A 56,382-nucleotide genomic window follows, 5' to 3' on the forward strand; every position below is an offset into this window, starting at 1 on the left:
TGTGGAACCGCACCGCGTCCTCGTCCTCAACTCCGGCTCCTCGTCGGTGAAGTACCAGCTCCTCGACATGCGGGACCGCTCCCGGCTCGCCTCGGGGCTGGTCGAGCGGATCGGCGAGGAGACCTCGCGCCTGGTGCACACGCCGCTGACCGGCGGCGGGGCGGAGGCCAGGGAGCGCACGGGCCGGATCGCGGACCACGAGGAGGCGCTGAAGGCGGCGGCCGAGGAGCTGGCGGCGGACGGTCTCGGCCTGGACTCCCCCGAACTCGCCGCGATCGGGCACCGGGTGGTCCACGGCGGGCTGCGGTTCACCGAGCCGACCGTGGTCACCGACGAGGTGCTGAAGGAGATCGAGCGGCTGGTCCCGGTCGCGCCGCTGCACAACCCGGCCAACATCACCGGCATCCGCACGGCGCGGGCGCTGCGGCCGGACCTGCCCCAGGTCGCGGTCTTCGACACGGCGTTCCACACCACGATGCCGGAGTCGGCCGCGCGGTACGCGATCGACGTGGAGACCGCCGACGCGCACCGCATCCGCCGCTACGGCTTCCACGGCACCTCGCACGCGTACGTCTCGCGGAAGACGGCCGAGCTGCTGGGCAGGGCGCCCGAGGAGGTGAACGTGATCGTGCTGCACCTGGGCAACGGGGCGTCCGCCTCGGCGGTGGCGGGCGGCCGGTGCGTGGACACCTCCATGGGGCTGACCCCCTTGGAAGGGCTCGTGATGGGTACGCGCTCCGGGGACATCGATCCGGCGGTCACCTTCCACCTCAAGCGGGTGGCGGGCATGTCGGCCGACGAGATCGACGTCCTGCTGAACAAGAGGAGCGGGCTGGTCGGCCTGTGCGGCGACAACGACATGCGGGTGATCCGCCGCCGGATCGACGAGGGCGACGAGCGGGCGGCGCTGGCGTTCGACATCTACGTCCACCGGCTGAAGAAGTACATCGGCGCCTATACGGCGGTGCTCGGCCGGGTGGACGCGGTGGCGTTCACGGCGGGGGTCGGCGAGAACGCGGCCCCGGTGCGGGAAGCTGCCATCGCGGGCCTGGAGGAGCTGGGCATGGCGGTGGACGCCGGGCTCAACGCCGTACGGTCCGGGGAGCCGCGGCTGATCTCGCCGGAGTACGCGCGGGTGGCGGTCGCCGTGGTGCCGACGGACGAGGAGCTGGAGATCGCCGACCAGACGTTCGCGCTCGTCGAAGGGTCGTGACGCGCGACTCGGACGGGTCGACAACTGAGCACCCCCGCGCCCTTTTGTACCTTCCACCAGACGGAATATTCCGCAGCGAAACAAACCGATAGGATCCGCCTCATGCGCCGTTCCAAAATCGTCTGCACCCTCGGTCCCGCCGTCGACTCCCACGAGCAGCTCGTCGCTCTGATCGAGGCGGGCATGAGCGTGGCCCGTTTCAACTTCAGCCACGGCTCCCACGAGGAACACCAGGGCCGTTACGACCGCGTCCGCAAGGCGGCCGCCGAGACCGGCCGCGCGGTGGGCGTGCTCGCCGACCTCCAGGGCCCCAAGATCCGCCTGGCCAAGTTCGCCGAGGGCCCGGTCGAACTGGTCCGCGGCGACGAGTTCACCATCACCGCCGAGGACGTCCCCGGCGACAAGTCGATCTGCGGCACGACCTACAAGGGCCTGCCCGGCGACGTCGTCAAGGGCGACCCGATCCTGATCAACGACGGCAACGTCGAGCTGAAGGTCGTCGAGGTCGAGGGCCCCCGGGTGAAGACCATCGTCATCGAGGGCGGTGTCATCTCCGACCACAAGGGCATCAACCTGCCCGGCGCGGCGGTCAACGTCCCGGCCCTGTCCGAGAAGGACGTCGAGGACCTGCGTTTCGCGCTGCGGATGGGCTGCGACCTGGTCGCCCTCTCCTTCGTCCGGGACGCCGACGACGTCAAGGACGTGCACAAGGTGATGGACGAGGAGGGCCGCCGGGTTCCCGTCATCGCCAAGGTGGAGAAGCCGCAGGCGGTCGAGCACATGGAGGGCGTCGTCGCGGCGTTCGACGGCGTGATGGTGGCCCGCGGCGACCTGGCCGTCGAGTACCCGCTGGAGAAGGTCCCGATGGTGCAGAAGCGCCTGGTGGAGCTGTGCCGGCGCAACGCCAAGCCGGTGATCGTGGCGACCCAGATGATGGAGTCGATGATCACCAACTCGCGGCCGACCCGCGCCGAGGCGTCCGACGTCGCCAACGCGATCCTGGACGGCGCGGACGCGGTCATGCTCTCGGCCGAGTCCTCGGTGGGCGCGTACCCGATCGAGACGGTCAAGACGATGGCGAAGATCGTCGTCGCCGCCGAGGAGGAACTGCTCTCCAAGGGCCTCCAGCCGCTGGTCCCCGGCAAGAAGCCCCGTACGCAGGGCGGTTCGGTGGCCCGCGCGGCCTGCGAGATCGCGGACTTCCTGGACGGCAAGGCCCTGGTCGCCTTCACCAAGTCCGGCGACACGGCCCGCCGCCTCTCCCGTTACCGCACGGCCCAGCCGATCCTGGCCTTCACCACGGAGGAGGCCACCCGCAACCAGCTCGCGCTGAGCTGGGGCGTCGAGTCCTACGTCGTCCCGCACGTGGACAACACCGACGCGATGGTCGACCTGGTCGACGCGGAGCTGCTGAAGCTGAACCGCTACAACGACGGCGACACGATGGTCATCACCGCCGGCTCGCCCCCCGGCGTCCCCGGCACCACCAACATGGTCCGGGTCCACCACCTGGGCGGCGGCGAGCGGGACTGACCCGCGCGGCACGGCACGCCCGAGGGGGCCCTCCGATCATCGGAGGGCCCCCTCGGCTTCAGGTGCGGGGCCCGCGGCCCCGGTCAGCCGTCGCCCCCGTCCGGGGACGACGGCTCCAGCTCCACCAGCAACGACGTGAGATCGCCGTGTTCCCGTGCCAGCTCCAGGACGCGCACCATCGCCGCGACCCCGGCATGCCGGGTGATCACCAGGTCGGGGCAGTGGAAGTGCAGACGCTCGTACTCCCGCGTCTCGCTGTCCATCCAGCGCACGACCGCCGCCGGCGTCAGGAACGTCGCGCTGAAGCGCCGCCCGTCCTCCAGGGTGACCAGCACGTCGACGTCCTCGACCGTCGCCTCGTCGTCCTCCTCGCCGAGCATGAACACCGCGTCGAAGTGCGGGGTCCTGACGAGGTGCAGCGCATCACCCATAGATCTTCTTCAGCCGCTTGATGACCTTGTCCTCATTGTTCTTGTCGGACTTCGCCACGATCAGCCAGCCGTCCTCCGCCTTCTTCACGAAGAGCCGGGCACCCTTGCGCGACCGGAAGTAGATGATGCCGGTTCCGGTCAGGCTCTTGTACTCGCCACCCGGCATGTTGCCCTGCTTCAGCTGGGCGAACATGTTGTCGAAGTCCACCTGGAGCTTCTGGTTCTTGGTGGCCTCCTGCGCCGCGGTGATCAGCGCCGAGTCGTCGCCGATCGCCGAACGCATGCAGACCGCGGGCTTGTCCGCGGCGCGCAGGGTGGGGCCCGAGGCGCGTGCCGCGCTGAACCCCGCCAGGTCCCCGGCGAGGCCGAGCAGGCAGGAAGCCCCCGAACCCGCCTTCTTGGTCTGCTCGATGACCTTCCGCAGCCGGTCCAGCGTGTGCTTGGCGGTCACGGACTTGTCGAGGAACTTGGCGATGCCGCCGCCGATCTTGATGACGGCGCTGGTGACGGCGGGGATCTTGCCGACGAGGGCCACGAAGCTCACCGCGTTGACGAGCGTCCACAGGCATCCCTCGACGTCGCCCTCGGTGAAGCACTTCTTGGCGTCGGTCCAGCCCACCAGGTCGATCAGGACCTGACCGCCGTTCGCGACCACCCAGTCCAGCAGGTCCTGCCCCGCCAGCGCCTTGGCGGCGCGGAACTCGTCGACGCAGACCTGGCCGCAGGCAGCCAGGAGGAGCGCCTCCTCGTCGGTCCCGAGCTCGGGCCCGGTGTCCACCGACCCGGCGTCGACCCGCTTCTGGCGCGCTTCGGCGTCCCGCTGCCTCTGCGCCTCCTCCGCGCGGTCGGCGGCCTGGTCGGCCTGGGTGGCGTAGTTCACCGCGTCGGCCGCGGCCCCCTCGGCGACCACCGCGTCCTGTTCGGAGTCCGTGGCGATGCCGTCGGCGGTGTTCGCGTCCGCCTCGGCGGCCGAGGCCGCGCTGCGGGCGCCGGCGGCGTCCTTCTCCGCCTCCGTGGCCGACGCCGAGGCGGCGGCCGCCTCGTCGGCGGCCTCACCGGCCGCGACCTTCGCCGCGAGCGCGTCCTCGTTCGCCTTCCGGTCGTACTCGACCGTGGCGGCCTCGGCTTTGCGCGCCGCATCCGCCGCCTTCTTGGCCTCGGTGGCCGAGATGCGGGCCTGCGCCAGCGACGCGGCGGCCTTCGCCGCCCAGTCCGCGGCACGGGCGGCCGCCTCGGCAGCCGCCTTGGCGTCGGCGGACGCCTTCGCCGCGAGCGCCGCCGCCTCCACAGCGGCCTTCTTCGCCTGGTCGGCCTTGGCCTGGGCGAGAGCCGCCTGCTGCTCGGCCAGGGTCTTCGACGCCTGACCGGTGAGCACGGCCAGGCCGGCCGACGAGTCGGTGTCACGGTAGGGCGATCCGAGTTCGATCGCATCGTTGGCGGGCCGGATGACCTGGGCCGCGGAGTCACGGGCCGCGACGGCCGCCTGGGCGGTGGCGTACGCGAATCCGGCGGTGCGGATCGACGCGGCCTGCGCCAGGATCGCCTCGCTCTTCGCCGCGGCCGCGTCCTGCCGGGCCTTCACGGCCTTGGCCGCGGCCTCCTTCGCGAGCGCCTCCGCCCTGACGACGTTCTGCGCGGCGGCCTCCGAGGCGTCGATGGCCTCGGCCGCGGCGGCGTGCGCCTTCTTCACGGCCGCGCCGGTCCTCGCGGCCGCGGCGGCGGCGCCGTCGGCGGCCGACTGCGACCGGGCCGCGGCCCCCTCCGAGCGGGTGGCAGCGGCACGCGACGCGATCGACGCGGTGGTCGCGTCGTTCGCCGCCGACCGTGCGGCGGAGGCGTGGCCGGCCGCCGCGTCGGCGGCCGAACGGGCCTCCACGGCCGCCTGACGGGTCTCCGCGGCGGCCGAGGTCCCCACGGCGGTTGCGGCCGCCGCCTCCAGTGCGCGGGCGCGGCTCTCCTGGGCCTGCTGGTTCCGTTCCGCGGCCAGCGCGGCGTCGCGGGCCTCCATGGCCCGTACCGACGCCTGGACGGCCTCGTCGCTCTTGGCATCCGCGGCCTCCCCCGCCGTCCTCGCGGCGGACAGGGCGGTGGCCGCAGAAGCACGTTCCTGGACCGCGCGCTTCTCGGCGGCCTCGGCCTTGGCCCGCTCGGCGTCGGCACGACGGCGCTCGGCCGCCGCGGTGTCCCGCTCGGCCTCGGCCGTCGCGCGCTTGGCCTTCGCGTCGGCCGCCGCGGTCTTCGCCTCCGCCTCCGCGGCTTCGGCCTTGGCCTGCGCGTTCTTCGCCTTGGTGGCGTTGTCCGCCGCCAGCTTCGCCTGGAGGGCGGCCCCCTCGGCAGCGGCCTTGGCCTGGGACTCGGCCTCCTCCGCCGCCTTGCGGCGGAACTCCGCCTTCGAGGCGTGCGCCTGGGTCTCGGCCAGCGCCATCAGCGTCTTGCTGTCGGCCGCCGAGGCGCGGGTCGCGTTGGACGCGGTCTCGGCCGCCTTGGAGACGGCCAGGGCGGCGGCCGCCGACGCCTTCGCGACCTGGACGCCCTGCTGCGCGTACATCAGGCCGCGACCGCGCGGCAGTCCGGCCGCGTCGGCGATGGTGTACGCCGCCTGCTTGGCGCTCTCGGCCCGTGCGGCCTCGTTCTGTGCGGCGAGCGCGGCGCGGGAGGACACGAAGACCCGGCCCTGCGCGCGGGCGCGGGCAGCCTCGATGTCCGCCTTGACCTTCGCGAACTCGGCGGCGGTGGGGTAGAACTGCGTGCTGCTCGGCGACTGCTTCAGCCAGTACGCCTGCCAGTCGGTGAGCCGGCTCGCGATGATCGACTGCCCCAGCGCCTCTCCGAGCGCCTGGGTGGCCACGGTGAGGTGGCGCGATGCCTTGGCCTCGGCCGTCATGATCGCGTCGCGCTGCGCCTTCTGCCCGGCGAGCTCCGCCTGCCACTCCGTGGAGGCGACGACGACCTCGTCCGTCAGGACCTTGTGCGGGTCCTGCGGGTTCTCGGTCGCGCAGGAGGCGAAGCGGGCCTTCAGCGCCTCGACGTCGACCCGGAACTCCATGCTGTCCGGGGCGGGTGCCGACGTCGGGAAGCCTCCGTGCTGCAGGAAGAGGCGCGCGTCGTCCGCGTACATCGGGTGCATGAACGTCATGTCGTCCAGCGCCCGGAGGGCTTCGTAGTCCTCGTGCCGGTCCTCGGAGTAGCGCTGCGCGGCGATGGCCTGGACCGCCTTCACCGATTCCTCGCTGGCGACCGGCGTCTGGTCCTCGTGGTAGAGGTCGTACTCGGACTTCCAGTACTCACCGTCCAGCCAGGTGAGCAGTCCCGTCGTGATGAAGGGGTTGTCCTCGCTCTGGACCCACTCGAAGCCCGTGACCGTGTAGCCGGGCGGAGTGGTCTGCGGCGGAATGGCGAGGGACTTCTCCCAGACCGCGTCACGGCTCCAGAGCTCGTCGCCCTTGGCGTCCGTCCAGGCCTTGTCCTTGGCGAACGCGACGGCCAGCGGGGTCTTGCCGTCGTACCAGTAGTCGCTCTCGGCCGCGGTGTGCAGGTCCTGCTCGCTGCCGTTCAGTCCGGTGCGGGAGACCGCCTTGAGCTCCTGTCCGCCCTTGCGGAGCATCAGGTTGAGCAGGCACTGCTCGGCGCGTGTCTCCGCCGCGGCGTCCAGGTCGTACTCCGGGGCCTCCGCGACGGCGGTGGCGGCCGGTTCGATCCGCGGGGGCGGGACCGGGAGTTGGTTGCCCGTGACGACGACGGCGAGCGCGGTGGCCAGAGCGGTGGTGGTGAGCAGCCGTGGCCAGACGCCGCGCGGGCGGTGTCTGCCGGGTGATGGGCGGGTGTGCATGGGAAGGACCGATCGGCTCGGAAGGACGGGGGGCTCGGGGGCGCGGGCCACGAGGTCAGAAGAGGGTGGTGAAGGCGGCCCAGCCGCTGGTGCCGATCTGCGTACGGGCTTCGAAGGGCGCACTCGCCCTGCCCGTGCCCTTGAAGAGCCACAGCGCGCCCGCCGGGTCGACCGCGATGAGGTCGGCCTTGCCGTCGCCGTTGCTGTCGCCGACGGAGACCAGCGTCTTGTACGCGGTGGCGCCCCAGGTCGTGCCGACCGTCACGCGGGCGCCGAATGCGGCGTCGGCGGTGGCGTTCCCGGTACCCGGGTACAGGTACAGCGTCCCGGTGGTCGAACGGGCGAGCAGATCGCTCTTGCCGTCGCCGGTGTAGTCACCGCGGCCGGCCAGCACGTCCATGCCGTTCCACCCCGACGTCCCGATCCTGATGCGGGCGGCCAGGGCGCCGTCGGCCTTGCCCTGGAAGAGCCAGAGGGCTCCGGCGGCATCGCGCCCCACGATGTCGTCGTGCGCGGTGCCCCCCAGGTTGCCGGGTGACATCAGGAGGTTGTAGACGTCCCACCCGGTGCCGACGGGCTTGGTGTCGTTGCCCCGCTCGGCGGTGTAGTAGAGCGTCTTGCCGATCCTGAAGTACAGGTCCGTTCCGGTGCCGTTCTCGGAGTGGCCCGCCTGGATGAGTGCGGTGGCGTCGGCGAAGCCGCCGCCCAGGTCGACGGCGGCCTTCACCCCGCCGCTGCCGGTCAGCTCGTAGTCGTACAGCCGGCCGTTGGACTTGCGGCCCAGCAGAGGGACCGCCCGGGGCCCGGCCGCCGCGGCGGCCGCCGCGCGGGGTGCGGCGCGGTCGGCGGAGCCCTGCTCCGTGGACCAGGGGGCCCGGGGCAGAGCGGCTGCCGTGCCGATGGCGAGTGCGGCGGCCGCCAGGGCTCCGGCGCACACCGCCGCTCGCCGTATCGCACGGCTGGATTGTCCGAACATGGAAGCGGAGATTCCTCACGGGAGTTCACCTGCGCGAACGCAGGGAGGAATCACAGAGCGGCCACCCCCGACGTCCGCGCGCAGGGCCGGACGGCCACAGCTCGATCAACTTATTCGCCATGTCCACGCCTAGGGAGAGCATGTGAAGAATTCATGGCGAACCTTTACCTGGCAGAGACGACTGTGGCCCGCACCAGCGAACTTGGCGGTGCGGGCCACAGGGACCAGGTGAACGTGGGGATGCGGTGGGGCTAACCCGTGCCGCCCTCCAGGTAGTTCTCCAGCCCGGGCACGGTGAGCGTGCCGCCGAACTGACCGGCCTGGACGACCCTCACCTTGGTGAACACGGCGCCGGGGACGTTCAGCGGGGGCGGGGTCTGCGGGCTGAACGTGACCGGGAAGACGCCGAAGAGGTTGCCCTTCAGCTCCTCCGTGTACATCGTGACCTCGCCGTCGCGGATCTTCGAGACCGAGCCGGGGCGCGACTTCACGTGCCCCGTCGTGCCCGCCGGACCCACGGTGCGCTGGTGGAGGTCCTTGATGTCGATCGAGGCGGCGGTGAACTTCAGCACCTTCTTGACGCTGCCGTCCGCCTTCCTCACCTCGACGATGCCGTGGTAGTCGAGGCCCCGCAGGGTGAGCCGCGTCGACTCCAGGATCCACGGGTCGCTCGGCAGCAGCGGGACGCCGGGCTCCAGTTCGGCCGCGGCGAGCGCGTCCGGGTCGGGCTCGGGGCACGGGAAGCGGGGCTTCGCGCCGTCCGGGATGGCCTCGTCCTTCCTGGGGTCGAGTCCCTTGACGTCCTCGTCCAGCTCCTCGACCTTCTCGCCGGCCTTCTCGGCGGCCTCGCGGATGGCGTCGGCCGTCTTGTCGGACGTCTCCTTCGCCTTGTCGGCCGCGTCCTCGGCCGGGTCCTTCGGCGTCTCCGACTTCCGGGGCGCCTCGGGCGCCTCGGACGCCTCGGGCGTGGGACTCGGGGACGGGGCCGCCGGCTCCTCGGACTTCCCGTCGTCCGGGCCGTCGAAGAGGTCCTTGAGCGCGTCGCCGATGCCGAGCGGGTCGAGCGGGTTCTTCGACGCGGTGGGCGTCGGGGTCGCGGAGGGCGTGGCGGCGGGCTGGTCGTCCGCGGAGCGCGCCGAGGTGTCCGCACCGGGCTTCTCGCCGGCGGCCGGGTCCTTCTCCGTACCGGGGGCGGACCCGCCGGCCGAGGGCTTCGGGGCCGCGGCGCCGTCCTTGCCGGAGGCGCCGTCCTTGCCGTCCTCCGCCGTGGCCGACGGGGAGGGGGTGGCCTCGGGCGACGCGGACTCGCTCGGCTCGTCGGACCGGGTGACGCAGGGGCCGGGCGCGAACGGGTTCTCGATGCGCTCGTCGGCCAGAGCCAGCTTGGGCGTCAGCCCCATGCCCACGAAGACCGCCGTCGGCATCGCCGCGAGCGCCAGCGCCTTCTTCCCGCTGGGCAGGTGGAGCTTGGTGAGCAGCGACTTCCTGGGGGCCGCGTGGCGGGGCCCCGTGCGCTCGCGGAACTCGTCGCCGGGGCGGGCGTCCGTCCGCTGTCCGTCGTCACCCCGCACGGTGCCCCCCGGTTTCGGAGCCGACCGCCGCGTCGAACCCGGCGCCCTGCTGCGGAACGGCCGCGGACTGGAGTTCGCCCCCGGGACGCTCCTCGTACGGCAGGCCCTCCGCCGGCGCGGCGGGGTGGCCGTCCGCCGCCCGGTCGCTCTCCCGCGCACCGGGCGCCCACGAAACGGACAGGGCTCCGCCGATGAGGGAGAGCAGGAATCCGATCACGAAGCCGCCGATGTTGGCGACGGGAAGGGAGATCAGCGCCAGCAGGATGGCCGCGACGCCCGCGAACACCCGGACGATGTGGTGGAACCACATGGTGAAGCCGAGCGTGATCAGCAGGACCCCGATGATCAGGGATCCGGCGCCGGCGGTCGTGGACATCGCCAGCGTCATGTTGCCGAGGTGCAGGTCGGCGTAGGGGAAGTAGGCGATGGGAAGGCCACCGGCCATGGTCAACAGACCGGCCCAGAACGGCCGGTCACCCCGCCAGGCGCGGAAGCGTCGCCGGTAGACGTGGATGTGGTGCTCGTTCTGCCCTGTGGACTCGGGGCTCATGGAAAACAGCTCCCTGGAACCGGTACCGCTGTGAGAAGGGGAGGGTGGGTGGCCGGAACGCCCGCCGGGGCGTTCCGGCCACCCGGGCCGAGTGCTAGAAGCACTCCTCGACGCCCGTGTGCAGCCTGAGCTTCAGGTCGCTGAGCTTGAAGGTGCCGGCGGTGGTCGCCCACGCCGTCTGCTTCACATCGGTCAGCACGGCCCGGTCGGCCCGCTGGGCGAAGCCCGCACCGTTCGCCTGCGTACCGGGCTGGATACCGATGCTGTTCGGCCGGTTCTCCTTCCGCAGCGAGCCCGCCGCGACACCGATATCGATGTTCTCGAACTCGGCGTCGGCGTCGAGCTGCGCGACGTCCAGGTAGAGGTTGGTCGCCTTGACCGGGTTGTCCGGGTCGGTACCGGCGTTCAGCTTGAGGCTGATGCTCTTGTTGATGAAGGGGACCTTCGGCGTGACCACCGACTGGCACATGTTGGTGATCGTCGCGCTGCTGAAGCCCGACACCGCGACCGCGTGCGCCGCCTTGTTGCCCTCGAGGTCCTTGCCGACCGCGACGCTGCCGTACTGGACGAAGTCCTCGCCCTCCAGCTTGTCGGTGCGGACCTTGAAGCTCTGGCCGGACACGCTGAACGAGGCGGCCAGCGCACCCTGCGCGAGGCCGACGCCCACCGCCGCCGTGGCGACGACGCTCGGCACCATGACCAGAGCGAACCGCTTCCATCTCGTCCCACCGCGAACCTGGGAACTCATACTTGCTCCTTCTTCTCGGACGTACATCTCCGGGCGGGCGTCGTGCCCGGCCTGGGATGGGAGAAGTGCTACGTCCTCGGGAAGGAGAGCGCCCGCGAGCGGAGACGTGTCCCGTATCCGATCCACCGGCGTTCACCCCCGAGCGACAACCACGGGCCGCGCGCTCCGCACGGCCGGTCGGACAGGCCCCGCCATCGAGCGGGAACCCCCCTGTCCAGGGCCGGCGCCACTGCCTCCGACCCACTCGGTGGGGATCCAACAGCCCCTCGGGCACCGGCTGGAGGCCGGGCGGAAGGTGGTGGACCGAGCGTGGCCGATCGTGGTGCATTCACGCGCCCGACACAAGGGGGATCGTTACTCGCTAGTAACGGCCCGATAACCACCGGACGACAGCGCGGCATCGCGCGGCGACGCAGGGTGGAACGAAAGGGACATCGGAATGGCGGGAAACTCCCTGGAAACCGGACAGAAACGGCCGTGCGCCTTACTGCGAGTAACAGCTCGCATCTTTGTCAAGATTTGGTAAAGCGACGGCTTCTCGGGCCGTTCTTTGGCGTCGGGACGGCAAAACGGCCGCGCCGCCGGGTGGGCGGTGCGGCCGTCTTGTCACATCGGAACAATCGGGCGCGTCCGGAGCGGACGGCGGGCCGGTCTCAGAACAGGACGCGGGCGAGCGCGGTGCGCGCGGCGGTCACTCTGGGGTCCTCGGGACCGATCACCTCGAACAGCTCCAGCAGCCGCAGCCGGGCGGTGTTCCGCTCGTCGCCCGCGGTGCGGCGGACCGCCTCGACGAGCCGGCCGAAGGCGTCCTCGACGTGTCCGCCGACGAGGTCGAGGTCGGCGGCGGCGATCTGGGCGTCCACGTCGGCCGGGTTGTCCGCGGCCTCCTTGCGGACCGCCTGCGGGTCCATGCTCTGGACGCGGCCGAGCAGCTCCGCCTGGGCGAGGCCCAGCTTGGCCTCCGGGTTGGCCGGGTCGTCGGTGAGGACGTTCTTGTACGCCTGGATCGCACCGCCGAAGTCATTGGCGTCGAGCGCGGAGGCGGCGGCCTCCAGCAGGGCGTCGTACGGGCCGGCCGGCGCCTCGGCCGGTACGGCGCCCGACGTCCCGGCGTCCGGGTCGACCGTGATCCCGGTGAGCCCGAAGCGCTCCTCGCCGACCTGGATCAACTGGTCCAGCGTCTCGCGGATCTGGGCCTCGGGGGCCGCCCCCTGGAAGAGCGGGAGGGCCTGCCCGGCGACGACGGCGAACACGGCCGGGATGCCCTGGATGCCGAACTGCTGCATCAGCATCTGGTTGGCGTCGACGTCGACCTTGGCCAGCAGGAAGCGGCCGTTGTACTCGACGGCCAGCCGCTCCAGCAGAGGACCGAGCTGCTTGCACGGCTCGCACCACTCGGCCCAGAAGTCGAGGACGACGGGCACCTCGGTGGAGCGCTGGAGGACGTCGCGCTCGAAACCGGCTTCATCGACGTCGATCACCAGGGAGGCGGGCGCGACGGCGCCGGAGGCTCCGGTGCGGGCGGCGTCGGCTCGGGCCTGCTCCGCCTTGGCCTTGGCCTCGCCGGCCGCCTTGACGGCGGCGAGGTCGACGACGCCGCTCATGGACATGTTCCTAGGCTGCATACGCACATCCTCCCCCCTGAGCGCACCGTTGCGAAAAGCGAGCGCGATAACCGGCCCGGCCGAAGGCCCCCGCCGGCGCGCGGGAGCGGACGGACCAGGACGGTCCCGGGCGCCCGAAGGGCCCGGTGAGGCCCCGGAGGGCCTCGGCGGAACCGGCCGGGCCCCTGAAAAGACCCGGTCGTGACGCGTGGGCCGGTGAAGACCCGGGTGGACCTTCCGGATCCCCGTCCGGCCGGTCCGTGCGGCGCCGGATCCCCACCCGGCGCCTCGGGGCCTGGTGAAGGCCCCGGTGGCTGTCGCTCGTTGCGCGGCGTACGGGGGCGGGCCGGCCGCCTTCCTTACGCTACGACCCGTAGCGTAACTGCCGATCGCCCCGCCGCGACAGATGGTCCCGGTGATCTGTCTCACGGTTACCGGGGCGTAGCGGTTTTCCTACCGGCCGGTATGGTCGCCGCATCATGAGCGACAGCGATCTCCGAGCCGGCCGGACCGGACGTCCGCGGAGCCCCGCGGCCGACGCCGCGATCCTGGAGGCGACGCGGGCGTCCCTGGTCGATCTGGGCTGGTCGAAGCTGACGATGGGGGATGTGGCGGCCCGGGCCGGGGTCGCCAAGACGACCCTCTACCGGCGGTGGGCGGGCAAGAACGAACTGGTCGTGGACGCGGTCGCGGTCCTGTTCGACGAGTTGGAGCTGCCGGACCGGGGCAGCCTGGCCGCCGACGTGCAGGGGGTGGTGCTCCAGTTCGCCGCCCTGCTGGAACGGCCGGAGACCCGGACCGCCCTGATGGCGGTGGTCGCGGAGTCCACCCGGGACGAATCGCTGCGGCTGCGCATCCGGGACTCGATCGTGGAGCGGCAGAAGCGCCTGGTGCTGGAGGGGCGGCTGCGGGCGCAGCGACGCGGTGAACTGCCGGTCGAGACCGACGCGTCGGCGGCGGACCGGACCGCCGACCTGATCTTCGACGTCATCGCGGGCGCGGTGGTGCACCGGATGCTCGTGAGCGCCGAGCCGGTCGACGCCGACTGGGCCGGGCGGTTCACCGTGCTGCTGCTCTCGGGGCTGACCGGGGCCCGGGCCGGGTGAGAGGGCCCGGGCCCCGGACGGCACGCGTCCGGGGCCCGGGGTACGGCTGAGCGCCCCTCAGAACCCCGGCGGCTCCGTGTAGACGCCCCACTCGTCGCGCAGGACCCCGCAGATCTCGCCGAGCGTGGCCTCGGCCCGTACCGCGTCGAGCATGGGCGCGATCATGTTGGAGCCGTCGCGGGCCGCGGCGAGCATCGCGTCGAGGGCGGCGGTGACCTGGGCGTCGTTCCGGGCGGCCTTGCGCTCGGCGAGCTGGCTCACCTGGTCGCGCTCGACCTCGTGGCTGACGCGCAGGATCTCCAGGTCGCCGGTGACCGAGCCGTGGTGGACGTTGACGCCGACGACCCGCTTGTCGCCCTTCTCCAGGGCCCGCTGGTACTGGAAGGCGGACTCCGCGATCTCGCCGGTGAACCAGCCGTCCTCGATGCCGCGCAGGATGCCGGAGGTGATCGGCCCGATGGGGTGCTGCCCGTCCGGGTGGGCCCGGGTGCCGCGCTCCTTGATCTGGTCGAAGATCTTCTCGGCCTCGGCCTCGATCCGGTCGGTGAGCTGCTCGACGTACCAGGAACCGCCCAGCGGGTCGGCCACGTTGGCGACGCCGGTCTCCTCCATCAGCACCTGCTGGGTGCGCAGGGCGATCTCCGCGGCCTGCTCGGAGGGGAGTGCGAGGGTCTCGTCGAGGGCGTTGGTGTGCAGCGAGTTGGTGCCGCCGAGGACGGCGGAGAGCGCCTCGACGGCGGTGCGCACCACGTTGTTGTACGGCTGCTGCGCGGTGAGCGAGACCCCGGCGGTCTGGGTGTGGAACCGCAGCCACTGCGCCTTGTCGGTCTTCGCGCCGTACGTCTCCTTCATCCAGCGGGCCCAGATGCGGCGGGCGGCGCGGAACTTGGCGATCTCCTCGAAGAAGTCGAGGTGGGCGTCGAAGAAGAAGGAGAGTCCGGGCGCGAAGGTGTCGACGTCCAGGCCGCGGGAGAGGCCCAGCTCCACGTAGCCGAAACCGTCCGCGAGGGTGTACGCCAGCTCCTGCGCGGCCGTCGCCCCGGCCTCGCGGATGTGGTAGCCGGAGACGGAGAGCGGCTTGTAGGCGGGGATGGAGGCGGCGCAGTGCTCCATCAGGTCGCCGATCAGGCGCAGATGCGGCTCGGGCTGGAACAGCCACTCCTTCTGCGCGATGTACTCCTTGAAGATGTCGGTCTGGAGCGTGCCGTTGAGCACGCCCGGGTCGACGCCCTGGCGCTCGGCGGCGACCAGGTACATGCAGAAGACGGGGACGGCCGGGCCGCTGATGGTCATCGAGGTGGTGACGTCCCCGAGGGGGATGCCGCCGAAGAGGACCTCCATGTCGGCGGCGGAGTCGATGGCGACCCCGCAGTGGCCGACCTCGCCGAGGGCGCGCGGGTCGTCGGAGTCGCGGCCCATCAGCGTCGGCATGTCGAAGGCGACGCTGAGTCCGCCGCCGCCCGCCGCGAGGATCATCTTGTAGCGCTCGTTGGTCTGCTCGGCGTTGCCGAAGCCGGCGAACTGGCGGATCGTCCAGGTGCGGCCCCGGTAGCCGGTGGCGTGCAGGCCGCGGGTGAAGGGGTACTCCCCCGGCCAGCCGATCCGCTCGAATCCCTCGTACGTGTCACCGGGGCGGGGCCCGTAGACGGGCTCGACGGGGTCACCGGAGAGCGTGGTGAAGTCCGCGTCGCGCTTGCGGGCCTTGTCGTAACGGGCCTGCCAGCGGAGGCGGCCTTCCTCGATCGCGTCAGCGTCCATACCCTCGAATTTACTAGGACGTCCTACTAAATGTCGATGGCAAACCGCCCGGCGCTTCGCGCGGGGCGGTGCGGGTGTGCCGGACGCGCCGGGGTCAGACCTGGGCGGGGGCAGGCGCGGGGTCGGTGACCAGGGCGCGGGCCTCCCGGCTGACCTTCGGCTCGACGAAGAACGAGGCGAAGGGGATGCAGCCGGCGGCCAGCACCCACAGGAGCTTGCCGAAGGGCCATTTCGCCTTGGAGCCCAGATCGAAGGCGAAGACGACGTAGACGATGAACAGCACGCCGTGGATCTGGGAGATCAGCATGGTGTCGCCGGTCTGGAATCCGTACTTCGCGATGATCGCCACGGTGAAGACGAGCAGCCAGATGGCGGTGACGTAGGCCATCACCCGGTAGCGGGTGAGCACGTTCTGTTTCATGGCATCGAGCGTAACGGGACGACCGGGGCGATCTTCGCGCGACCCCCGCCCCGGACCGGGTGGCCGACGTGCGGTCCCCGCCCCGGACCAAGCGGTCTTCGTGCGGTCCCCGCCCCGGGCCGGGAGGTTCCGCACTCGGCCGGGCGGCCCGGCCCCCGGCTCACCGCGGGGCCGCGGTCACTTCTCCTCGAAGTCCTGCGCCGCCACCCGCAGCGGCCGCAGCATGGCGAAGATCTCGGCGCACTCCTCGGCGTCGTACACACCGAGCCCGAAGTCGATCGCGACCAGGTCGCGGGTGGCCGCCTCGACGACGTCGCGGCCCTTGCCGGTGATGGACGCGAGCGTTCCGCGGCCGTCGTTCGGGTTGGGCCGCTTGGCCACGAGACCGGACCTGACCAGCCGGTCCACGGTGTTGGTGACCGAGGTGGGGTGCACCATCAGCCGCTCCCCGATCTTGGACATCGGCAGCTCGCCGGCCTTGGAGAAGGCGAGCAGCACCAGCGCCTCGTACCGGGCGAAGGTCAGTCCGTACGGCTTGACGACGGCGTCGACCTCGGCGAGCAGGATCTGCTGGGCCCGCATGATCGAGGTGATCGCCCCCATCGAGGGCACGGGCCCCCAGCGCTGCCGCCAGAGCTCGTCGGCGCGGGCGATGGGGTCGAAGGGAAGGCTGAGCGGCTTCGGCACGGCACCGACCTTACCCACTGGTCACATGCCGGTCAGCTCCGTCTCGCTCTTCGGTATCGGACATCCGTCCGGGGGCTGTCCTGCGGACCTCCACGACGAGCAGCAGCGTGCACAGGGTGCCCAGGAGGCCGGAGCCCGCGACCACCTGGTGCACGGGGAAGAACTCGGCCGCGAGCCCCGCCAGCGCCATCCCGAACCCCTGGACGGTCATCAGCCCGGCGGTGAGCAGGGTCATGGCCCGGCCGCGCAGCTCCTGGGGCACGGCGTCGACGAACCACTGGTCGAGCCCGATGACGTACGCGGCGCCCGCCCCGGCCAGCACGAGGGCGGCGACCGCCAGCGGCAGCCCGGGGCGGACCACGTAGACGAGGAGCGGCAGCAGTCCGACGGCGGCGACCGGCAGGACGATCCGGGAGCGGTGGCGGGGGCTGAGCGCGGACCCCGCGAACAGCTCGGCCCCGATGTGCCCGACGGCCATCGCGCAGAGCAGCAGCCCGAGCGCGGCGGGCGGGGCCCCGATCGCGTCGGCGTAGGGGGCGGCCAGCGCCTCCGGGGCCACGACGAACATCGCGGGCGCCCAGAACAGCAGCATCAGCGCCCGGACGCGGCGGTCGCCCAGGATCAGACGGGCCCCGGAGAGCGACTCCCCCAGCAGGGTGCCGCCGGGCTCCCCGCCGCCGGAACGGGCAGGACGGTCGCGGGTGCCGAAGCGGAGCAGGGCGGCCGAGCCGAGGAACGTCACCACGGTGACGGTGATCGCGCCGCGCGGGGAGAGCACGGTGAGCAGCACCCCTCCCGCTCCGAACCCGATGAGCATCGCGCTCTGCGAGACGATCCGCAGCAGCGAACGGCCCAGTACGTAGAGGTCGCCCTCGCCGAGGATGTCGGTGAGCGCCGCCATCCGCGTCCCCGTGAAGACGGGCGCGATCGCGGCGACCAGGCAGCGCAGGGCGAGGAGGCCGGCGACCGGGGTGGCGGGCGCCAGCATCACGGCGACGCAGGCCGCGCAGAGCAGGTCGCAGACCACCAGGACGCGGCGGGCCGGGTAGCGGTCGGCGATCCCCGCGAACAGCGTCCCGCCGATCATGTACGGCAGCAGCCCCAGCGCGAACGTCAGCGCGCTGAGCAGCGGGGATCGGGTGAGGTCGTAGACGAGCACGGTGAGCGCGAGTTCGCTGACGACGACGCCGAGCAGCGAGAGCAGGTGCGCGGCGAAGACGGCCCGGAACTCGGTGACGGCGAAGACGGCCCGGTAGCCGGGCGGGGCGGCCGGGTCCGGGACGGCGCGGGTCCCGGCGCCGGAAGCGAGGGCGGAGGGCGTGGTGGCGGCCGGGGCGGCGCGGTCCGCCGGGGCCGCCGGATCCCGGAGCGTGGGCCCGGGGCCCGGGTCGGGGAGGGGGGCGGCACGCTCCGGGGGCGGAGCCGGGACCTGTGCCGCCGGGGCGGTCGGAGTACGAGGGGTGTCCACCGGGGCGGGTCTGTCGTTCGGCATGGGACGAGCCTGGGGCCGGGCGGGCCTCGTCCGTAGACTTTCGGTTCAGGACGAATCTTCGGGGCCCGGAAGGGGAAGGCGTGCCGTTCCAGCTCCACTTCGGCGAGAGCGATCTGCTGCGCTGCCGGTTCGCGCTGTCGCCGCTGTTCGAAACCCAGGAGGCGGTGCGCACGCTCTCCCGGCCCGCCCGGCACGGCTACCACCTGCCGTGGCTCCGCCGCGTCCGGGAGTCCGCCGCGGCCCTGGACCTGGAGCCCCTGTGGCTGCTGATGCCGGACGCCGGCCACAACCCGGACTTCATCTGCCCGCCGCCGATCGGGCCGCTGGCCACCTTCGAGGAGGAGCTCGCGACCGTACGGGCGACCGATCCCGACGTGGCGCGGCAGGACATGGCGTCGGCCCTGGCGGACCGGCCGGGCGGGAGGGAGTCGGCGGTCGGACGGCGGCTGCTGGCCGATCCCGCGCGGGCGGTGCGCGAGCTGGCCGACCTGCTGGAGCGGGCCTGGGAGGCGTTGATCGAGCCCTACTGGCCCCGGCTGCGGGCGCTGCTGGAGGCGGACATCGCCTACCACTCCCGGCGGCTCGCGGACAGCGGTCTGGGAGGGGTGCTGGGCGAGGTGAGCACCCGGCTGAGCTGGAACGGCTCGACGCTCACCGTGGCCGGAACCCGGGGCGACCACCGGCGGGTGCTGGGCGGGCAGGGGCTGGTGCTGATGCCGAGCGTCTTCGTCTGGCCGGAGGTGGTCGGCGGCCACGAGGAGCCGTGGCAGCCGGGGCTGATCTACCCCGCGCGCGGCATCGGCGGCCTCTGGTCCGGGGCGGGCGGGCGGACGCCGGAGACGCTCGGCCGACTGCTGGGCCGGGCCCGGGCCGACGTGCTGTGCGCCCTGGACGAACCGGCCGGCACGAGCACGCTGGCGCACCGGCTGGGCCTCGCGCCCTCGTCCGTCTCGGTCCACCTGTCCGTGCTGCGCCGGGCGGGGCTGCTGACCTCGCGGCGCTACGGCCACCAGGTGCTGTACGAGCGCACCCCGCTGGGGATCGCGCTGGCCGCGTCGGAGTGAGGCCACCGGGGCGCCGGAACACCGGGACTCCGGAACGCCGTAACACCGGAACACCGGGACTCCGCGGGCGCACGGGTCACGGACGGTGTCGTACCGCCACTCTCGGTGACCGGTATGGCACGATGGCGCCCGCTCCCCCGTCTTCCGAATCCGTGCGTCACCGCCGCCCGAGGGGTCTGGATGTCCGGCCGCAGCACCGTCTCCCGCGCTCTCCCCCGTACCGGTCCCGTCGTCCTGGCCGCTCTCGTCCTGGTGACCGCCCTCACCGCGGGCTGTTCGACGCCGGAGCCGCGCGTCGCCCCGACCGCCGAGGAGGCCGGGGGGAACCTCCGGGGCGAGCCCGCCCCGAGCGCGGCGTCGCCGTACTGGGTGGACCCGGACAGCGACGCGGCCCGCCAGGTGCGCGCCTGGGAGAAGGAGGGGCGCGAAGGGGACGCGAAGATCCTGCGGCGGATCTCCGACCGCCCGGTGGCCGACTGGCCCGCCTGGGACGACCCCGCCCCGGGCATCCGGGCCGCCGTGCGGGCCGCGGCGCGGACGAAGAAGACCGTCCTGCTCGTGGCGTACAACATCCCGCACCGCGACTGCGGGCTCTACTCCGCGGGCGGCGCGAAGGACGCGGACGCCTACCGTTCCTGGATCGGGGCGTTCGCCGACGCCATCGGGGACGCGCCCGCGACCGTCGTCCTGGAGCCGGACGCCCTCCCCCACATCGCGGACGGCTGCACCCCGCCCGGGCACCACGCCGAGCGCTACCAGCTCCTGTCCGAGGCGGTGGACACGCTCAAGGCCCGGCCGAACACCCGGGTGTACCTGGACGCGGGCAACCCGGACTGGATCGACGAACCGTCCACGATGGCGCAGCCGCTGCGCCGGGCCGGCATCGACCGGGCCGACGGTTTCTCGCTGAACGTCTCCAACTTCCAGTCGAACGAGAACGTGAAGGCGTACGCGGCCCGGCTCTCCGACGCGGTGGGCGGCTCGCACTTCGTGATCGACACCAGCCGCAACGGCAAGGGCCCCCTGTCCGGGGGCCGCGAGGAAGCCTGGTGCAACCCGCCGGGCCGGGGGCTCGGCACTCCGCCGACCACCGACACCGGCGACGACCGCCTCGACGCCTACCTGTGGATCAAGCGGCCGGGCGACTCCGACGGCACTTGCCGGGGCGGCCCGCCGGCCGGCGACTGGTGGCCGGAGTACGCGCTCGGCCTGGCCGAACGCGCCGCCTCCTGACCGCGCCGGGCGCCCGGGCCCCGTGGGGTCCGGGCGCCCGGCGCCTCCGCGTCCTCAGGCGACCTTGACCCACTTCGCCTCGGAGGGGACGCCGTCCGTGTCCGTGACGAAGAGCATGTACCAGCCGGGCGGCACCAGTGTGGGGTCGTCCGGCACGGTCACGCTCACCTTGCCCTCGCCCTTCTCCAGGCCCAGTTCGATGGAGCGCTGCTCCACGTCGGTGGTGTGGGTGACGGCGCTCGGCCGCATCAGCCGGGCGGTGGCGATCCGGTCCGCGTCGGCGCTCCGGTACGTGACCGTCGTGCCGCGCTCGGCGTCCTCGGGGCCGTCCCCGATCACCGGGCGCTCGCCCTCGGCGCGGTGCAGGGCCGGCGGGGTGTAGATCTCCATCCGCTGTTCGAACTTGCCGAGCTTGGTGTTGTCCTTGTCGCCGTAGAGCGAGTCGGAGCCGAAGGTCGCCACCCGCCCGTCGGGCAGCAGCAGCGCCTCGGAGTGGTAGTTGCGCCCCACGGTCGGCTCGGCCGCCTCCTTGAAGGCGCCGGACTTCGGGTCGTAGAACTGCGCCTTCAGGATGTTGCTGGCCCCGCGCCCCCGGTAGTCCTCCGATCCGCCGCTGGTGAAGACGGTGTCGTCGGGCATGATCACGCTGTTCAGGTAACGGGTGCCCTGCGGCAGGTCGGGGCCCGCCTCGAAGGCCGGGTTCTCCTTCTTGAGGTCGATGACGGCCGTGCGCGCCGTGGACTTCTTGGACTCGCCGACCCCGCCGCCGCCGAGCACCATCACCTTCTGGTCCTGCACGGGCGGCAGCATCAGCGAGGCCGCCGTCTCCAGCTGGTCGGTGTCGGTCAGCCCGGGGACCTTGGTGAAGGTGTTCTTCTCGATGTCCCAGATGCCGGGCTCGCGCCCCTTGTCCGCCGGGCCGTAACCGGCGTTGGCGCCCGGGTAGAACAGCTTGCCGCCCTTGGTGAGGAACAGCGCCGGATAGGTCGGGAAGTAGTGGAAGGGGCCCTTGGACCACTTCTTGGTCTTCGGGTCGTAGATCTCGTTGTCGCCCGGCAGGATCGCGCCGACGTCGTCGAGTCCGGAGACGGAGAGCACCCGGCCGTCCTCCAGGCCGACGAGGGTGGGGTACCAGCGGGCCTCCTTCATGGGATCGACCTTGATGTACTTCTCCGCCGTGGGGTCGAACTCGTAGGCGGCGCGGATCCCCTGGAAGTCCTGCTTGTCCATGGTGATCTTCTCGGCCAGCCCGTAGGAGTTGTCGGCGTCCTTGCCCTTCAGCCCGACGATCTCGTACTGCGCGGCCTCCGGCGCCACCGCCTCGGGGCCCTCGTCCACCGCCTCGACGAAGACCCGCTGCTCGGCTGCGGTCACCTTGGTCTTCCACGGCTTCATCTGGCCGCTCTCGAAGTAGTCGACGTCGAACTCGCGCTTGGCCTGGGGGACGGTGACGTCGAACTTGGCGACGTACTCCTTGCCGGAGGCCGAGCGGAAGACGGTGCCCTTCTTCAGTTTCAGCGGCTTGTCCGGGTTCTCGTTCTTGACCCGCATGCCGCCGCCGGCCCGCTTCACCTTGTCGTCGAGCACCTCGTAGCGGGCGGTGCCGCCCGCGATCAGGAGGCGGCCGTCGGGGAGCTGGGCGTGGCCGCCGCAGAAGAAGTCCTCGGGGGTGGGGATCTTCTGGAAGGTGTTCTCGGCCGGATCCCACAGCACGGTGTCGAAGGTGCCTTCGTCGAAGTGCTTCTGGTCGTTGCCGGAGCCCGCGACGATGAGCACCTTCCCGGTGTGCAGGAGCGCCGCGTGGATGGCGTTGGTGCGGTACTCCTTCGGGATGTTCACACGCTCCCAGGAGCCGTACTCGGCCTTGTAGGCGGGCTGGTCGATCTTGTACGCGTGGTACCGGTCCTGCGCGAAGGACAGCGCGGCGGGCGCGTTCAGTCCGGCGAGCAGCACCACCGCGCCGCCGCCCAGAAGCGTCTTCTTCATCTTCTTCGAAGGCCGGTAGGCCATGGCTCAGTTCCCTCCTGCGGTGGTGGTGGCGGTGGTGCCCGCCGTCGCGGTGGTGGTGGACGGCGACGGGGCCGGGGCGGTGGGGACGTACGCCGCCCCGGACGAGGGGGGCGCGGGGACGGGGACGGCACGGGCGGTCTCGGCCCGCCTGTCCTGCCGGACGGTCCAGGCCCACACGGCGACCGGGGCGAGGCAGATCGCCAGGCCGAGCGCCGCCCAGGTCCGCATCGCGGCGTGGGTGTGGTCCAGGACGACGGACGCGGCGAGCGAGGAGAGCAGGACCGCCGCCCAGAAGAGGTGGATACGGAAGGTGAGCAGCCGGTCCGGGGACGCCTGGCCGCCCTTGGGCGTGACGACGAACCGGCCGTCGGTCCGCAGCACGGCCGAGCCCAGCGACCTCAGGTAGACGGGGGCGGAGAGCGCGGACATGGCCATGCCGGCGAGGCCGCCGGAGCCCTCGGGCTCGTGCGGCGAGACGTTGTGCCGGCGGTTCCAGAGGTAGAGGCCGATCTGGAGCGCGGCGGCGTCGCTGTAGAGCATCAGCCAGATGGAGGCGGCGACCTGGGTGCCGGAGGCTCCGAGCCAGAGGAACAGCACGCAGCTGAAGACGCCGAGCAGCCAGTTGACGGCGGTCATCGGGTAGTAGACGAGCATCAGCGTGTAGCTGAGGAGGCGGCCGGGGGGCATCCGGAACAGCGCCTTGCCGTACTGCTTGAACAGCGTCTCGTAGGTGCCCCGCGACCAGCGCATCTGCTGGGTGAAGAAGTCCGTCCAGGAGGCGGGGCCCTCGCCCACGGCCAGCACGTCGGGGGTGTAGACGGACCGCCAGTGGCGTCCGGTGCGCGGGTTGCGGCGGCGGTGGATCTCGAAGCCGGTGGCCATGTCCTCGGTGATCGAGTCGTACAGGCCGCCGACCTGTTTGAGCGCCGCGATGCGCACGATGTTGTTGGTGCCGACGAACATCGGGGCGCCGTAGCGGTTGCCCGCGCGCTGGATCAGGGCGTGGAAGAGGAACTGCTGCGACTCGGCGGCCTTGGTGACGGCCGAGTCGTAGTTGCCGTAGACCTGCGGTCCGACGACGAAGGCGACGTCCGGGTCGCGGAAGTAGCCCATCATCCGCTCCAGGAAGTTGGGCATGGGCACGTGGTCGGTGTCGACGGAGGCGAAGAACTCGTAGTCGTCGCCGTGCAGCGCGATCCAGGCGTTGTAGTTCCCGTGCTTGGTCCTCGCCTTGTGCACGCCCTTGTCGCGGTTCCACTCCGGAACCCCGCGCCGGGTGAAGTGGTGGACGCCCAGCTCGGCGCAGAGCATCCGGGCCCCGGGGTCGTCGCCCTCGTCGAGCAGCCAGACGTCCAGCGGGCCGTCGTGCACGAGCCGCACGGCCCCCTTGAGGGTGGCGCGGACCATGGAGAGCGGTTCCTTGCCGGGGACGTACGTGGTCAGGAAGGCGACCCGGGTGCCGGGCTCGGGCGTCACCGGGACCGGATCCCGCGCGACGAGGGTGGCGTGCGCGATGGAGACCACGTTGACCAGCATGAACAGCTCGATCAGCGCGATCGACACGAGCATCGCGGTGTCGGCCGCGACCAGCCACCACTCCCCGTTCTCCCGCTCGGTCCAGTGCGTGGGCCAGACCAGGTACAGCAGGAGGACGCCGGTGAGCACCGGGGCGAGGGTCATCAGCAGGACGGCTCTTATTCGGTGCTTCTCCGTCGAGAGCAGGCTCCTGTACCGCACCCGGTACCCGGTCGGGTCCGGCTCCGTGAGCGGTCCCGCGAGCCGGCTGTAGGTGTCGTAGTCGTAGCCCTCCGACCGCACCGTGCCTCCCACTGTCGAACGGGTTGATATCCCTACAGAAGGGGACGGCTAACGGTGTGTCGACTCGGCAGGTCCGAGTGAGCGGTTTTCGGTCCGGAGCCGCGAAAACCCCCGGCCGTGTGGCGCCGGGGGCTTTTCGGGTGAACGCGGGAGGACCCGCGCGGACGGGTCGTCAGGTGGCGAGATGACGCTCCACGGTCTCGACCTTCGAGGTCAGTCCGTCGGTGACGCCGGGCCGGATGTCGGCCTTCAGCACCAGGGAGACGCGCCCGGCGCGGGCCTCGACGGCGGCCACGGCGCGCTTGACGACCTCCATGACCTCGTCCCACTCCCCCTCGACGGAGGTGAACATGGCGTCGGTGCGGTTGGGCAGCCCGGACTCGCGGACGACCCGTACGGCGTCGGCGACGTACTCCCCCACGTCCTCCCCGACGCCGAGGGGCGAGACGGAGAAGGCGACGATCATGCGCTGACCGTGCCCTCGCGGCGGGCGCGGGCGGCGATGACGCCGTCGGCCTCGTACTTCTTGAGGAGCTTGTCGCCGTAGAGCCCGCCGAAGGGGATCAGGGACAGGAGGAAGAAGAGCGCGACGCGCCCCAGCGGCCACTTCGCCTTCATCCAGACGTCCAGCAGGAACACCGCGTAGATCACGAAGAGCGCGCCGTGGATCAGGCCGAGCGGCATCATCAGGAAGTCGATGTCCGAGACGCGGCTGAGGACCGAGCCGAAGAGGATCAGGGCGGGGAAGGACAGCGCCTCGGGAATCGAGATGAGGCGCAGCCGGTGCAGGGCGGAAGCGGTCTTGATGTCCACAGGGGCACCTTCGGTGAGAGGGGTCGCGTGAGCTTGTGAACGCACGCACAAGCCGTCCCCATTGTGGCATCGCGCCGGGACTCCTCCGGAGCCGGGGGCCGCCCGCCGGGCGCTCGTCCACGTCGCCGCATATCAGGGCCGGTCCGGGCGCGCATCCGGGGCGCGACGGTTCCGCGGGCCCTGGCCCGGCGGCCGGGCGGAGGGCTACCGTCAGGGCGTGGCGATGTTCCGACTCCAAGGCAGCAAGACGCTCGCGGTCGATCTGACCGGCGACGCCGTCAAGGCCAAGAACGGCTCGATGGTCGCGTACGACGGCCGGATGGCCTTCAAGAAGCTGTCCGGCGGCGGTGAGGGCCTGCGCGGCATGGTGACCCGCCGGCTGACCGGCGAACAGATGACGGTGATGGAGGTCTCCGGGCAGGGCACCTGCTATTTCGCCGACCGGGCGAGCGAGATCAATCTGGTCGCCCTGCACGGCGACACCCTGTACGTGGAGGCGAGCAATCTGCTGGCCACCGGCGCCGGGCTGCGCACGGGCACCACGTTCACCGGGCTGCGCGGCGGAGCGAGCGGCAACGGGCTGTTCACCACCACGGTGGAGGGGACCGGGCAGGCGGCGATCACGTCGGACGGCACGGCGGTGCTGCTGCGGGTGTCGCCGCGGTATCCGCTGACGGTCGACCCCGGCGCCTACATCGCCCACCAGGGGAGGCTCCAGCAGCACTTCCAGGCGGGGGTGAACTTCCGGACGCTGATGGGCGAGGGCTCCGGCGAGGCGTTCCAGATCCGCTTCGAGGGCGACGGCCTGGTCTACGTCCAGCCCAGCGAGCGCAACACGGTGGGGGGCGAGGTCTGATGCCGTTCCGGGAGATCAACTCCAAGGTGGTCGAGGCGGTCCTCGTCCCGGGCCGGAAGGTGTTCAGCCAGCGCGGTGCGATGCTGGCGTACCGGGGCGAGGTGTCCTTCACCCCGAACATCCAGGGCGGCCGGGGCGGCTTCGCGTCGATGATCGGCCGGCGGGTGGCGGGCGAGGCGGTGCCGCTGATGACGGTCGAGGGGTCGGGCACGGTGATGTTCGGCCACGGCGGCCACCACGTCCAGGTGATCGAGCTGTCCGGCGACACCCTGTACGTGGAGGCCGACCGGCTCCTCGCCTTCGACGGGACGCTCCGGCAGGGCACGATGTTCATGGGATCGCAGGGCGGGGTGATGGGCATGGTGCGCGGCCAGGTGACCGGCCAGGGCCTGTTCACCACGACGCTCCAGGGGCACGGCGCGGTGGCGGTGATGGCGCACGGCGGGGTGATCGAGCTGCCGGTCACGCCCGGCCGGGAGGTCCACGTGGACCCGCAGGCCTACGTCGCCCACCACGGCGAGGTCCGCAACAAGCTGTCCACCGCCGTGGGCTGGCGGGACATGGTGGGGCGGGGTTCCGGCGAGGCGTTCCAGCTGGAGCTGAGCGGGAGCGGTGCGGTCTACGTCCAGGCGTCGGAGGAGAAGCTGTGAGCACGCCCGTGGTCTTCGATCCGATGACGCTGCCCTCGGACGACAACGTCAACGCCTACACCTTCTGCGTGGAGCTCAAGGGGAGCCGGTGGTTCCTGCAGAAGGGGAAGATGATCGCCTACTACGGGCAGATCGCCTTCGACGGGATCGGCCACGGCCGGTTCGACCGGCTGGTGCGCTCCAGTTTCCATTCGCCGCTGCACGCGAGCGACTGGGTGGTGGCCGAGGGCAGCGGGAAGATGCTGCTGGCGGACCGGGCGTTCGACGTGAACTCCTTCGACCTGGAGGACGGCAACCTCACCATCCGGTCCGGGAACCTGCTGGCGTTCGACCCCTCGCTCGCGCTGAAGCAGTCGATCGTGCCGGGGTTCGTGACGCTGATCGGCACGGGGAAGTTCGTGGCCGCGTCCAACGGCCCGGTGGTGTTCATGGAACCGCCGCTGCGGGTCGATCCGCAGGCGCTGGTGGGCTGGGCCGACTGCCCCTCCCCCTGCCACCACTACGACCACGGCTACCTGACGGGTGTGATGGGCGGCATCCGGTCGTTGACGGGGATCGGCGGGACGTCGGGGGAGGAGCACCAGTTCGAGTTCGTCGGGGCGGGCACGGTGCTGCTCCAGTCGTCCGAGGCGCTGATGGCGGAGCGGGCGGCGGGCGTCGCGCCGAACGAGCCGGGCGTCCCGGGAGGCGAGGGCCGGCCCGGCGCCGCCCCGCAGATGCCCGGCCAGCTGGGGGACCTCCAGCGCCGCTTCGGGTGGTGAGCGGTAGTCTGCGGAGTGTGACGCCGCATGTCCGCGCCCCGGTGTCGGCACGTGCCGACGGGCCTGCCGCCTCCCCGGCGGACCGGGAGCGCCGGATGTCACACTCCCCCATTTCGTCCGGCTTTCAACTTCTTAGGTAGAATCCACGTATGGAGACCGAGACGGCCACCCGCTGGCTGAGCGACGCGGAGCAGTGCGCCTGGCGCACCCACCTGGACGTCAGCAGGCTGCTGACGCACCAGCTGGAGAAGGACCTCCAGCCGTTCGGCCTGACCATGAACGACTACGAGATCCTGGTCAACCTCTCCGAGTCGGACGAGCAGCGGATGCGGATGAGCGACCTCGCCGCCGCCACCCTCCAGTCCAAGAGCCGGCTCTCGCACCAGATCACCCGCATGGAGACCGCCGGACTGGTCCGCCGCACCCACTGCGAATCCGACCGGCGCGGACTGTTCGCGGTCCTCACCGAGCACGGCGCGGAGACCATGCGCAAGGTCGCCCCGCACCACGTGGCCTCGGTGCGGCAGCACTTCATGGACCTACTCTCCCCCGAGGCGCTGGCCGAGCTGCACGCGGCGCTGACCCCGATCGCGGAGCACCTGCGCGGCAAGCGGGGCAAGCTGTAGGACGCGGGGCGCGGCGGCGACCGTCCCGCGCCCGCACCCGCGTCTTCGCCGAAGCCGGCCGTCACGTACGCCGGGCCGCGCGCGGCAGCCGGAGGCGGAAGGCCGCACCGCCCCCCTCCGCCCGGTGCACCGTCAGCGTGCCGCCGTGGCGGACGGCGACGTCCCGGGCGATGGCGAGCCCCAGGCCGGCTCCGCCCTCGTCCCGGCTGCGGGCGTCGTCGAGCCGGACGAACCGTTCGAAGATCCGTTCCCGCTCCTCCTCGGGAACGCCCGCCCCGTCGTCCCGCACCTCCACCCGTACGCCGCGCCCGTCCGCCGCCACCGACACCGCGACGTCCGTCTCCGCGTGCCGCTGGGCGTTGTCCAGCAGATTGCCGACCACCCGGGACAGCTGCCCGCGCGACCCGTTCACCTCGAACGCCCCGCCCTCCGGGACCTCCACCGCCACCGCGGTCCGGTCCCCGGTGCGCTGCGACACCTCCTCCCGCACCAGCGCGCCCAGCTCCACCGTCCCCCCGCCGGGCTTCTCCCCCGCGTCCAGCCGGGCCAGCAGCAGCAGGTCCGCCGCCAGCGCCTGCAGCCGTACGGTGTCGGCGACCGCGCCCGGAAGGTCCAGCAGCTCCGGGTGGGCCTCGGCCACCTCCAGCTGGGTGCGCAGCGAGGCGATCGGGGAACGCAGTTCGTGCGAGGCGTCCGCGACGAACCGCCGCTGCCGCTCCACGGACGCCTCCAGGACCCTCAGCGTCTCGTTCGTCGTCCGGGCCAGCGCGGCGATCTCGTCCCGGGAGCCGGGCTCCGGCACCCTGCGGGCCAGATCCTCGGATGCGGTGATCGCCGCCATCTCGCGCCGGATGCCCTCCACGGGCCGCAGCGCGCGGCGGGTCACCAGCCAGGTCACCCCGGCGACGACCGCCAGGAGCACCGGCAGTCCGGTCAGCATGGCCCCGCGCACCGTGTCCACCGCTTCCTGCTCGGCGGCGAGGGGGGCGCCCGCGTACACGGTGAGGGTGACCCCCTCGGGGGTGGTGGCCTCGACGGCGGCGAAGCGGTAGTCGGCGGTGGTGCGGTCGACGGTGGCGGTGCCGTCGGAGAAGTCCGGGTCGTCGTCGGAGACCTGGCCCCGGCCGGGGCGGGCCTCCTCGCCCCCGTCGTCGCCGTCGTCGTCGCCGGGCGACGGTGAGGCCGCGGGGACCGGGGTGACGCCGCTCGCGCCGGTGCCGGTGACGGCCCGCAGCTCCTTCGAGACGAGGACGACGCGGTCCTCCTCGTCGACCACCTGGACCGGGTGGTCCTCCTCGTCGTCCGGCTCCACCTCCCTGTAGGGGGCGCCCGTGGCCAGCTCCCCGGCGACCTCGCGGGCCACCACCTCGGCCTGGAGGTCCGCCTGGTCGATCAGGTTGGCCCGCAGGACGAGGAGGACGGCGAGACCGGCCGCGACCAGGGCGACGGCGACGACCAGGGTGGCGCCGAGGGCGGCCCTGGCCCGGACGGACCTCACCGCGCCTCCAGCCGGTAGCCCGCGCCGCGCACCGTGCGGATGGCGGCGGCGCCCAGCTTGCGGCGCAGGGTGGAGACGTAGACCTCGACGATGTTCGGGTCGCCGTCGTAGGCGAAGTCCCAGACGTGCTCCAGGATCTCGGCCTTGCTGACCACCTGCCCGGCGCGCAGGGCGAGTTGCTCCAGTACGGCGAACTCCTTGGCGGTGAGCGGGACTTCCTCCCCGTCGCGGAGCACCCGGCGGGCGGCGGTGTCGATGCGCAGGGGGCCGACGGTGAGGACGGGCGCGGCGGTTCCGGCGCCCCGGCGGCGCAGCAGGGCGCGGACCCGGGCGACGAGGACGACGTAGCTGAAGGGCTTGGTCAGGTAGTCGTCGGCGCCGGTGTCCAGCCCCTCGGCCTCGTCGTACTCGCCGTCCTTGGCGGTCAGCATGAGGATGGGCACCTCGTGCCCGGCGGCGCGGAGGTGGGAACAGACGCGGTAGCCGTTCATGCCGGGCAGCATGATGTCGAGGATCACCAGGTCGTAGCCGCCCCCGCTCGCACGGTGCAGCCCCTCCAGCCCGTCGTGCACGACATCCACGGCGAAGCCCTCGGCGGTGAGTCCCCGGGCCAGGGACACCGCGAGGCGCTTCTCGTCCTCCACGATCAACAGGCGCATGCGCACAGCCTCGCAAACTCCGCCTGAAGAAGCCTTCAGGCGGCTTCAGGCTGCGTTCAGCATCGGGGCGGCAGTGTGGAACCCGTCGAACAGCACAGCAGCTCCCGGGGAGGAACCTCATGAAGCGCAACGTCACCATCGCGGCGATCACCGCGGCCGTTCTGATCGGCGGCGGCGCCGCCGGCGCCGCGGCCTTCGCGGACAGCGACGACGACCGCGACCGCGCGCCCGCCACGAGCGCGGGCAGCGTGGGCCCGGCCGACGACAAGGACGCCGACGAGGCTCCCGACGACCGGGGCGACGACCGGGCCACCGCCGCGAAGAACGTCCGGGTCTCCCTCGACCGGGCCGTCGCCGCCGCGCTGAAGAGCGCCCCGGGCACGGTCACCGGGGCCGAGCTGGACGCGGACGACGACGACCACGAGGGCCGGACCGTCTGGGAGCTGGACGTACGCGGCTCCGACGGGAAGTGGCACGACGTCGCGGTGGACGCCACCAGCGGCAAGGTCCTGAAGACCCGCGAGGACGACGACGACGACCGCGACCGCCACGCGCCCCGCTCCTCCGCCGTCACCCTGGACCGGGCGGCGGCGGCGGCCCTGAAGACCGCGCCGGGCACGATCACCTCGATCGACCTGGACGACGATGACGACGGCGACCGCCGCGGCGGGGTCCTGCGCTGGGACGTCGACATCGAGGGCAAGGACGGCAAGCAGCACGAACTGCGCGTGGACGCCAGGAACGGCAAGGTCACGGTGGACCGCGACGACGACGGCGACGACCGGGACGGCGACGACCGGGACGGCGACGACGACTGACCCGGCCCCGTCCTCCGGGGCCCGGAAGCGGGGAAGGCCCCGGGAGAGCGACGCCCGTCGCTCCCCCGGGGCCTTCCCGTCGGTTCAGGCGCCCTCCGTGACCCCCGCCACCAGCTCGTCCGCCGCGGCGTACGGGTCCAGGCCCCCCGCCACGATGCGCTCGGCCAGGGCGGTCAGGCGGCGGTCGCCGCGCAGATCGGCGATCCTCTCGCGCAGCGCGGTCACCGCGATCGTCTCGACCTCGCGGGCCGCCCGCGCCGTGCGCCGCTCCGCCAGGACGCCGTGCTCCTCCATCCAGGCGCGGTGCTTCTCCAGGGCCTCGACGACCTCGTCCGTGCCCTCGCCCCGGGCCGCGACCGTCTTCACGATCGGGGGCCGCCAGTCGCCCGGTCCCCGGGCCTCGCCCAGGCCCAGCATGTGGTTCAGCTCGCGGGCGGTGGCGTCGGCGCCGTCCCGGTCGGCCTTGTTGACCACGTACACGTCGCCGATCTCCAGGATTCCGGCCTTGGCCGCCTGGATGCCGTCGCCCATGCCCGGGGCCAGCAGCACCACGGAGGTGTCGGCCTGGGAGGCGATCTCCACCTCGGACTGGCCGACGCCGACCGTCTCGACGAGGACCACGTCGCAGCCCGCCGCGTCCAGCACCCGGATGGCCTGCGGGGCCGACCAGGCGAGACCGCCGAGGTGGCCCCGGGTCGCCATCGAGCGGATGTAGACGCCCGGGTCGGAGGCGTGGTCCGACATCCGGACCCGGTCGCCCAGCAGCGCCCCGCCGGAGAACGGGGAGGACGGGTCGACGGCGAGGACGCCGACCCGCTTGCCCGCCCGGCGGTAGGCGGAGACCAGCGCCGAGGTGGAGGTGGACTTGCCGACGCCGGGCGAGCCGGTGAGCCCGACGACGTAGGCGTGGCCCGCCAGCGGCGCCAGCGCGGCCATCACCTCGCGCAACTGCGGGGACGCCCCCTCCACCAGCGAGATCAGCCGGGCCACCGCGCGCGGCCTGCCTGCTCGCGCCTGCTCGACCAGCGTGGGGACGTCCACGTCCACGTTCACCGCTCCGTTCGCCTTGCCCTGTCCCGGGAGCCGTGCGGTCCCGGGATCGTTACGCGTACTACTTGCCCGGGACGCGGAGGATCAGCGCGTCGCCCTGGCCGCCGCCGCCGCACAGCGCCGCCGCGCCGGTGCCGCCGCCGCGCCGCTTCAGCTCCAGGGCCAGGTGCAGGACGACCCGGGCGCCGGACATCCCGATGGGGTGGCCGAGCGCGATCGCGCCGCCGTTGACGTTGACCTTGTCCGAGGTGACGCCCAGGTCCTTCATGGACTGGACGGCCACGGCGGCGAACGCCTCGTTGATCTCGATGAGGTCGAGGTCGTCGACGGTCAGGCCCTCCTTCTCCAGGGCGTGCCGGATGGCGTTGGAGGGCTGCGACTGGAGGGAGTTGTCGGGGCCGGCCACGTTGCCGTGGGCGCCGATCTCGGCGATCCACTCCAGGCCCAGCTCCTCGGCCTTCGCCCTGCTCATCACGACGACCGCGGCGGCGCCGTCGGAGATCTGCGAGGAGGTGCCCGCGGTGATCGTGCCGTCCTTGGCGAAGGCGGGACGCAGCTTGCCGAGGGTCTCCACGGTGGTCTCGGCGCGGATGCCCTCGTCCTGGGAGAAGAGGACCGCCTCGCCCTTGCGCTGCGGGATCTCGACCGGGGTGATCTCGGCCTCGAACAGTCCGTTCTTCCGGGCGGCGGCGGCCCGCTGGTGGGAGAGCGCGCCGATCTCGTCCTGGGCGGCGCGGTCCAGGCCGAGGCGGCGGTTGTGCTTCTCGGTGGACTCGCCCATGGGGATGTTCTCGTACGCGTCGGTGAGACCGTCGTACGCCATCGAGTCCAGCATCTCGATCGCGCCGTACTTGTAGCCCTCGCGGGACTTGGGGAGCAGGTGCGGGGCGTTGGTCATGGACTCCTGGCCGCCCGCGACCACCACGTCGAACTCCCCGGCGCGGATGAGCTGGTCGGCCAGCGCGATGGCGTCGAGTCCGGACAGGCACACCTTGTTGACGGTGAGGGCGGGGACGTTCATCGGGATGCCGGCCTTGATCGCGGCCTGCCGGGCGGGGATCTGGCCCGCGCCCGCCTGGAGCACCTGGCCCATGATCACATACTGGACCTGGTCGCCGCCGATGCCCGCCCGGTCCAGTGCGGCCTTGATCGCCACCCCGCCGAGGTCGGCGGCGGAGAAGCTCTTGAGGGAGCCGAGCAGACGGCCCATGGGCGTCCGGGCTCCCGCGACGATCACTGAGGTGGTGGTACCGGTCGTTGCTGGCATGGGCACGGCCCCTTGGGATCGGATGTGAACGAGGGTTTACCTGAATGTACTGAGCCCTCCCGCGCCCGTCATCCGGCTGCCGGTGTGACGGCGCGCACGTTGGGTAACCATGGCGGGAGCAGGGGACTCGCTCCATGCTGAATCCATGTTGACGCGCATCGATCACATCGGAATCGCCTGTTTCGACCTGGACAGGACCGTCGAGTTCTACCGTGCCACGTACGGCTTCGAGGTGTTCCACTCCGAGATCAACGAGGAGCAGGGCGTCCGGGAGGCCATGCTCAAGATCAACGGGACCTCGGACGGCGGGGCCTCCTACCTGCAGCTGCTGGAGCCGACCCGGGAGGACTCGGCGGTCGGCAAGTGGCTGGCCAAGAACGGGGAGGGCGTGCACCACATCGCCTTCGGCACCGAGGACGTGGACGGGGACGCGGCGGACATCCGCGAGAAGGGCGTCCGGGTGCTGTACGACGAGCCCAGGACGGGTTCCATGGGGTCTCGGATCACGTTCCTGCACCCCAAGGACTGCCACGGCGTCCTCACTGAACTGGTCACGAGCCGGGCGGAGCACTGACCTCCGCATATCCGGCCCGGTAGAGTGGGCGGCTCCGGGCCGGGGCCGGGTCGGGGCCGTACCGCGTCCTCGTCGTTTGTCTGTCACCATTCCCCGGGGGGACGGCTCGCCCGCGGGCAGTGCTCGTGGAGAGTTTCCCTCCGGGTTTGGGGTCTCCCCTGCTCAGTGGGGCCTCCCCTGCTCGAACGAAGTCGAGAGCTCGGGGAAGAAGTTGAGAGCTCGGGGAAGGATGGGACCGCGCAGTGCGGGGCTACGAACGCCAGGAGAGCCACCGAGCTGAAGACGACCATCTCTCGCGGTTCGAAGCCGAGATGGACCGGCTGAAGACCGAGCGGGAGAAGGCCGTCCAGCACGCCGAGGACCTCGGTTACCAGGTCGAGGTCTTGCGTGCCAAGCTGCACGAGGCCCGGCGCAATCTCGCGAACCGTCCCGCGTACGACAGTGCGGACATCGGCTACCAGGCCGAGCAGATGCTGCGGAACGCGCAGGTTCAGGCCGAGCAGATGCGCAGCGACGCCGAGCGCGAGCTGCGTGAGGCCAGGGCCCAGACGCAGCGGATCCTGCAGGAGCACGCCGAGCACCAGGCGCGCCTGCAGGCGGAGTTGCACACCGAGGCGGTCCAGCGCAGGCAGCGGCTCGACCAGGAGCTGGCGGAGCGCCGCCAGACCGTCGAGTCGCACGTCAACGAGAACGTCGCCTGGGCCGAACAGCTGCGCGCCCGCACCGAGTCGCAGGCCCGCCGGCTGCTGGAGGAGTCCCGCGCCGAGGCCGAGCAGGCGCTGGCCGCCGCCCGGGACGAGGCCGCCCGGCTGGCGGAGGAGACCCGTCGGCGGACCAGTTCGGAGGCCGAGGCCGCGCGGGCCGAAGCCGAAGCGATCCTGCTGCGCGCGCGCAAGGACGCCGAGCGGCTGCTGGTGAACGCCTCCGCCCAGGCGCAGGAGGCCACCAGCCACGCGGAGCGGCTGCGCTCCACCACGACGGCGGAGACCGACCAGGCCCGTCGGCAGACCGCCGAGCTGAACCGCACCGCCGAGCAGCGGCTGTCGGACGCGGAGGCCCGGCTGCGCGAGGCCCGGCTGGAGGCCGAGAAGCTCCTCTCCGAGGCGAAGGAGGCCGCGGCCAAGCAGGTGGCCGCCGCCGAGTCGCAGAACGAGCAGCGCACCCGTACGGCCAAGTCGGAGATCGCCCGGCTGGTCGGGGAGGCCACCAAGAGCACCGAGGCGCTGAAGGAGGAGGCCGAGCAGGCCCTCGTCGACGCCCGTGCCGAGGCGGAGCGGCTGATCGCGGAGGCGACCGAGAAGGCCGGCACGGCCGCGGCGGAGGACGCGGCCGCCCAGCTCGCGAAGGCGGCCCGCAGCGCCGAGGAGGTGCTGACCAAGGCGTCCGAGGACGCGCAGTCGACCACGCGGGCGGCCCGCGAGGAGGCCGAGCGCATCCGTCGCGAGGCCCAGGCCGAGGCGGACCGGCTGCGCGGCGAGGCCGAGGAGCAGGCCGACGAGCTCAAGGGCGCGGCCAAGGACGACACCAAGGAGTACCGGGCCAAGACGGTCGAGCTCCAGGAGGAGGCCCGCCGGCTGCGCGGCGAGGCCGAGGAGCTGCGCTCCGAGGCGGTCGCCGAGGGCGAGCGCATCCGGGGCGAGGCCCGCCGCGAGGCGGTCCAGCAGCTGGAGGAGGGCGCCCGTACCGCCGAGGAGCTGCTGACCAGGGCCCGCTCCGACGCGGACGAGCTGCGCACCAAGGCGAACGGCGAGAGCGAGCGCATCCGCGCCGAGGCCGCCGAGCGGGCCGCGGCCCTGCGCAAGCAGGCCGAGGAGACGCTGGAGCGCACCCGGGCCGAGGCCGACAGGATGCGGACCGAGGCCGAGGAGCAGGCGGCAGCGGTCACGGAGGCCGCCGAGGCCGCCGCGACCGAGCTGCGCGAGGAGACCGAGCGGGGGGTCGCCGCCCGGCAGGCCGAGGCCGCCGAGGAGCTGGCCCGGCTGCACACCGAGGCCGAGTCCCGGCTCGCCGCCGCCGAGGAGGCGCTGAGCGAGGCCCGGGCCGAGGCCGAGCGGCTGCGCCGCGAGACGGCCGAGGAGACCGAGCGGCTGCGCAACGAGTCCGCCGAGCGGCTGCGGGCGCTGGCCGAGCAGGCCGAGGCGGAGGCCGAGCGGCTGCGCGACGAGGCCGCGGCGGACGCCGCCCAGTCGCGGGCCGAGGGCGAGAACGTCGCCGTACGGCTGCGGAGCGAGGCCGCCGCCGAGGCGGAGCGGCTCAAGTCGGAGGCGCAGGAGAGCGCCGACCGGGTGCGCGCGGAGGCCGCGGCCGCCGCCGAACGGGTCGGCGCCGAGGCGGCCGAGGCGCTGGAGGCCGCCCAGGAGGAGGCCACGCGCCGCCGCCGGGAGGCCGAGGAGATCCTCGGCGCGGCCCGGACCGAGGCGGAGCAGGAGCGCGAGCGGGCCCGCGAGCAGAGCGAGGAGCTGCTCGCCGCCGCCCGCAAGCGGGTCGAGGAGGCCGGGGCCGAGGCGGCCCGGCTGGTCGAGGAGGCGGACGCGCGGGCGACCGAGCTGGTCGCGGCGGCCGAGCAGACCGCCCAGCAGGTGCGGGACTCCGTCGCGGGCCTGCAGGAGCAGGCCGAGGAGGAGATCACCGGGCTGCGTTCGGCGGCGGAGCACGCGGCGGAGCGCACCCGTACCGAGGCGCAGGAGGAGGCGGACCGGGTCCGCGCCGACGCGCACGCGGAGCGGGAGCGGGCTTCCGAGGACGCCGTACGGCTGCGCCGGGAGGCCAACGAGGAGGCGGCGCGGCTGCGCCGCGAGGCCGAGGAGGAGACCGAGGCCGCGAAGGCGCTGGCCGAGCGGACCGTCTCCGAGGCGATCGGCGAGTCGGAGCGGCTGCGCGCGGACACCTCCGAGTACAGCCAGCGGATGCGCACCGAGGCGTCCGACGCCCTGGCGTCGGCGGAGCAGGACGCCTCGCGCGCCCGGGCCGAGGCCCGGCAGGACGCCAACCGGATCCGTTCCGAGGCGGCGGCCCAGTCGGACCGGCTGATCGGCGAGGCCACCACCGAGAGCGAGCGCATCCGCGCCGAGGCGGCCCAGGCGTCCGAGCAGTTGGTCGTCGAGGCCACCGCGGAGGCCAACCGCCGCCGGGCGGACTCCACCGAGCAGGCGGACCGGATGCTGGCCGAGGCGGGGGCCGAGTCCGAGCGGCTGCGCGCCGAGGCGGCCGAGCGGCTCGGTGCGGCGCAGGAGCACGCGGCCCGCACCCACGAGGAGGCCGAACGGCTGCGCGCGGACGCGGAGTCGGCGGCGGAGGAGCTGCGGTCGCAGGCCCGCCAGGAGGCGGACCGGGTGCTGGACGAGGCGCGCGAGGCGGCGGCCAAGCGGCGGGCGGACGCGGCCGAGCAGGCGGACCAGCTCATCAACAAGGCGCGGGAGGAAGCGCTGCGTACGGCCACCGAGGCCGAGGGCCAGGCCGACACGATGGTCGGCGCGGCCCGCAAGGAAGCCGTGCGCATCGCCTCCGAGGCGACGGTCGAGGGCAACACCCTGGTGGAGCGCGCCCGTGCGGACGCCGACGAGCTGCTGGTCGGCGCGCGGCGCGACGCGACCCAGATCCGGGAGCGGGCCGAGGCCCAGCGGGCCCGGCTGGAGAGCGAGATCGAGGAGCTGCACGAGCGGGCCCGCCGGGAGACGTCCGAGCAGATGAAGACCGCCGGGGAGCGCGTCGACCATCTGATGAAGGCGGCGACCGAGCAGCGCGACGAGGCCGAGGCGAAGGCCAAGGAGCTGCTGGCGGAGGCCAACGCGGAGGCGAGCAAGGTCCGTATCGCCGCGGTGAAGCGGGCCGAGTCGCTGCTGAAGGAGGCCGAAGCCAAGAAGGCCGGCCTGGTCCGCGAGGCGGAGAAGCTGCGGGCCGACGCCGAGGCGGAGGCGAAGACGATGGTGGAGGAGGGCCGGCGCGAACTGGACGTCCTGGTGCGCAGGCGCGAGGACATCAACGCGGAGATCTCCCGTGTCCAGGACGTGCTGGAGGCGTTGGAGTCTTTCGAGACTCCGACCGGGGGAGGAAAGCCGGCGGCCGGTTCCACGGGGGGTTCCAAGGCTCCGGCGGCGGCGGGTACGCGATCGGGGGGCAAGTCGTCCGAGCGGTAGCCGGTCCGCGGCGCGCCGTGCTTCGTCATGGACATTCAACCCTCGCAGTGGCAAGCGCTCCGGGGGTCAGCCACTCAAAAGGGGTGTCATTCTCCAGATCAAACCGGCATCTTCACGCTGACACGCCGCAATGGCCCCTAGGATTCCCTCTATCACCTCACCGGTCTCATTCGACAGGAACCCCATGAGTGACCCTTCCTCCCCCTTCGGCTTCGAGCTCGTGCGACGAGGCTACGACCGCGGTCAGGTGGACGACCGCATCAACAAGCTCGTCGCCGACCGTGACAGTGCTCTGGCCCGAATCACCTCTCTGGAAAAGCGCATCGAGGAGCTGCACCTCGAAACGCAGAACGCCCAGGCCCAGGTAAACGACGCGGAGCCGTCGTACGCCGGGCTCGGCGCCCGTGTCGAGAAGATTCTCCGCCTCGCCGAGGAGGAGGCCAAGGACCTGCGCGAGGAGGCCCGTCGCGCGGCCGAGCAGCACCGCGAGCTGGCCGAGTCGGCGGCCCAGCAGGTGCGCAACGACGCCGAGTCCTTCGCCGCCGAGCGCAAGGCGAAGGCCGAGGACGAGGGCGTCCGGATCGTCGAGAAGGCCCAGGGCGAGGCGAACACCCTGCGCTCCGACGCCCAGAAGGACGCCCAGCAGAAGCGCGAGGAGGCCGACGCCCTCTTCGAGGAGACCCGCGCCAAGGCCGCCCAGGCCGCGGCCGACTTCGAGACCAACCTCGCCAAGCGCCGCGAGCAGTCGGAGCGCGACCTCGCGTCCCGGCAGGCCAAGGCGGAGAAGCGTCTCGCCGAGATCGAGCACCGCGCCGAGCAGCTCCGCCTGGAGGCCGAGAAGCTCCGCACGGACGCCGAGCGCCGGGCCCGCCAGACGGTGGAGACCGCCCAGCGCCAGGCCGAGGACATCGTCGCCGACGCCAACGCCAAGGCCGACCGCATCCGCAGCGAATCGGAGCGCGAGCTGGCGGCGCTCACCAACCGCCGCGACTCGATCAACGCGCAGCTGACCAACGTCCGCGAGATGCTGGCGACGCTGACCGGCGCCGCCGTGGCCGCAGCCGGTTCCCCGGTGGAGGACGAGCCCGCCAACCGCGGCGTCCCGGCCCAGCAGACCCGCTGAGTCCCGCCGCGCGGAGTACCCCCGTGTGCGCCCGGTTCCGCCCTTGTGGTGGCGCCGGGCGCTCTGGCGTTCTAGCGTGAACGCATGATCGAGGTCGAGGGGCTCACCAAGCGATTCGGCGGCAAGGTCGCCGTCGATCATCTGTCGTTCCAGGTCAGGCCGGGCATCGTGACGGGCTTCCTCGGCCCGAACGGGGCGGGCAAGTCCACCACGATGCGGATGATGCTCGACCTCGACAACCCCACCGGCGGCACGGTGCGCATCGACGGCAGGCACTACCGCGAGCTCCAGGAGCCGCTGAAGTACATCGGCGCACTCCTCGACGCCAAGGCGATGCACGGCGGCCGCAGCGCGTACAACAACCTGCTGTGCCTGGCGCAGAGCAACCGCATCCCGCGCGGCCGGGTCGACGAGGTGCTCGACATGGTCGGCCTCACGGCGGTGGCGAAGAAGAAGTCCAAGGGGTTCTCGCTCGGCATGGGCCAGCGGCTCGGCATCGCCTCCGCCCTGCTGGGCGACCCCGAGATCCTGATGTTCGACGAGCCGGTCAACGGACTGGACCCCGAGGGCATCCACTGGATCCGCAACCTGATGAAGGCGCTCGCATCGGAGGGCCGCACGATCTTCGTCTCCTCGCACCTGATGAGCGAAATGGCGCTGACCGCCGACCACTTGATCGTGATCGGCCAGGGCAGGCTGCTCGCCGACACCTCGATGGCCGCCTTCATCCAGGAGAACTCCCGCAGCTACACGCGGCTGCGCTCCCCGCAGTGGGAACGGCTGCGCGACGTGCTGCACCAGGAGGGCTTCACCGCCGTGGAGACGGCGGGCGGCGTCCTGGAGATCGACGGGGCCTCCACCGAGGAGCTGGGCGAGCTGGCGGCCCGTCACCAGCTGGTGCTGCACGAGCTGAGTTCCCAGCGGGCCTCGCTGGAGGAGGCGTTCATGCAGATGACGGCCGGTTCGGTGGAGTACCACGCCCACTCCGAACGGGACGCGGCGGTCGGACCGCCGGCCGTGGGCGCGGGCTGGGGCGAGAACTGGAACAAGCCCGACTCCACCGACGGCAAGGAGGCGTGACGGACATGGCTTCGGTGCCTGCGGTCCTCACCTCGGAATGGACCAAGATCCGGTCGGTCTCCTCGACCACCTGGACCCTCATCTCGGCGTTCGTCGTCACCGTGGCGATGGGCGCGGCGCTGAGCGCCCTGCTGAACGCGCAGTTCGACGACCTCTCCGAGGCGGAGCAGGCCACCTTCGACCCGACCTTCGTCAGCTTCTCCGGGATGGTGCTCGGCCAGCTCGCCATGGTCGTGTTCGGGGTCCTCGTGGTCGGTACGGAGTACAGCTCCGGCATGATCCGCACCTCGCTGGCGGCCGTGCCCCAGCGCGCCGCCTTCCTGTTCGGCAAGATCACGGTCGCCGGTGCGCTCGCCCTGTCCGTGGGGCTGCTCACCAGCTTCGTGTCGTTCTTCCTGAGCCAGGCGATGCTGGGCGACCGGGGCACCGGTCTCGGGGCGGAGAACGTGCTGCGCGCGGTGGTCGGCGGCGGCCTCTACATGGGGCTGATCGCGATCTTCTCCATGGGGGTGGCGGCGATGCTGCGCAGCTCCATGCTGTCGCTGGGCATTCTGATGCCGTTCTTCTTCCTGGTGTCGCAGATCCTGGCGGCGGTGCCGGTGGCCAAGACCGTCGCCCGGTACTTCCCCGACCAGGCCGGTTCGAAGATCATGCAGGTCGTCCCCGACGCGATGAACAGCGACCCGGCCCCGTACGGCCCGTGGGGCGGGCTCGGGATCATGGTGCTGTGGGTGGTGGCGGCGGTCCTCGGCGGCTTCCTGGTCCTGCGGAGCCGGGACGCCTGAGCGCGCGCCCCGCGCAGCCGTCCGCAAGCCGGTGACCGCCCGGTCGCCGACCGTGTACGACGTGGCCGGAACCGTCAGCGCCTGGTTATCCTCCTAACTCTTACGGGGGTGTGCGGCCAGGCGGCCCGAGCCCCGCACGCCGGAGTGAGTCGATGGGGCTGGAGCATGATCGAGGCAGTCGGGCTGACCAAGCGTTTCGGCGCGAAGACGGCCGTGGACGACCTTTCCTTCCAGGTGCGGCCCGGCGCCGTCACCGGGTTCCTCGGTCCCAACGGATCGGGAAAGTCCACGACCATGCGCATGATCCTCGGTCTGGACCGCCCCACGGCGGGCCACGTCACGATCGACGGCCACCCCTACCGCAGCCTGCCGAACGCCCCGCGCCTGGTGGGCGCCCTGCTGGACGCCAAGGGCGTGCACGGCGGCCGTACCGCCCGCAACCACCTGCTCTCCCTGGCCCAGCTGGCCGGCATTCCGGCGGCCCGGGTGGACGAGGTGCTGGGCGTCGTGGGCCTCCGGGACGTCGCCAAGCGGCGTACCAGCGGCTTCTCCCTCGGCATGGGGCAGCGGCTCGGAATCGCGGCGGCGCTGCTCGGCGACCCCCGGGTGCTGCTGTTCGACGAGCCGGTCAACGGTCTCGACCCGGAGGGCATCCACTGGGTCCGCAACCTGATGAAGATGCTGGCCGCGGAGGGCCGGACCGTCTTCGTCTCGTCCCACCTGATGAGCGAGATGGCGCTGACCGCCGACCACCTGATCGTGATCGGGCGCGGCCGGCTCCTCTCCGACATGAGCGTCACGGACTTCATCTCGGCCAATTCCGCCGACTTCGCCCGGGTCCGGGTTCCCGAGGACGGGCCCGAGGACCGGCGGAAGCTGACGGCCGCCCTCATCGAGGCGGGCGGCCGGGTCCTCTCCGAGCCCGGCGGGGCGCTGCGGGTCACCGGGCTGCCGCTGCCGAGGATCAGCGAGCTGGCCCACGGCTGCGACGTACGGCTGTGGGAGCTGTCGCCGCACCAGGCGTCCCTGGAGGAGGCGTACATGCGGCTGACGCAGGGGCTGGTGGACTACCGCTCGACGGACGACGCCAAGGAGGGCCTGGCTCAGCCGCAGCCCCTGGACGCGTACGGGCATCCCGTCGGCGGGTCCGGCGGGGAGGCCGTCGAGCCGGTGGAGGTGGTGCAGGAGGGCTGGTTCGCCCCGCCTCCGCCCGGCCTGCGCCCGGACCCCGCCCCGTCCGCCCCCTCCCCCGGTGCGGCTGCGGCCCCCGCGTCGTCCTCCCCCTCCCTCTCCCCCGCCGCCGACGGAACCTCCGCGGGGGCCCCCGTCACCGCCGCCCCCGCCGTCGAGGCCTCTTCCGCCGTCCCGGCCGGAGAGCAGACCAGCAAGGACCCCCGATGACCGCCCCGGCCACCCCGCAGACGCCGGAAGCCGGCCTGCCGGTCCCCTACGAGTCGCCGATCCCGATCCGGCCCGCCACCCTGGGCGACGCGATCGCCTCGGAGTGGACCAAGATCCGTTCCGTACGCGCCACGATGTGGACGCTCGGCGTGATGGTCGCGCTGATGCTGACGGTCGGGCCGGGCATCGCGCTGCTGCTGGAGGTGGACCGGCAGAGCGGTATGCAGAGCGAGCCGGTCCTGACGCTCGGACTCTTCGGGGTGCTGCTGGGCTCGATCTGCGTGATCACGCTCGGGGTGCTGACCATCGGCTCCGAGTACAGCACCGGCATGATCCGTACGACGCTGACCGCGTGCCCGAGCCGGGGCCGGGTGCTCATGGCCAAGGCGATCGTCTTCGCCTCGCTGGCCTTCGCCGTCACGGCGGTGACGGCCGCGGTCGCGGCGGTCGCCCAGACCGCGATCCTCCACGGCCCCGGGGCGTCGGCCGGCGAGTGGACGCTCGCCACGGTCGGTGTCGGGCTCTACCTCGCGGCTCTCGGTCTGCTGGCGCTCGGGATCGGCGCGATCGTGCGGCACTCGGCGGGCGCGATCACGATCATGATCGGTGTGGTGCTGCTGCCCCTGGTCCTCGCGCTGTTCATGTTCGCCGACGACCTGCGGGGCCTCCAGCGCTTCCTGATCGACTACTCGATCCCCAACCAGCTGGCGGGGCTGTACGGCACGACGATGACCGACAGCGGCCCGACCGGCTGGGAGCCGGTGCTGCTGATGCTGGGTCTGGCGGCGGTGGTCCTGGCCGGGGCCGTCGCCGTACTGAACCGGCGCGACGTCTGAGAGGCGGGCCCGCGCCCTCAGTGGCGCGGGGCGTTCCGGGACCGCTGCACCCTGGTGGTGCGGCGGTCCTTCGCGTTCCAGCAGGCCTTGTGCCAGTGCCGGCGGTCCTCGATGCCGCCGTACTCGGGCCAGCTCACCAGGTGCGGGACGCCGGAGGGGATCTCCTGATCGCAGCCGGGGCAGCGGTACCGCTTGCCCTGGGCGCTCGCCCCGCTGACCGGGCGCACCGACCACTCCTCGCCCCGCCAGCTCTCGGTGGCCCCTCCGCCGCCGTACCTGCCGGGCGCCGTGCCGGGATGTTCGTCGTGCTTCTCTCCGCCGCGGGGGCGGTTACGGCGCGGGGACACGGGACACCTCACGGGAGATGGGGCAGGGGTGGCTCCAGCCTAGGCCCTGGCATCGGCGGCGGAGGCCGGACGGTGTGGGGGCGGGCCCGGCAGTGGGGTGAGTTAGCGGAAAATCGCAACAACTTCGCGCGGGACCGTGCCTTTGGCACGTGTCAGACGTTGTTGCCCGTGGGGGGGAAACGCGTCGGCCGCGAGGAGGCAATAGGCGATGCGCATCGGAACGTTCGTTCTGGCAGCCCAGTTCCCGGGGCAGGGGCCCGCCGAGGCCCTGCACCGGGCCGTCCGGTCCACCGAGGCCGCGGAGGAGAGCGGGCTCGACTCGGTCTGGCTGGCCGAGCACCACTTCGTGCCGTACGGCGTCTGCCCGTCCGCCACGACCCTGGCCGCGCTGCTGCTGGGCCGCACCCGCAGAATCCGGGTCGGCACGGCGGTCAGCGTGCTGCCCAACCACCATCCGGTCGCCCTCGCCGAGCAGGCGGCGCTGCTGCACCTGACCAGCGGCGGGCGCTTCTCGCTCGGGGTGGGCCGGGGCGGTCCGTGGGTGGACCTGGAGGTGTTCGGCGGCGGCCTCGACGCGTACGAGAACGGCTTCCCCGAGGCGGTGGGCCTGGTGCTCGACTGGCTGCGCAAGCCGCGCGTCGCGGGGCGCGGCGAGCGGTTCGGCTTCCGGGAGGTGGCGGTGGTGCCGCGCGCGGACGAGCTGCTGGAGGGCCCGGGCCCCGCCCCGGGGACGGCCGCTGCGGGGCCGGGGGCGCCGGGGCCGGAGGTCGTGGTGGCGTGCACCTCGCCGAAGACCGTGCGCCTCGCGGCCGGGCAGGCGCTCCCCATGCTGCTGGGCATGCACTGCGGGGACGAGGAGAAGGCGGAGATGGTCGCCCTGTGGCGTACGGCGGCGCGCGAGGCGGGCCATCCGCCCGAGGTGGTGGCGGGGGCCGCACATGTGTCCGCAGGGGTGGCCCAGATCGCGGACGACGCGGGGGCGGCCACGGAGACGCTCGTGAAGGCGATGCCCGGCTGGCTGCGGCAGGGGCTGGACGCCCATGTCACGGTGGACGGCAGGCACCGCGTGATGCGGGATCCGGTCGCGTACACGGAACTGCTCTGCGGGCTGCACCCGGTGGGGCCGCCCCGGCTGGCCGCCGACCGGCTCGCGGCCACCGCCGAGCGGACCGGGATCACGCGCTTCGCCCTCCTGGTGGAAGGGTCGGGCGATCTCACGGCGACCGAGGAGAACGTCCGGCGGCTGGGCGCCGACGTGCTGCCGTTGCTCACCTGACCCGCGCATGCCGGCCTGGGGCCGGGGACGCCCGGGGACGTCCGGGGACCTGTGGTGCGGTGGTACAGGAGCTGCCGCCCCGAAGCCAGTTGCACCTCCCGCGGCCCGGGACGGCAGCGGAAGCGTTCAGCAGTCCCGTAGTTCGGGCGACTGGTTGAGCAACTGGCCCCTCACCGAGGTGAACTTGGCCAGTCGGTCGTCGACCGAGGCGTCCAGCGGGAACACCGCGACGCGGTGGCAGTTCTGGAAGGCGATACGCACTCCGAAGTGCCGCTGCAGCGCGCCGCGTATCGCATCACTCGCGAGCGCGCGCAGCAGCTGACCACGAGCCTGCTCGTCCGGCGGCGGCGTCTGGTTGTCGGCGAACTCTCCGCCGTCGACCTTCAGCTGAGCCACCAGCGAGCTGATCATCTCCCATGCGAAGGGCAGGGAGGTCCGGACGCAGTCGACGAAGTCGGCTTCGTCGACCTCGCCTCGCTCGGCCTGTTCCAACAGAGCCGGTGAGACGTCGAGCGACATGGGTTCTCCTCTCGCGACCCCGGACGGTGACCGGGGCCCTACGGGCAGGGAAGGGGGGCGACGACGCAGCGTGCACGGGCGGCGACCTCCGGCTTCCACGGTAAGCGCGCAGTCGGGGCCGCACCAGGAGAACGGGAACACAACCGGCCAATAACGAAGGGGCGCAAAGAGGGGCAAGCCCGCTCCGCCGCCACCCGCCGGGGCCCGAGTGACGGGGGCGACGGATGAGGAGATCGCGCCGGGCCCCCGTCGTCGAGTAGCGTTGCCGACCATGCGTCTCGTCATCGCCCGTTGCTCCGTGGACTACGCGGGCCGGCTCACAGCACACCTGCCCTCCGCGCCCCGCCTGATCCTGGTGAAGGCGGACGGAAGCGTCTCCATCCACGCCGACGACCGGGCGTACAAACCGCTCAACTGGATGTCCCCGCCGTGCACCCTGAAGGAGGGCGTCGACGGCGACAAGGGCGTCTGGACCGTGGTGAACAAGGCGGGCGAAAAACTGATCATCACGATGGAGGAAGTCCTCCACGACTCCTCGTACGAGCTGGGCGTCGACCCCGGGCTCATCAAGGACGGTGTGGAAGCACACCTCCAGGAACTGCTCGCGGACCGGATCGAGATCCTCGGGGAGGGCCACACCCTGATCCGTCGCGAGTACCCCACCGCGATCGGGCCGGTGGACATCCTCTGCCGGGACGCCGACGGGCGGACGGTGGCGGTGGAGTTGAAGCGGCGCGGCGACATCGACGGCGTGGAGCAGCTGACGCGCTACCTGGAGCTGCTGAACCGCGACCCGCACCTCGCGCCGGTGCGGGGCGTCTTCGCCGCGCAGGAGATCAAACCGCAGGCCCGGGTCCTGGCGACGGACCGCGGGATCGGCTGCGTGGTCCTGGACTACGACGCGATGCGCGGCATCGAGGACGACAAGCTGCGGCTGTTCTGACCGGCCCTCCCGGGTCTGACGCACGGAAGCCGGGCGCCCCCGCGGGGGCGCCCGGCTTCCGTGCGTCAGACCGCGGTCTCGTCGGGGCCGCCGCTCTTGGCCGGAACGTCGGCGCTCGCACCGGCCGACTCCACGGGCCCGGCGGCGGACGAGGAGTTCTGGGGCGGGGGCACGGGCGAGGTGTCGTCGGTGGGCGTCGGGTCCGGCGACTCGCTCTCCGACTCGGACGGGGTGGGGCTCGGGCTCTCGCTTTCGGTCTCGGTCGGCCGGGGCGAGGTCCTGGTCGGCGTGGGCTCGGCCGGGGAGCTGCTCCCGCCGTCCGTCGGTTCGTCCGTCCCCGGCGTGGTCCCGTCCGACGCGGAGGCGCTCGGGGAGGGCGAGCCGGAGGCGCCGGGACTCGCGGAATCCGAGGCGCTCGGGGTCGCGGACGTCTCGCCGCCGGTGGTCTCGCCGGCCGGTACGGAGCCTTCCGCCGGCTCGTCGGCGGGCAGCCCGTCGTCGGCGGGGTCCTCGGTGGCGGTCTGCTCGGTGGTGACGTTGCGGCTGCCCGGCTCGTCGCCGCCGTCCGCGGTGACGCCGAGCGTGACGACGGTGCCGAGCACCGCGATCAGCAGCGCGCCCGCGCCCGCGGCGGCCAGGTTGCGCCGGGCGCCGCCCAGGACGGTCCCGCCGGCCCGCTTGCGCGCGGCGGGCGCCGCCGGCTGCGGGGAGACGACGGTGGGCCGCTCCTCGGCGGGGTTCCGGAGGAACGAGGGCACACCCGCGACCCCGGCGGGAGGCGTGCCCGGCGCGTCCTGGAGGACGAGGGGCGCCTCGTCTCCCGGGGCGGGGCGGACCGGCGGGGCGAAGTCGCCGGAGCGGTCCGCGACCAGGGCGAGCGCGCGGCGCCCGGCCACGGCCCCGGACCGGTCGGCGAGCACCCCGCGCATCCCGATCGACGTCTCCAGCTCGGCCCGGGCCCGGTCCGGGTTGCCGGTGCAGAGCGCGAGGACGCCCAACTCGTGGTGGAAGTACGCCTCCTCCGCGACCTCACCGGCGATCCTGGCGGCCTCCTGGCCCATTCTGAGGGCCCGTTCCCAGGCGCCCCAGCCCAGCCCCGCGGCGAAGGCCGGGGAGGCGCTGCGGGCCAGCAGGACGGCCGCGCTGGCCGCTCCCGCCTCCTCGGCCGGGACCAGGCGCGCCAGTGCGGCCACGATCGCGTCGGCCTCCGCGACGGCCCGCTGCGGGGTGACCGAGGGGTGCGAGGCCCACCAGGCGTAGTGCTGGGCGGCCGTGCGGGCGTGGGCGGCGGCGTCGTCCGCGTAACCGCCCGCCTCCAACTGGGCGAGGATTCCGGCGGCGAGGCGGTAGCGGGGACCGGCCGGGGAGAGCAGGCCGCAGGTCGCGAGCTCACCGAGCGCGGCGTCCGCGTGGGTGTCGCCCACGAGCGCCGGCAGATGGGCCTGGTGGGGCACCTCACCGCCGAGGGCGACCGCGAAGCGCAGGGTGGCGCGGGCCGCCTCGCTGAGCCGGGAGGCGAGCAGCAGGGCCGGCGCGGCGCCCTCGCCGAGGCTCGGCAGGGGGGTCTCGACGCCTTCCGCGGCGGCCGGGACGGGGGCCGGCGGCGCGCCCTCCGGGCGTGGCTGGAAGTAGTCGGCGTCGTCGAGCGCTTCGGGGACGACGCGCAGCCGGTCGCGCTGGACGAGGAGGGAACCGGCCTGGACGAAGCGGAGCGGCAGGCCCTCGGACTCGAACCAGAGGTCGCCCGCCCAGTTGCGCTCCTCCTCGGTGAGGGGGCGCTCGACGACCTTCTCCAGCAGGGTGAGGGAGGCGCCGCGGCCGAGCCCGGCGAGGAGCACCTCCTCCAGGTGGGCCTCGACGCCGGGGGTGGCGGCGTCGGAGGCGGCGGCGAGCAGGAAGGCGCACTCGGGGGTGGCGGCGAGCAGTTCGTCGAGGGCGGCCCCGCCGATCTCCAGGTCGTCGATGGTGACGACGGCGCCGATGGACCGGACGTGCGCGAGGAGTTCGTCGCGGTCGGGGCGGTGGGCCGGGGCCGCGTAGACGGTGTCGAAGAGGGCGTGCAGCAGGTCTCCGGCGGTGCGGCCGCGGCCGTTGAGGCGGACCACCCCGTCGGGGGCCAGATCCGCGCAGTCGGCGGCGACGGCCTCCAGCAGCGCGGTGCGGCCGGAGCCGGGCTGGCCGGTCAGACGGACGCTGCGGCCGCGGGCCAGGAGGCGCACCAGGCGCTCGCGCTCCTCCTCGCGCTCCAGGAGGGGCGGCTGCGGGGCGGGCGGGCCGGCGGGCACGGGGGGCGCGCCGGCGCGTTCGTGGTCGGCGCGCTCCGCGGGGGTGCGGCGGACCGGGGCGGCGGGACCGGAGCCGGGCGGGACCGCCTCGACCTCGCTGCCGTCGACGGGGTTGACCGTGAGCAGCAGGTCGCCCGCGGTCAGCTGGACGACGCGGACCTGCTGCGGGGCGCCCGGGCCGAAGTCGGGTCCGCCGGAGTCGCGGGACGGCCGACGGGCGCCGCCCTGGCCGCTCGGGCCGTCGTGGCCCTGCCCGTGCTCCTCGGTTTCCCGGTGTGTCGGGTCCATCGCAAAGTCCCCCAGACGCGTCGTGCGCGGTCGCCCCTCCCGGCCTCACACGCGCCCCGCTGTCGCTTCCGGTCCGGTGTCCGCCCATGGGTTCGATGTCATTCGGCGGACGGCCGAACCCTAGACCTTGGCCCAGTATCCCCGAGCCGCCGGGGTGCCACGCCGTCCAGGACGTCACGTTCCGGTGAGGATTGCGTGACTTCTTCCGCCGCGCACGGCCCCGGCCGCGCCGCTGTCACCGGGCCCGGCGAGGTGCGCCCGCGGGGCGGCCCCGGGAAGGGAAGCCCTCGGCGGTCTCCCGCCGGGCCTCCTCAGACGCGCGGCAGCGACTCCGCGGCGATGCCGCCCTCGATGGCCAGGATGCGGTGCAGCCGGGTCGCCACCAGGAGGCGCTGCATCTGCGGCGGCACACCGCGCAGCACGAGGCGGCGGCCGGCCCGCCCGGCCCGGCGGTGGGCCCCCATGATGACGCCGAGTCCGGTGGCGTCCCAGGAATCCAGCTCGGTCAGGTCCAGCACGAGGTCGCCGACGCCGTCGTCCACGGCCGCGTGCAGAACCGTACGGGCGTCCGCCGCGCTTCGGACGTCGAGGCGGCCCCCGACGACCAGCTCGGCGTGGTCGCCCCTGATGTGCATATGCGCTCCCCGGTGATGCTCCGTAGTAGGTCCGTCTGTCTGTTCGATCGTCCGGCTCTGCCTCTTCCCCCACTGACTGCCCCGAGGACAGGGAAGTTGCCGTCTGTAAGCGAACCGATACCGAATTCACCCTGGAGGGTGATTTCGACTGGCCGAGGACCGTCGTCGCGGGATGGGATGATCCCCGGCTTCCCCGGCCCGGGCCGTGTGGGAGCGGCGGGCCGGGGGCGGCTGCGGTCAGTACGTGTAGAAGCCCTGCCCGCTCTTGCGTCCGATGTCACCTGCGTCGACCATCCGGCGCATCAGCTCCGGGGCGGCGAACTTCTCGTCCTGCGACTCCGTGTAGATGTTGCCCGTGGCGTGCAGCAGGATGTCGACGCCGGTCAGGTCCGCGGTGGCGAGCGGGCCCATGGCGTGGCCGAACCCGAGCTTGCAGGCGGTGTCGATGTCCTCGGCGGTCGCGACGCCCGACTCGTAGAGCTTGGCGGCCTCGACGACGAGCGCCGAGATCAGCCGGGTGGTGACGAAGCCCGCCACGTCGCGGTTGACCACGATGCAGGTCTTGCCGACCGACTCGGCGAACTCCCGGGCGGTGGCGAGGGTTTCGTCGCTCGTCTTGTAACCGCGTACCAGTTCGCAGAGCTGCATCATCGGGACCGGCGAGAAGAAGTGCACCCCGACGACGCGCTCGGGGCGCTCCGTCACGGCCGCGATCTTGGTGATCGGGATGGCGGAGGTGTTGGAGGCGAGGACCGTGTGCTCCCCGACGACCTTGTCGAGGGCGCGGAAGATCTCGTGCTTCACCTCCAGCTTCTCGAAGACGGCCTCCACGACGATGTCCGCGTCGGCCACGGCGTCGAGGTCGGTGGTCGTGGTGATGCGGGCGAGCGCCGCCTCAGCGTCGGCCGCCTCCAGCTTGCCCTTGGAGACGAACTTGTCGTACGAGGCCCTGATGCCGTCGCGGCCCCGGGTCAGCGCGGCGTCGGTGACGTCCCGCAGCACGACGTCCCAACCCGCCTGGGCGGAGACCTGCGCGATGCCGGACCCCATGAGTCCGGCTCCGATGACGGCGAGCTTCCTGGCCACGTTCGCACCCCTTGGTTTCTGTCCGCCCGTGCGCTTGGGTTCACGGCGGTTCACATAACTCTCCGGCGGAGGTTAGTACCCGGCGGGCACGCTGGGGCGGCGAAGAGATGCGCGTCACGTCTCAGATGACGGACATCACACCGGGACGCGCCATTCGGCTCCGCGCCGGGCGCAGTTGAGGGCCCGGCCGCCGGGCGGCCCCGCTGTCCGGCGGACGCGGCACGGGGCGCCCGCACCGGCTCCCGCGCCCCCGGCCGCCTGCCGGAGGGGGCCCCGGCGACCGCGGGCCGGGGCGCCGCGGCCGTGACGGTGGGCACCCGGGCCTTCCGACGGGCCGGAGCGTAACTACGCTGGTCCCATGGTCAATCTGACGCGCATCTACACCCGGACCGGCGACAAGGGCACCACGGCCCTCGGCGACATGAGCCGCACCGCCAAGACCGATCTGCGGATCTCGGCGTACGCGGACGCCAACGAGGCCAACGCGGTGATCGGGACCGCCATCGCGCTGGGCCGGCTCCCCGAGGAGCTGGTGAAGGTCCTCGTCCGCGTCCAGAACGACCTCTTCGACGTGGGTGCGGACCTGTCCACCCCGGTGGTCGAGGCTCCGAAGTACCCGCCGCTACGGGTCGAGCAGTCCTACATCGACAAGCTGGAGGCGGACTGCGACCGCTTTCTGGAGGAGTTGGAGAAGCTGCGCAGCTTCATCCTGCCGGGCGGTACGCCGGGAGCGGCCCTGCTGCACCAGGCGTGCACGGTGGTGCGGCGCGCCGAGCGGTCCACCTGGGCGGCGCTGGAGGTGCACGGCGAGTCGATGAACGCGCTGACCGCCACCTACCTCAACCGCCTCTCCGACCTCCTGTTCATCCTGGCGCGGAGCGCGAACAAGGAGGTCGGGGACGTGCTGTGGGTGCCGGGCGGCGAGCGCTGAGGCTCCCGGGCGGGGGCCGCGCTACTTCCGGGCCGGCTCACGCCCGGCCGCCCGGTCGCCGCTCTCCCCCGGGCCCCGCTTCGGGAACAGCGTGTAGCTCCCGGCGATGATCAGGTTGACGGCGACGACCCAGCCCATCTTCTGCTGCCACATCCGCAGCGAGCTGACGTCCCCGCCGGAGCCGACGTACCAGGCCGCCGCCTGGAGCAGCCCCGCCGCGATCGCCGCCGCCAGGATCCAGCGGGCGGCGGTGCGCCACTCGTGGGCGGCGCGGGCCATGCCGTACTTCGGCGGCTTCACCGGCGGCGGGCCGCCGAACCAGCGGTGCGCGACGCGGGCGTCCACCCACCTGATGGTGGAGCGGCCCAGGGCCACCGTGAAGCCGATGTAGACGGCGGCCAGGCCGTGCTTCCAGTCCGGCTCGGCCCCGTTCCTCAGGTCGATGGCCGTCACCACCAGCAGCACGACCTCCAGCAGCGGCTCGCACAGCAGCACGGCCGCACCCGGCTTCGGCTTGCGCGCGACGTACCGCAGCGCCAGGCCGGTGGCCAGCAGGACCCAGAACGCGACCTCGCAGAGCACGATCAACAGCGCGATCACAGTTTTTCTCCTCCCGTTCCCCTCCAGCATTCCGTCCGGCGGGCGGGGAGGCGTCGTCGGCGGTGACGAAACGGGACTGCATCCTTCGATGTAGTCGGGCCTCGGCCCCGGAGCGGAGGTCCGGCGGCGGCGGTGCGTGTTGGATGAAGGGGTGCCCTCCTCCCTCCGCCCCGACCGCGACGCGGTGGCCCTCGCCGCCACCGGGCTGCTCGGCGGGCTGCTCCTGTGGCTGCTCGGCCTGCACACCCAGGGCGGCCACCCCTTCTCCGCTCCCTGGGCGGCCCTGCTGCCGCTGAGCGTCATGGCCTCGGCCGAGCTGCTGCGCCGCACCGCCCCGCGCACGGCCCTGACACTCGGCGCGCTCGCGCTGGTCGCGGACCAGTTCACCCGCGGCAGCCTCGCCACCGCCCTGATGTTCACGGACGTCATGTACGCGGCCGTGCTGTACGGGCCCCCGGCCGCCGCCCGCCGCCTCCCGGTGGCCACGCTCCTGATCACCGTCGCGTCCACGATCGGTTTCCTGACCTGGTTCCGCAGGCCCGAGGCGTTGCTGATCGGCCTGGTCGTCGGGCTGGTCGCCTTCGTCCCCGCCCTCACCGGGGTCAGCGTGCGCGGCCACCGCACCGCCGCCGACGCGGCCCGGCTGGCCGCCGCCCAGACCGCGCGGCTCGCCGAGATGGACCGCAAGCAGGCGGTGGCCGCCGAGCGGGCCCGGATGGCGCGGGAGCTCCACGACATGGTGGCGGGCCACCTCTCCGCCGTGGCGATCCACTCCACGGCGGCGCTGTCCATCGACGACCCGGAGACCTCCCGGAGCGCCCTGAAGGTCATCCGGGAGAACAGCGTCGAGGGACTCGCGGAGATGCGCCGGCTGATCGGCCTGCTGCGGGAGGGCGGCGAGGACGGCGCCCCGGCGACGGCCCCGACCCTCGCGGCCCTGGACGCGCTGGTGGAGCAGACGAACGCCCACGGGGCCTCCGGCGGCCTGGTCTGCGTCCTGGAGGACGGCCGTGACCCGAGGGCGGCCCCGCTGCCCACGCCGGTGGAACTGGCCGCGTACCGGATCGTGCAGGAGTCCCTGACCAACGCCCTCAAACACGCCGCGCCGGGCCCGGTGACGGTGCGGCTCGACCGGTCCGGAGGGCTGCTGACCGTCGAGGTGACCAGTGTGTTCGGCAGTCGGACCGGGCCCACGGCGCCCGGCTCCGGGGCGGGGCTGACAGGGATGCGGGAACGGGTGGCGCTGCTCGGCGGGACGATCGCCGCGGGGGCCGGGCCGGGCGACGGCGGGACGAAGACCTGGCGGGTGCGGGCCGAACTGCCCGCGGCGGAGAGGACGACGGCAAAATGACGATCCGGGTACTGGTCGCGGAGGACCAGTCGGCGGTGCGCGCGGGGCTGGTGCTGATCCTTTCCAGCGCGCCGGACATCGAGGTCGTCGGCGAGGCCGGGGACGGCGAGGCGGCGGTGCGGCTCGCCCGCGGACTCCGCCCGGACCTGGTGCTGATGGATGTGCAGATGCCGCGTCTGGACGGGGTGTCGGCGACCCGGCAGGTGGTCGCGGAGCAGCTCGCGGACGTCCTCGTACTGACCACGTTCGACCTGGACGAGTACGTCTTCGGGGCGTTGCGCGCGGGCGCCTCCGGCTTCCTGCTGAAGAACACCGACGCCCGCGATCTGCTGGAGGCGGTACGGACGGTGGCGCGCGGGGAGGGGCTGATCGCCCCGGCCGTGACACGCCGGCTGATCGCGGAGTTCGCCGGATCGGGAGCCGTACGCGAGCGGAGTCCGGCCGATCCGGCGGTGCTGGACGTCCTCACCCGAAGGGAACGCGAAGTGCTGGGGTGCCTGGGCGAAGGGCTGTCGAACGCGGAGATCGCGGTGCGGCTCTCGATGGCGGAGGCCACGGTGAAGACGCATGTCAGCAGGTTGCTGGGCAAGCTGGAACTGCGCAGCCGGGTGCAGGCGGCGGTTCTGGCGCAGGAGTTGGGGATCTGAGCAGACACCCCTTCGTTGGTCCAGACCTCTTGACGATTGGTCCAGACCTTCCTACTGTCCTCGTCACACACTGCGGTGAGTACGAGGGCAACCGTACTCAGGGCGGCGCAGGGTTTGCAGTCCACGAATCACCCCCGTTTGCTGGACCTCACCCGAGGAGCACCGTTGAGCACTGAATCCCCCCAACGCCGTTCCCGACTCAGATGGATACCTGTCCGCAGCGGCAGGTCCAAGGTCGTGGCGGGCCTCACCGCGCTGGTCGTGCCGCTGGCCGCGATGGTGGGCCTCGCCTCCCCCGCGTCGGCGGCCGCCTCGGCCACCGCCACGTACACCAAGAAGTCCGACTGGGGCAGCGGCTTCGAGGGCCAGTGGACGGTGAAGAACACCGGCACCACCGCGCTCTCCTCCTGGACCATCGAGTGGGACTTCCCCTCCGGCACCGCGGCGGGCTCCGCCTGGGACGCCAACCTCACCAAGAGCGGCGACCACTACACCGCCAAGAACCTCTCCTGGAACGGGACCGTGGCGCCCGGCGCCAGCGTCAGCTTCGGGTTCAACGGCACCGGCTCCGGCTCCCCCACGGGCTGCAAGCTGAACGGCGCCTCCTGCGACGGCGGCCCCAACGTCCCCGGTGACAACCCGCCCTCGGCCCCCGGCGCCCCCACCACCAGCGACGTCACCGACACCTCGGTGAAGCTCAGCTGGAGCGCGGCCACCGACGACAAGGGCGTCAAGAACTACGACGTGCTGCGCGACGGCGCGAAGGTCGCCACGGTCACCGGCACCACCTACACCAACACCGGCCTGACCGCGGGCACCGACTACTCCTACGCCGTGCAGGCCCGGGACACCGCCGACCAGACCGGCCCGGTCTCCGGCTCCGTCTCCGTGCGCACCACCGGCGGCGGCGGCGAGCAGCCCGGCGGCGACAAGGTCAACCTCGGCTACTTCACCAACTGGGGCGTCTACGGGCGCAACTACCACGTGAAGAACCTGGTGACGTCCGGCTCGGCCGCGAAGATCACGCACATCAACTACGCCTTCGGCAACGTGCAGAACGGCAAGTGCACCATCGGCGACTCGTACGCCGACTACGACAAGGCGTACACCGCCGACCAGTCCGTCGACGGCGTCGCCGACACCTGGGACCAGCCGCTGCGCGGCAACTTCAACCAGCTGCGCAAGCTGAAGGCCAAGTACCCGCACATCAAGGTCCTCTGGTCGTTCGGCGGCTGGACCTGGTCCGGCGGCTTCCCCCAGGCCGCGCAGAACCCCGCCGCCTTCGCCCAGTCCTGCTACGACCTGGTGGAGGACCCCCGCTGGGCCGACGTCTTCGACGGCATCGACCTCGACTGGGAGTACCCCAACGCCTGCGGTCTGACCTGTGACACCAGCGGTCCGGGCGCCCTGAAGAAGCTCTCCGACGCCACCCGCGCGAAGTTCGGCTCGAAGAACCTGGTCACCGCCGCCATCACCGCGGACGCCTCGGCCGGCGGCAAGATCGACGCCACCGACTACGCGGGCGCCGCCCAGTCCATGGACTGGTACAACGTGATGACGTACGACTTCTTCGGCGCCTGGGCGGCCAAGGGCCCGACGGCCCCGCACTCGCCGCTGACCTCCTACGCCGGCATCCCGCAGCAGGGCTTCACCTCCGCCGACGCCATCGCCAAGCTGAAGGCCCAGGGCGTCCCGGCCAAGAAGCTGCTCCTCGGCATCGGCTTCTACGGCCGCGGCTGGACCGGCGTCACCCAGGCCGCCCCCGGCGGCACGGCGACCGGCGCGGCTCCGGGCACGTACGAGGCGGGCATCGAGGACTACAAGGTCCTCAAGAGCTCCTGCCCGACGACCGGCACCATCGCCGGCACCGCGTACGCCCACTGCGGCACCAACTGGTGGAGCTACGACACCCCGGCCACCATCGGGTCGAAGATGACCTGGGCGAAGAACCAGGGCCTCGGCGGCGCGTTCTTCTGGGAGTTCTCCGGCGACACCGCCAACGGCGAACTCGTGAGCGCGATCAACAACGGCCTGAAGTAACCCCCACACCGCACCTTCAGCGCCACCCCGAAAAGCACCGGGGAGACGGGTCCGCCCTCCGTCTCCCCGGTTTTTCGCTGTGTACGGCCCTGCGCGCCCGGCGGGTACGCACCACACAAGGCCGCGGGCCCGCCCCCCGGCTCCCACGGTCCGTGCAGGCGCTCCGCTGCGCCACGGGTACGCACCACACCGCACCACAAGGCCGCCGATCCCGGGCCCCCGGCGCCCCCGGCCCGTGCACGCGCTCCGCCTGTCCCGCGGGTGCGCACACAAAAGGCCGTGGGCCCGGTCCCCCGGCTCCCACGGCCTGTGCGGGCGCTTTGCTGCGCCGCGTCCACCCGCCCCGGGGCCCCTTCCAGCGGGGCCCCGCCCCTCAGGCCACGTTCACCCGCTGGCCGGGCGGCGCCGCCTCCAGCCAGGCCAGGAAGCCGGTCAGGGCGTCCTCGCTCATCGCCAG

The 56,382-nt window shown here is 72.7% G+C and carries 49 protein-coding genes (2 of these 49 running past the window's edge); 23 read left to right on the forward strand and 26 right to left on the reverse strand.

The window, feature by feature from the left end:
- Together AMK24_RS00200 and pyk are read left to right on the forward strand one after the other, a co-directional pair.
- Positions 1 to 1,213: the 3' portion of an acetate kinase gene (locus tag AMK24_RS00200; protein WP_073763688.1), read on the forward strand. Its footprint begins 41 nt before the window's first position; 1,213 of the gene's 1,254 nt are visible here — the last part of the coding sequence; the start codon falls outside the window, past its left edge; it ends in the stop codon at positions 1,211 to 1,213.
- A 102-nt stretch (positions 1,214 to 1,315) separates the two neighbouring features.
- The gene (pyk, locus tag AMK24_RS00205; protein WP_073763690.1) at positions 1,316 to 2,746 is read left to right on the forward strand and encodes a pyruvate kinase; all 1,431 of its coding nucleotides are present in this window, start codon (positions 1,316 to 1,318) and stop codon (positions 2,744 to 2,746) included.
- Between the two features lie 83 nt (positions 2,747 to 2,829).
- Here pyk and AMK24_RS00210 read toward each other — a convergent pair whose 3' ends face one another.
- From AMK24_RS00210 to AMK24_RS00245, 7 genes are all read right to left on the reverse strand, one after another.
- Positions 2,830 to 3,177 carry a hypothetical protein gene (locus AMK24_RS00210; RefSeq protein WP_073763692.1) on the reverse strand — a complete coding sequence of 116 codons (348 nt, stop codon included), beginning with the start codon at positions 3,175 to 3,177 and terminating at the stop codon, positions 2,830 to 2,832.
- Positions 3,170 to 7,006, reverse strand: a complete 3,837-nt coding sequence (locus AMK24_RS34480; RefSeq protein ID WP_079190380.1) for a hypothetical protein — start codon at positions 7,004 to 7,006, stop codon at positions 3,170 to 3,172. Before AMK24_RS34480 ends, AMK24_RS00210 begins: the two co-directional genes overlap by 8 nt.
- Positions 7,007 to 7,061: 55 nt before the next feature.
- On the reverse strand, positions 7,062 to 7,982 hold the full coding sequence (locus tag AMK24_RS00220; protein WP_073763694.1) for an FG-GAP repeat domain-containing protein: 921 nt from the start codon (positions 7,980 to 7,982) through the stop codon (positions 7,062 to 7,064).
- Positions 7,983 to 8,233: 251 nt separating this feature from the next.
- Positions 8,234 to 9,553 carry a hypothetical protein gene (locus AMK24_RS00225; protein ID WP_073763696.1) on the reverse strand — a complete coding sequence of 440 codons (1,320 nt, stop codon included), beginning with the start codon at positions 9,551 to 9,553 and terminating at the stop codon, positions 8,234 to 8,236.
- Positions 9,543 to 10,103: a DUF6114 domain-containing protein gene (locus tag AMK24_RS00230; RefSeq protein WP_073763698.1), complete on the reverse strand. Its 561-nt coding sequence runs from the start codon at positions 10,101 to 10,103 to the stop codon at positions 9,543 to 9,545. Before AMK24_RS00230 ends, AMK24_RS00225 begins: the two co-directional genes overlap by 11 nt.
- Positions 10,104 to 10,197: 94 nt before the next feature.
- The gene (locus AMK24_RS00235; RefSeq protein ID WP_073763700.1) at positions 10,198 to 10,851 is read right to left on the reverse strand and encodes a DUF6230 family protein; all 654 of its coding nucleotides are present in this window, start codon (positions 10,849 to 10,851) and stop codon (positions 10,198 to 10,200) included.
- Positions 10,852 to 11,504: 653 nt separating this feature from the next.
- Positions 11,505 to 12,476, reverse strand: a complete 972-nt coding sequence (locus AMK24_RS00245; RefSeq protein WP_073763702.1) for a tetratricopeptide repeat protein — start codon at positions 12,474 to 12,476, stop codon at positions 11,505 to 11,507.
- Positions 12,477 to 12,934: 458 nt separating this feature from the next.
- On the opposite strand from AMK24_RS00245, the gene AMK24_RS00250 reads away from it, so the two are divergent.
- Entirely contained in the window at positions 12,935 to 13,561 is a 627-nt protein-coding gene (locus tag AMK24_RS00250) for a TetR/AcrR family transcriptional regulator (protein ID WP_073763705.1), read from the forward strand.
- A gap of 57 nt (positions 13,562 to 13,618) precedes the next feature.
- Here the strand turns inward: AMK24_RS00250 and AMK24_RS00255 are convergent, their stop codons facing one another.
- The 4 genes from AMK24_RS00255 to AMK24_RS00270 form a co-directional block, all read right to left on the reverse strand.
- A complete protein-coding gene (locus AMK24_RS00255) occupies positions 13,619 to 15,319 on the reverse strand; it encodes an acyl-CoA mutase large subunit family protein (RefSeq protein ID WP_073763707.1) in 1,701 nt (566 codons plus the stop codon).
- Between the two features lie 94 nt (positions 15,320 to 15,413).
- Positions 15,414 to 15,740 (reverse strand): DUF3817 domain-containing protein, encoded by a 327-nt coding sequence (locus AMK24_RS00260; protein WP_073763709.1) that lies wholly within the window; start codon positions 15,738 to 15,740, stop codon positions 15,414 to 15,416.
- A 177-nt stretch (positions 15,741 to 15,917) separates the two neighbouring features.
- Positions 15,918 to 16,427, reverse strand: coding sequence for a MarR family winged helix-turn-helix transcriptional regulator (locus tag AMK24_RS00265; RefSeq protein ID WP_073765541.1), 510 nt, complete (start codon positions 16,425 to 16,427; stop codon positions 15,918 to 15,920).
- 10 nt (positions 16,428 to 16,437) lie between these two features.
- Positions 16,438 to 17,919 carry an MFS transporter gene (locus AMK24_RS00270; protein ID WP_073763711.1) on the reverse strand — a complete coding sequence of 494 codons (1,482 nt, stop codon included), beginning with the start codon at positions 17,917 to 17,919 and terminating at the stop codon, positions 16,438 to 16,440.
- Positions 17,920 to 17,999: 80 nt separating this feature from the next.
- Between AMK24_RS00270 and AMK24_RS00275 the strand changes: the two genes are divergently transcribed.
- Together AMK24_RS00275 and AMK24_RS00280 are read left to right on the forward strand one after the other, a co-directional pair.
- Complete coding sequence (locus AMK24_RS00275; protein ID WP_073763713.1) at positions 18,000 to 18,983, forward strand: ArsR/SmtB family transcription factor; 984 nt, start codon at positions 18,000 to 18,002, stop codon at positions 18,981 to 18,983.
- 180 nt (positions 18,984 to 19,163) lie between these two features.
- Positions 19,164 to 20,216 (forward strand): glycoside hydrolase family 6 protein, encoded by a 1,053-nt coding sequence (locus AMK24_RS00280; RefSeq protein ID WP_073763715.1) that lies wholly within the window; start codon positions 19,164 to 19,166, stop codon positions 20,214 to 20,216.
- 54 nt (positions 20,217 to 20,270) lie between these two features.
- Here the strand turns inward: AMK24_RS00280 and AMK24_RS00285 are convergent, their stop codons facing one another.
- From AMK24_RS00285 to AMK24_RS00300, 4 genes are all read right to left on the reverse strand, one after another.
- On the reverse strand, positions 20,271 to 22,226 hold the full coding sequence (locus tag AMK24_RS00285) for a kelch motif-containing protein (RefSeq protein WP_073763717.1): 1,956 nt from the start codon (positions 22,224 to 22,226) through the stop codon (positions 20,271 to 20,273).
- A 3-nt stretch (positions 22,227 to 22,229) separates the two neighbouring features.
- Entirely contained in the window at positions 22,230 to 24,044 is a 1,815-nt protein-coding gene (locus tag AMK24_RS00290; RefSeq protein ID WP_073765543.1) for a glycosyltransferase family 2 protein, read from the reverse strand.
- A gap of 172 nt (positions 24,045 to 24,216) precedes the next feature.
- Positions 24,217 to 24,510: an MTH1187 family thiamine-binding protein gene (locus AMK24_RS00295; protein ID WP_073763719.1), complete on the reverse strand. Its 294-nt coding sequence runs from the start codon at positions 24,508 to 24,510 to the stop codon at positions 24,217 to 24,219.
- A complete protein-coding gene (locus AMK24_RS00300; RefSeq protein WP_073763721.1) occupies positions 24,507 to 24,857 on the reverse strand; it encodes a DUF3817 domain-containing protein in 351 nt (116 codons plus the stop codon). The genes AMK24_RS00295 and AMK24_RS00300 overlap by 4 nt, the downstream gene beginning before the upstream one ends.
- Before the next feature lie 223 nt (positions 24,858 to 25,080).
- Here AMK24_RS00300 and AMK24_RS00305 point away from each other — a divergent pair, with 223 nt between their 5' ends.
- From AMK24_RS00305 to AMK24_RS00320, 4 genes are all read left to right on the forward strand, one after another.
- Positions 25,081 to 25,713: an AIM24 family protein gene (locus tag AMK24_RS00305; RefSeq protein WP_073763724.1), complete on the forward strand. Its 633-nt coding sequence runs from the start codon at positions 25,081 to 25,083 to the stop codon at positions 25,711 to 25,713.
- Positions 25,713 to 26,363: an AIM24 family protein gene (locus tag AMK24_RS00310; RefSeq protein ID WP_073763726.1), complete on the forward strand. Its 651-nt coding sequence runs from the start codon at positions 25,713 to 25,715 to the stop codon at positions 26,361 to 26,363. Before AMK24_RS00305 ends, AMK24_RS00310 begins: the two co-directional genes overlap by 1 nt.
- On the forward strand, positions 26,360 to 27,124 hold the full coding sequence (locus AMK24_RS00315; protein WP_073763728.1) for an AIM24 family protein: 765 nt from the start codon (positions 26,360 to 26,362) through the stop codon (positions 27,122 to 27,124). The genes AMK24_RS00310 and AMK24_RS00315 overlap by 4 nt, the downstream gene beginning before the upstream one ends.
- Before the next feature lie 149 nt (positions 27,125 to 27,273).
- On the forward strand, positions 27,274 to 27,750 hold the full coding sequence (locus AMK24_RS00320) for a MarR family winged helix-turn-helix transcriptional regulator (protein ID WP_073763730.1): 477 nt from the start codon (positions 27,274 to 27,276) through the stop codon (positions 27,748 to 27,750).
- A gap of 61 nt (positions 27,751 to 27,811) precedes the next feature.
- Here the strand turns inward: AMK24_RS00320 and AMK24_RS00325 are convergent, their stop codons facing one another.
- Together AMK24_RS00325 and AMK24_RS00330 are read right to left on the reverse strand one after the other, a co-directional pair.
- Entirely contained in the window at positions 27,812 to 29,248 is a 1,437-nt protein-coding gene (locus tag AMK24_RS00325) for a sensor histidine kinase (protein ID WP_073763732.1), read from the reverse strand.
- Complete coding sequence (locus AMK24_RS00330) at positions 29,245 to 29,907, reverse strand: response regulator transcription factor (RefSeq protein ID WP_073763734.1); 663 nt, start codon at positions 29,905 to 29,907, stop codon at positions 29,245 to 29,247. Before AMK24_RS00330 ends, AMK24_RS00325 begins: the two co-directional genes overlap by 4 nt.
- Before the next feature lie 119 nt (positions 29,908 to 30,026).
- Between AMK24_RS00330 and AMK24_RS00335 the strand changes: the two genes are divergently transcribed.
- Entirely contained in the window at positions 30,027 to 30,725 is a 699-nt protein-coding gene (locus AMK24_RS00335; protein ID WP_073763736.1) for a PepSY domain-containing protein, read from the forward strand.
- An 84-nt stretch (positions 30,726 to 30,809) separates the two neighbouring features.
- Here AMK24_RS00335 and meaB read toward each other — a convergent pair whose 3' ends face one another.
- Together meaB and AMK24_RS00345 are read right to left on the reverse strand one after the other, a co-directional pair.
- Positions 30,810 to 31,778, reverse strand: a complete 969-nt coding sequence (gene meaB, locus AMK24_RS00340; protein WP_199876339.1) for a methylmalonyl Co-A mutase-associated GTPase MeaB — start codon at positions 31,776 to 31,778, stop codon at positions 30,810 to 30,812.
- 58 nt (positions 31,779 to 31,836) lie between these two features.
- Positions 31,837 to 33,012, reverse strand: a complete 1,176-nt coding sequence (locus AMK24_RS00345) for an acetyl-CoA C-acetyltransferase (protein WP_199876371.1) — start codon at positions 33,010 to 33,012, stop codon at positions 31,837 to 31,839.
- Between the two features lie 175 nt (positions 33,013 to 33,187).
- Between AMK24_RS00345 and mce the strand changes: the two genes are divergently transcribed.
- The 7 genes from mce to AMK24_RS00380 all read left to right on the forward strand — a co-directional run bounded on the left by mce (position 33,188) and on the right by AMK24_RS00380 (position 42,977).
- A complete protein-coding gene (gene mce / locus AMK24_RS00350) occupies positions 33,188 to 33,616 on the forward strand; it encodes a methylmalonyl-CoA epimerase (protein ID WP_030580984.1) in 429 nt (142 codons plus the stop codon).
- A 242-nt stretch (positions 33,617 to 33,858) separates the two neighbouring features.
- The gene (gene scy, locus AMK24_RS00355) at positions 33,859 to 37,752 is read left to right on the forward strand and encodes a polarized growth protein Scy (protein WP_073763740.1); all 3,894 of its coding nucleotides are present in this window, start codon (positions 33,859 to 33,861) and stop codon (positions 37,750 to 37,752) included.
- 184 nt (positions 37,753 to 37,936) lie between these two features.
- Positions 37,937 to 38,875, forward strand: coding sequence for a cellulose-binding protein (locus AMK24_RS00360; RefSeq protein ID WP_073763742.1), 939 nt, complete (start codon positions 37,937 to 37,939; stop codon positions 38,873 to 38,875).
- 84 nt (positions 38,876 to 38,959) lie between these two features.
- Positions 38,960 to 39,955 (forward strand): ABC transporter ATP-binding protein, encoded by a 996-nt coding sequence (locus tag AMK24_RS00365; protein WP_073763744.1) that lies wholly within the window; start codon positions 38,960 to 38,962, stop codon positions 39,953 to 39,955.
- 5 nt (positions 39,956 to 39,960) lie between these two features.
- A complete protein-coding gene (locus AMK24_RS00370; RefSeq protein WP_073765547.1) occupies positions 39,961 to 40,740 on the forward strand; it encodes an ABC transporter permease subunit in 780 nt (259 codons plus the stop codon).
- Between the two features lie 165 nt (positions 40,741 to 40,905).
- Positions 40,906 to 42,141, forward strand: a complete 1,236-nt coding sequence (locus AMK24_RS00375; protein ID WP_073763746.1) for an ABC transporter ATP-binding protein — start codon at positions 40,906 to 40,908, stop codon at positions 42,139 to 42,141.
- Positions 42,138 to 42,977: an ABC transporter permease gene (locus AMK24_RS00380; RefSeq protein ID WP_073763748.1), complete on the forward strand. Its 840-nt coding sequence runs from the start codon at positions 42,138 to 42,140 to the stop codon at positions 42,975 to 42,977. The genes AMK24_RS00375 and AMK24_RS00380 overlap by 4 nt, the downstream gene beginning before the upstream one ends.
- Positions 42,978 to 42,994: 17 nt before the next feature.
- Here the strand turns inward: AMK24_RS00380 and AMK24_RS00385 are convergent, their stop codons facing one another.
- Positions 42,995 to 43,324 carry an ATP/GTP-binding protein gene (locus AMK24_RS00385; RefSeq protein ID WP_073763750.1) on the reverse strand — a complete coding sequence of 110 codons (330 nt, stop codon included), beginning with the start codon at positions 43,322 to 43,324 and terminating at the stop codon, positions 42,995 to 42,997.
- A gap of 208 nt (positions 43,325 to 43,532) precedes the next feature.
- On the opposite strand from AMK24_RS00385, the gene AMK24_RS00390 reads away from it, so the two are divergent.
- Positions 43,533 to 44,600 carry an LLM class flavin-dependent oxidoreductase gene (locus AMK24_RS00390; protein WP_073763752.1) on the forward strand — a complete coding sequence of 356 codons (1,068 nt, stop codon included), beginning with the start codon at positions 43,533 to 43,535 and terminating at the stop codon, positions 44,598 to 44,600.
- A gap of 126 nt (positions 44,601 to 44,726) precedes the next feature.
- Here the strand turns inward: AMK24_RS00390 and AMK24_RS00395 are convergent, their stop codons facing one another.
- Entirely contained in the window at positions 44,727 to 45,119 is a 393-nt protein-coding gene (locus tag AMK24_RS00395; RefSeq protein ID WP_073763754.1) for an SCO5389 family protein, read from the reverse strand.
- Positions 45,120 to 45,390: 271 nt separating this feature from the next.
- Between AMK24_RS00395 and nucS the strand changes: the two genes are divergently transcribed.
- Positions 45,391 to 46,062: an endonuclease NucS gene (gene nucS / locus AMK24_RS00400; protein ID WP_073765549.1), complete on the forward strand. Its 672-nt coding sequence runs from the start codon at positions 45,391 to 45,393 to the stop codon at positions 46,060 to 46,062.
- Between the two features lie 65 nt (positions 46,063 to 46,127).
- Here nucS and AMK24_RS00405 read toward each other — a convergent pair whose 3' ends face one another.
- From AMK24_RS00405 to AMK24_RS00415, 3 genes are all read right to left on the reverse strand, one after another.
- On the reverse strand, positions 46,128 to 48,635 hold the full coding sequence (locus AMK24_RS00405; protein WP_073763756.1) for an ATP-binding protein: 2,508 nt from the start codon (positions 48,633 to 48,635) through the stop codon (positions 46,128 to 46,130).
- Between the two features lie 311 nt (positions 48,636 to 48,946).
- Positions 48,947 to 49,270: an STAS domain-containing protein gene (locus tag AMK24_RS00410; protein ID WP_073763758.1), complete on the reverse strand. Its 324-nt coding sequence runs from the start codon at positions 49,268 to 49,270 to the stop codon at positions 48,947 to 48,949.
- Between the two features lie 237 nt (positions 49,271 to 49,507).
- Positions 49,508 to 50,356 (reverse strand): 3-hydroxyacyl-CoA dehydrogenase family protein, encoded by an 849-nt coding sequence (locus tag AMK24_RS00415; RefSeq protein ID WP_073763760.1) that lies wholly within the window; start codon positions 50,354 to 50,356, stop codon positions 49,508 to 49,510.
- 358 nt (positions 50,357 to 50,714) lie between these two features.
- Between AMK24_RS00415 and AMK24_RS00420 the strand changes: the two genes are divergently transcribed.
- Positions 50,715 to 51,287, forward strand: coding sequence for a cob(I)yrinic acid a,c-diamide adenosyltransferase (locus AMK24_RS00420; RefSeq protein WP_073763762.1), 573 nt, complete (start codon positions 50,715 to 50,717; stop codon positions 51,285 to 51,287).
- A gap of 21 nt (positions 51,288 to 51,308) precedes the next feature.
- On the opposite strand, the gene AMK24_RS00425 is transcribed toward AMK24_RS00420, so the two are convergent.
- Positions 51,309 to 51,887 carry a hypothetical protein gene (locus AMK24_RS00425; RefSeq protein WP_073763764.1) on the reverse strand — a complete coding sequence of 193 codons (579 nt, stop codon included), beginning with the start codon at positions 51,885 to 51,887 and terminating at the stop codon, positions 51,309 to 51,311.
- A gap of 151 nt (positions 51,888 to 52,038) precedes the next feature.
- Between AMK24_RS00425 and AMK24_RS00430 the strand changes: the two genes are divergently transcribed.
- The 3 genes from AMK24_RS00430 to AMK24_RS00440 all read left to right on the forward strand — a co-directional run bounded on the left by AMK24_RS00430 (position 52,039) and on the right by AMK24_RS00440 (position 55,925).
- Positions 52,039 to 53,238, forward strand: coding sequence for a sensor histidine kinase (locus AMK24_RS00430; RefSeq protein ID WP_073763766.1), 1,200 nt, complete (start codon positions 52,039 to 52,041; stop codon positions 53,236 to 53,238).
- The gene (locus tag AMK24_RS00435) at positions 53,235 to 53,885 is read left to right on the forward strand and encodes a response regulator (RefSeq protein ID WP_073763768.1); all 651 of its coding nucleotides are present in this window, start codon (positions 53,235 to 53,237) and stop codon (positions 53,883 to 53,885) included. Before AMK24_RS00430 ends, AMK24_RS00435 begins: the two co-directional genes overlap by 4 nt.
- Positions 53,886 to 54,050: 165 nt before the next feature.
- On the forward strand, positions 54,051 to 55,925 hold the full coding sequence (locus AMK24_RS00440) for a glycoside hydrolase family 18 chitinase (RefSeq protein ID WP_073763770.1): 1,875 nt from the start codon (positions 54,051 to 54,053) through the stop codon (positions 55,923 to 55,925).
- Between the two features lie 373 nt (positions 55,926 to 56,298).
- Here the strand turns inward: AMK24_RS00440 and AMK24_RS00445 are convergent, their stop codons facing one another.
- Positions 56,299 to 56,382, reverse strand: partial view of a DUF2550 domain-containing protein gene (locus tag AMK24_RS00445; RefSeq protein WP_073765551.1) — the 3' end only. 363 nt of this gene lie beyond the right edge of the window; the window shows 84 of its 447 coding nt (coding positions 364-447); its start codon lies off the right edge, out of view; it ends in the stop codon at positions 56,299 to 56,301.

Origin of the sequence: Streptomyces sp. CB02366, from assembly GCF_001905905.1 — a bacterium.
Classification (GTDB): domain Bacteria; phylum Actinomycetota; class Actinomycetes; order Streptomycetales; family Streptomycetaceae; genus Streptomyces.

What these genes read in the sequence shown, in the direction of transcription:
- pyk (WP_073763690.1), top strand. Translation starts at nt 1,316, where the DNA reads ATGCGCCGTTCCAAAATCGTCTGCACCCTCGGTCCCGCCGTCGACTCC.
- AMK24_RS00210 (WP_073763692.1), bottom strand. Translation starts at nt 3,177, where the DNA reads ATGGGTGATGCGCTGCACCTCGTCAGGACCCCGCACTTCGACGCGGTG.
- AMK24_RS34480 (WP_079190380.1), bottom strand. Translation starts at nt 7,006, where the DNA reads ATGCACACCCGCCCATCACCCGGCAGACACCGCCCGCGCGGCGTCTGG.
- AMK24_RS00220 (WP_073763694.1), bottom strand. Translation starts at nt 7,982, where the DNA reads ATGTTCGGACAATCCAGCCGTGCGATACGGCGAGCGGCGGTGTGCGCC.
- AMK24_RS00230 (WP_073763698.1), bottom strand. Translation starts at nt 10,103, where the DNA reads ATGAGCCCCGAGTCCACAGGGCAGAACGAGCACCACATCCACGTCTAC.
- AMK24_RS00235 (WP_073763700.1), bottom strand. Translation starts at nt 10,851, where the DNA reads ATGAGTTCCCAGGTTCGCGGTGGGACGAGATGGAAGCGGTTCGCTCTG.
- AMK24_RS00245 (WP_073763702.1), bottom strand. Translation starts at nt 12,476, where the DNA reads ATGCAGCCTAGGAACATGTCCATGAGCGGCGTCGTCGACCTCGCCGCC.
- AMK24_RS00250 (WP_073763705.1), top strand. Translation starts at nt 12,935, where the DNA reads ATGAGCGACAGCGATCTCCGAGCCGGCCGGACCGGACGTCCGCGGAGC.
- AMK24_RS00255 (WP_073763707.1), bottom strand. Translation starts at nt 15,319, where the DNA reads ATGGACGCTGACGCGATCGAGGAAGGCCGCCTCCGCTGGCAGGCCCGT.
- AMK24_RS00260 (WP_073763709.1), bottom strand. Translation starts at nt 15,740, where the DNA reads ATGAAACAGAACGTGCTCACCCGCTACCGGGTGATGGCCTACGTCACC.
- AMK24_RS00270 (WP_073763711.1), bottom strand. Translation starts at nt 17,919, where the DNA reads ATGCCGAACGACAGACCCGCCCCGGTGGACACCCCTCGTACTCCGACC.
- AMK24_RS00280 (WP_073763715.1), top strand. Translation starts at nt 19,164, where the DNA reads ATGTCCGGCCGCAGCACCGTCTCCCGCGCTCTCCCCCGTACCGGTCCC.
- AMK24_RS00285 (WP_073763717.1), bottom strand. Translation starts at nt 22,226, where the DNA reads ATGGCCTACCGGCCTTCGAAGAAGATGAAGAAGACGCTTCTGGGCGGC.
- AMK24_RS00295 (WP_073763719.1), bottom strand. Translation starts at nt 24,510, where the DNA reads ATGATCGTCGCCTTCTCCGTCTCGCCCCTCGGCGTCGGGGAGGACGTG.
- AMK24_RS00305 (WP_073763724.1), top strand. Translation starts at nt 25,081, where the DNA reads ATGTTCCGACTCCAAGGCAGCAAGACGCTCGCGGTCGATCTGACCGGC.
- AMK24_RS00310 (WP_073763726.1), top strand. Translation starts at nt 25,713, where the DNA reads ATGCCGTTCCGGGAGATCAACTCCAAGGTGGTCGAGGCGGTCCTCGTC.
- AMK24_RS00320 (WP_073763730.1), top strand. Translation starts at nt 27,274, where the DNA reads ATGGAGACCGAGACGGCCACCCGCTGGCTGAGCGACGCGGAGCAGTGC.
- AMK24_RS00330 (WP_073763734.1), bottom strand. Translation starts at nt 29,907, where the DNA reads ATGCGCCTGTTGATCGTGGAGGACGAGAAGCGCCTCGCGGTGTCCCTG.
- AMK24_RS00335 (WP_073763736.1), top strand. Translation starts at nt 30,027, where the DNA reads ATGAAGCGCAACGTCACCATCGCGGCGATCACCGCGGCCGTTCTGATC.
- mce (WP_030580984.1), top strand. Translation starts at nt 33,188, where the DNA reads ATGTTGACGCGCATCGATCACATCGGAATCGCCTGTTTCGACCTGGAC.
- AMK24_RS00360 (WP_073763742.1), top strand. Translation starts at nt 37,937, where the DNA reads ATGAGTGACCCTTCCTCCCCCTTCGGCTTCGAGCTCGTGCGACGAGGC.
- AMK24_RS00365 (WP_073763744.1), top strand. Translation starts at nt 38,960, where the DNA reads ATGATCGAGGTCGAGGGGCTCACCAAGCGATTCGGCGGCAAGGTCGCC.
- AMK24_RS00370 (WP_073765547.1), top strand. Translation starts at nt 39,961, where the DNA reads ATGGCTTCGGTGCCTGCGGTCCTCACCTCGGAATGGACCAAGATCCGG.
- AMK24_RS00375 (WP_073763746.1), top strand. Translation starts at nt 40,906, where the DNA reads ATGATCGAGGCAGTCGGGCTGACCAAGCGTTTCGGCGCGAAGACGGCC.
- AMK24_RS00380 (WP_073763748.1), top strand. Translation starts at nt 42,138, where the DNA reads ATGACCGCCCCGGCCACCCCGCAGACGCCGGAAGCCGGCCTGCCGGTC.
- AMK24_RS00390 (WP_073763752.1), top strand. Translation starts at nt 43,533, where the DNA reads ATGCGCATCGGAACGTTCGTTCTGGCAGCCCAGTTCCCGGGGCAGGGG.
- AMK24_RS00395 (WP_073763754.1), bottom strand. Translation starts at nt 45,119, where the DNA reads ATGTCGCTCGACGTCTCACCGGCTCTGTTGGAACAGGCCGAGCGAGGC.
- nucS (WP_073765549.1), top strand. Translation starts at nt 45,391, where the DNA reads ATGCGTCTCGTCATCGCCCGTTGCTCCGTGGACTACGCGGGCCGGCTC.
- AMK24_RS00405 (WP_073763756.1), bottom strand. Translation starts at nt 48,635, where the DNA reads ATGGACCCGACACACCGGGAAACCGAGGAGCACGGGCAGGGCCACGAC.
- AMK24_RS00410 (WP_073763758.1), bottom strand. Translation starts at nt 49,270, where the DNA reads ATGCACATCAGGGGCGACCACGCCGAGCTGGTCGTCGGGGGCCGCCTC.
- AMK24_RS00420 (WP_073763762.1), top strand. Translation starts at nt 50,715, where the DNA reads ATGGTCAATCTGACGCGCATCTACACCCGGACCGGCGACAAGGGCACC.
- AMK24_RS00435 (WP_073763768.1), top strand. Translation starts at nt 53,235, where the DNA reads ATGACGATCCGGGTACTGGTCGCGGAGGACCAGTCGGCGGTGCGCGCG.